Here is a 54,897-nt window from a genome sequence, read left to right on the forward strand (position 1 = left end):
AGGCGATGGCATGGCAAGCGAGGATTTTGCACTGATCGCCGGATCTGCCGCCGAGGGTACGCTCTTCACGTTTAGCGCGGACCCACGGCGCGTCCCTCAGGCGGCTCAAGTCGTCGAGCGTTTCCGTGCCGAGAATTTCGAGCCCGCAGGCTACACGCTGCTCAGCTACTCCGCCGTCCAGGTCTGGTCGCAGGCGGTGAAGAAGGCCGGTTCTCTAAAGCCGCAAGAGGTGATCGCCTCAATGCAAGGTAATCAATTCGAAACGGTAATGGGCCGGGTCGATTTCGACGACAAGGGCGACCTCACCGTTCAAAGCTGGATTTGGTATGTCTGGAAGGGAGGCGAATACGTGCCGCTGGAATAGTCAACCGCCGGCCGGGTGGATCGCTTTAGACCAGTCTGTGCAGACTTTAGTGGCTGCGCAAGCCAGACCTTGCGGTTGCCGCTATGTTTGAACGCGTCGGCATACGCGGGCGCTTGTTGCTCGCTTTCTTCGGCATCAGCACCTTCGCAGTGCTCGCGACTGGCGCAGCTCTCTATGCCTTCCTTCAGGTCGGCGACGTGGTCGATCGCATCACCAAGGAACGGGTGCCGACGGCGCTCGCTTCTCTCCAACTGTCGCGCCAGGCTGAGAGGGTTGCTTCCACCGCGCCGTCAGTGCTGGCGGCGACCAGCACGGTTCAGCACAACGAGGTCTCGGCTGCGATCGGAGTCGAGATGGGGCGTCTCGAAGAGTTGCTCGCCGCACTTAAAGGCACCGCATTCAGCGCGACGGCGGTGACTGAAATCGAAGACGCCGTGATTGGTCTACGACGAAACCTCGATGCTCTCGACTATCTTGTGGCCGTTCGCCTTACCATGGTTCAGCGCAAGGAGGCGTTGCTGCGCCGCTTATCGGACACGACAAATGCAAGTCAGCGTCTCGTCGCGCCCGGTATCGTCGTGATGAACTCCAAGGTTCCCCAGTGGCGCGCAGCGGTGGCTGATTCCGCCGCGCCACCCGACGCGCGTGCTGCGGCGACGAGCGACCTGGTCAAGGCAATCGCGGCCTACATCCCCCAGCAGAGGGCGCAACAGGAGATCTCAGCAGTCAACGACGCGCTGGTCAAAACTGCCAACGCGCATACGCCGGGAGATCTGAAGCTGATCCTGTTTCCGCTCCGCCGGTCGCTCGCCGTACTCGAAACGGTCTCCACCGAGATCGACGAAAAGTTGCGGACCCGCTTCCAACAACGGTTGGACGAGTTGAAGTCGCTGACCGACGGTGAGAACGGGATCCCGAAGGTACGACAGGACGAGTTTGCTGTCCTTGCACAGGGCGAAAAGCTTCTGGCTGAAAACAGCCGGCTATCGCGCGACCTTACCGCGGCCGTCGATCGCCTGGTTGCAAAGGCAAACCATGAGATCGCCGCGTCCGCTCTCGAAGCCTCGGTCGTCCGGCGATACGGCACCGGCATTGTCCTTGGCTCCGCCCTTCTAAGCCTCCTGAGTTCGGTTCTGGTTGTCTGGCTCTATGTCGACCGCAGCCTTCTCGCCCGTCTGGGAGAGGTAAGCCAAAGCATGCTGGCAATTGCGGGCGGCAATCTGCATGCGCAGATGCCCGCCGGAGGCCGCGACGAAATCGGCCGCATGGCCGGGGCGCTCAGGCTGTTCCGGGATACTGCGGTCGAGGTGGAGGAAAACAGCCTGCGCGAGGTTGCGGAAGCGCGCCAGCGGCTTGTGGATGCCATCGAGAGCATCTCCGAAGGATTCGCTCTGTACGATGGCGAGGACAGGCTCGTGCTAAGCAATAGCCGCTACCGCGAGCTGTTGTACGCCGGCCTGGAGGAAATGACACCCGGCACGACATTCGAGCAGATTGTTCGCCGGTCCGCCGAGGGCGGCTACATCAAGGATGCTGAGGGGCGAGTCGAGGAGTGGGTTGCCGAGCGGCTTTCGCGACATCGCAACCCTGGTGAAACGTGGGTGCAGCGGCGTCGCGACGGGCGATGGATCATGATTAGCGAGCGGCGGATCACGGCTGGCGGCACGGTGGCCGTCTACTCGGACATCACCGAGCTGAAGCAACGGGAGGAAAACCTTGCCGAGAAATCCGTAGCTCTCGAGGCGCTTTCCAGCAAGCTGGCGAAATACCTGGCGCCGCAAGTGTATAACTCCATATTCACCGGCCGCCAGGACGTCAGGATCGCCAGCCAGCGGAAGAAGCTGACGATATGTTTCTCCGATATCGCCGGCTTTACCGAAACCACAGACAAAATGGAATCCGAGGATCTCACACAGCTCCTCAATCACTACCTGACGGAAATGTCGAAGATTGCTTCAGATCACGGCGCGACGATCGATAAGTATGTCGGAGACGCCATCCTGATGTTTTTCGGCGATCCGGAAACCCGCGGCGTCAAGGATGACGCGCTCGCCTGCGTGCAGATGGCTCTCGCCATGCAAAAGCGAATGAGCGAGCTTGGGGAAATCTGGCGCGATATCGGAATTGAAACACCGCTGCGCTGCCGCATTGGCATTCACACAGACTACTGCACTGTGGGCAACTTCGGCAGCGAGGACCGGATGGATTACACGATAATCGGCGGCGCCGTGAATCTCGCCTCGCGCCTTGAGCAGGAAGCGTCGCCGGGCACCGTGCTCATTTCTTATGAGACGTTTGCGCAAGTGAAGGACACGATCGAGTGTGAGGAACTGGGGCATGTCCACGTAAAGGGAATAGCCTATCCGGTCGCCACCTATCGCGTGGTCGATCTGAAGGAAAATCTGGTCCGCAGCCGTCGTACCGTCCGGACCGAACTGCCGCACCTGAGATTGGAAGCTGAGCCCGAGCTTATGTCTACCGATGAGCGCGATCAGGCCGCCGCGGCACTTCGAGACACGCTCGATCGACTTTGTCACAAGCCTGGGTCGTAGGCTCACGTTCGCGCGGGTTGTCGCCCCTACAGGCAGCGGCCTCCCCAGAATGCGGTGATAATTGGATCGATGTCCTTGCAAGCCGATGGATCGATGTTCGCGTTGGTTACACCCGTAGCTGTCACCTGTGCGCCCACCGTGATTCCAGTGTAACCTGCGCCGAGCTCAGCCGCAGTTTTGTGGAACTTGGTCTGTTTGCCAAGCATTCCGCGACTGCCTTCGAGACCGTTGTCGACAACGTTCTTGATGGTGTAGGTGCCGCCAGCCTCCGGACATGGGGACGCGAAAGAGACGTGGGGCCCATAGCAGCATTCGGGCCTTTTGCTCCCGTTCGAGGTCGATCCGAGGAACGTGCGGTATGTGCTAGAATGGGGCCGAAGACGGAACGCGACAGACGCACTGCGAGGGGCGGTGTGATCAAACCGGAATTCGCGCGACCGAGTGCCAACGTTGTGCTCTTGGAAGGGGAGACGAGGACGATGCCGACACCAGAGCAACCCAGTCTAATAGTTCGACAGAAATCCCCTGAGAATATCGAGTTTCCGTTTGCGTCACTCTCCGATTGGCTGATCCCAACCGAGCTGTTCTTCGTGCGAAACCATTTCCCGTCGCCGGACCTCGATGCGCGAGACTGGAGATTGCGCGTTGGCGGGGCGGTGGAGCGGCCGATCGAACTTGACCTCGACAGCATCAAGGCGATGCGGAGCACGACTTTCACTGCCGTCGTCGAGTGCGCAGGGAACGGGCGCGTCTACTATGTGCCGCCGAGGGAAGGGTTGCAGTGGCAGAACGGAGCCGTCGGCAATGCCGCGTGGACAGGTGTTCCTCTGCGCGAAATTTTAGAAATGGCGGGCGTTAAGCGAACCGCATGTGAGGTTCTGCTCGTAGGCGCAGACAGCGGCGTCGTCGACACGAACAAGAAAACGGCCTCTCCTGGCCCCATCGCTTTTGCGCGCAGTTTGCCGCTTGAGAAGGCCGTCGCTGACAGCACGATCCTTGCCTATTCGATGAACGAGGAGCCGTTGACGCGCGATCACGGCTACCCGCTGCGCGCGGTCGTGGGTGGCTGGTTCGGCATGGCTTGGGTCAAGTGGATCACTGATATCACGGTTGTGGAGCAACCGTTCCTTGGCTACTGGCAGGCGCGCGACTATTTCCGTTGGGAGCGCAGCCTCGGGGAACCCAGGCTGGTCCCCCTCGCGGAGATGGAGGTCAAAGCGCAGATCGCGCGTCCCGTGCAGGGCGCGCGTCTCGTCGCCGGCCAACCGTATCGGATTTTCGGAGCCGCCTGGAGCGGAGAGGCTGTTATCCGGCAGGTGCAGGTCTGCACCGGAGATGGCAGGGGCTGGCGCGAGGGGAGGCTCCTCGAAACAGAACGTCCCTTCGCATGGCGCTTGTGGGAATACATGTGGACCCCTGAAGAAGCGGGGCGATATATACTGCGATCTCGCGCGATCGATGGTGCGGGGTGCGTGCAGCCCGACCTCCAGCGTTCCGACTGCGAGAGCTACGCGGCCAATTGGATCGTTCCGGTGGAGGTTACGGTCGTTCCCGCACCACAAACGTACGAGGAGGAATTCGTGATCTAATCACCCGCATGGGGCGGAATGGCGGCTTTTGGCGCAACGCGGCCTTATTCCTCTATAACGAAAAAAGACCGCTTCGGCAGATAGCGGTCCTTCCTCTCCTTGCTGCCTTCAAGATCAACAGATTCCACATCACGTTGGTGGCTGCCGGTTTAGCGGGTCTTTGCGAAATCGGCAGTTCTTGAAATCAGCGTTCGGCGAGCGCCGGTTCGCCCTTCTTCTCGCGCACCATGTTGATGAAGCGGCGGAAGAGATAGTGGCTGTCCTGCGGGCCGGGGGAGGCTTCCGGATGGTGCTGGACGGAGAACACCTGCTTGCCGAGCACGCGCAGGCCGCAATTGGTGCCGTCGAACAGCGAAATATGAGTCTCTTCAACGCCATCGGGCAGCGACTTCGAGTCGACCGCGAAGCCGTGGTTCATCGAGACGATTTCGACCTTGCCGGTCGTGTGATCCTTGACGGGATGGTTGGCGCCATGATGGCCCTGGTGCATCTTCTCGGTCTTGGCGCCGAGGGCCAGCCCGAGCATCTGATGGCCGAGGCAGATGCCGAAGACCGGGATATCGGTCTTAACAAGCGTCTTGATCACGGGCACGGCATATTCGCCGGTTGCCGCCGGATCGCCGGGGCCGTTCGACAGGAAGATGCCGTCCGGCTGCATGGCGAGCACGTCTTCGGCGCTCGTTGTCGCCGGCACGACGGTCACCTTGCAGTCGAGGCCGGCAAACAGGCGCAGAATGTTGCGCTTGACGCCGTAGTCGAGGCAGACGACGTGATACTTGGCATCGGCCGCACCGAGCTCGCCGTAGCCTTCGTTCCATATCCACGGCGTCTGGGTCCATTGCGAGGACTGGCCCGAGGTCGCGATCTTGGCGAGGTCGAGGCCTTCGAGGCCGCTCCAGGCCTTGGCTTCGGCCTTCAGCGTCTCGATGTCGAAGACGCCGTTCGGATCGTGGGCGATCACTGCGTTCGGAGCGCCGTTCTCGCGGATCCAGGCGGTCAGTGCGCGGGTGTCGATGCCGCAGAGGCCGATGATGCCGCGCGCCTTCAGCCATTGGTCGAGATGTTTGGCGGCGCGGTAGTTCGAGGGTTCGGTGATGTCGGCCTTGAAGATGACGCCGACGGCGCCGTGGCGGGCGGCAGGCGTCAGATCTTCGATGTCCTCATCATTGGTGCCGATATTGCCGATATGGGGAAAGGTGAAGGTGACGATCTGGCCGAGGTAGGAAGGGTCGGTCATGATCTCTTCATAGCCGGTCAGCGCCGTGTTGAAGACGACCTCGGCCTGGACCTTGCCCGTGGCGCCGATGCCCTTGCCATCGATCACCGTGCCGTCGGCAAGAACGAGCAGGGCGGTCGGCTTTTCGATTGTCCAGGGTGCTGTCGCGGTCATCTTCATCCCGTTTCCGGCGGCCGATGCGCGTTGCCGCGCTCGCTGCCATTTGATCTCGCAGGCGTGTGGACGCGGCAATGCCGCGCGCTTCAGGCCTGATCACGAATTTTGGTGCAGGTGGCGGTAGATAGCCACGCAATCGCTGAGCGTCAATCTTTGTAACCGGGATTGCGGCTGTTTTCCTGCGCTTTATCGCGCCGATCGCGCAATTTATTTGATCCCCCGCATCAGCGTGGTTTATGAAGCAGCATCAAATCAGGAGAAAAGACCATGCTGCGCGATCAACTCGCCACCCAGCTGAAAGAGGCGATGAAGGCCAAGGATTCGGAGCGGCTTTCCACCGTCCGGCTGATTCAGGCCGCGATCAAGGATCGCGATATCGCCAATCGCGGCGCCGGCAAGGAGCAGGCGAGCGACGACGAGATCCTGCAGATTCTCGCCAAGATGGTGAAGCAGCGCGACGAATCGGCAAAGATCTACGAGGAGAATTCCCGGCCGGAACTCGCCGCCAAGGAGCGCGCCGAAATCACCGTCATCCAGGATTTCATGCCGAAGCAGCTTTCGGAGAGCGAAGTGCGCGCCAACGTTTCGGCGATCATCGCCGAGACCGGTGCCGTCGGCGCCAAGGACATGGGCAAGGTGATGGCCGCGCTCAAGGAGCGTTATGCCGGCCAGATGGATTTCGCCAAGGCCTCGGCGACCGTCAAGGAACTGCTGAACTAATTCAGACCACGCGTCTCGCCTGCGGTTCGATCAGGACCGCAGGTCCGAGCACCGCCTCGGCGGCGACGTCGACGATGGCGAATTTCGCAGCCTGATAATTCCAGTATTCAAGGATGAAGCGGCGCGACAGCCAGAAGTCGCCCTTGCGGGACGGTTCGGTCCAGCCGACGCTTTCCATGGTTGAGGCCTGCGTCAGAAGCCGCTTCAGGTGCGTGTTCGATATCATGAACTGGTCGCGGATTTCCCGCAGCGACAGGGGGCCGACCGCGACGCGCTCGGCCGTCCGGGGAAATTCGGGAAGGCGCGAGATCAGGTAGTCCATCACCAGCCCGCCGGAATTTGCCCAGTTGAAGAGGTTGAAGGTGGGGCCCGGACTGCGCACCGCCTGGCTTCCGATGATTGCTTTTGCGATGCGGGGCTGGATCGCTGCCATCATCGCCACGGGATCGGCGGCGATCCTGTCGGCGCGCTTACCGCCGTCGAGGCTGTCGAGGATCATCATGTGGGTGACGAGCCATCGGGTGAAATGCTGCTCGGCGATTTCGGTGGGTTCCAGATAGCGTGTGCGCTTGTCGGCACCAGGAGCCGGACGCAGGAAGCGATAGGCCAGCATTTCCTGCATGAAGGCCGCGGCCGTGTTGCGGCTGGCGATGTCGTTCTTGACCGCAAAATCGATGAAGCGGCCGGAATAGAGGCCGCTCTTTTCATAGTCGGGATGGCCATAATGAAGCGCAAAGCCGGCATGGGCCATCAGCCAGCGCTGCTGTGCGGCGAAAATCGAGGCGATGCGCGGGCTCTCACGATAGATCGTGAGCATCTGATCGGCGCAATGGAGGATCGCAGCGAGAAAGCGATCGTCCGCTGCAAGAGTTTCAGCGGTAAAAGCCATGGGGAAGGGGTCCAGGAAAGTCGGCCCATACTTCCTTCACGCAAGCGCCTGATGTCAACGATTTTGTCAATAATCGGTTAATTTCAAAAGGGAATTTGTATCAGGGGAAACCAAAAAATTAAGAAGGCAGGAGCTGGGGGCGCTCCTGCCTTCTTGCACTTTGCTTCCGCCGGCACGCAGGGCCGAAGCCCAAGCCGGAGGCTATTTGCAAAGGCACCCTTGCGAAGCGGCGCCGGGGGTAGGGATGGTGCTTCGCTCGGGGATCGCTTTGTTGAGATCGAACTTATTGCGGGGCGGCGGGCTGTTCAAATTACAAAAAAATAATGATTGCCGAAAATGTCGGTTTTGGAGATGTCGAAGCGGAGGCTCGGATGGCGCTGCAAAGAGCAGAGCGGACCGTGATAGAGGGTGATAATAATTTGTTTTCAAACGATTTATTTGAGGCACATGGGAGATGGCCGCCTTTGCCGAAGCTTGCGCGACGGCGGAATTCTGGTTCCCCGAAGACAATAATGTCGCACCCCTGTCGCAGGGGCGATAACGTGTTTTTGATTGGATAAGCGACGCAATCAGGGAGGCGTGCACTTGCCTGTGAATAGCGGGTTTTCCTGACAAGTTTCGTGGCATGGCGCGGCAAAGCAGCTTATATGGAGGCTGGCCAAGAGGTATAAATGCGCTTTTCCAACACCTTTCTCGATGAGATCCGTGACCGCGTTCCAATTTCGAACGTGATCGCGCGCCGTGTGAGCTGGGACAAGCGCAAGACCAACGTGTCACGCGGCGATTACTGGGCCTGCTGCCCGTTCCACGGCGAGAAATCACCGAGCTTCCACTGCGAGGACCGGAAGGGCCGCTATCACTGCTTCGGCTGCGGCGTCACCGGTGACCATTTCCGCTTCCTCACCGAGCTCGAAGGCCTGAGTTTTCCCGAGGCGGTGCAGCAGATCGCCGATATGGCCGGCGTGCCGATGCCGCTTGCCGATCCTGTCATGGAAAAGCGCGAGAAGGAGCGCGGCTCGCTGATCGACGTCATGGAAATGGCGACGGCCTTCTTCCAGGACCAGCTGCAGACCGCCAATGGCGCCAAGGCGCGCGCCTATCTGCGTGATCGCGGGCTGACGGGGCGCACCATCGAGACCTTTCGCCTCGGCTATGCGCCCGACAGCCGCAATGCACTCAAGGAATTCCTTGCCGGCAAGGGCGTCTCCAAGGAGCAGATCGAAGCCTGCGGCCTCGTCGTTCATGAAAATGTGCCGGTTTCCTACGATCGCTTCCGCGACCGCATCATGTTTCCGATCCTTTCGTCGCGGGAAAAGGTGATCGCCTTCGGCGGCCGCGCCATGTCATCAGACGCGCCGGCGAAATATCTGAATTCCAACGAGACGGAGCTCTTCCACAAGGGCAATGTGCTCTACAACTTCGCCCGCGCGCGCCGCGCGATCCAGGGGCCTGGCCGCGGCGATCAGCAGGACGACAATGCCAGCGGCACCATCATTGCCGTCGAAGGCTATATGGACGTGATCGCGCTCCATCAGGCCGGCGTCGAGAACGCCGTTGCGCCGCTCGGCACCGCGCTTACCGAAAACCAGCTCGAGCTGCTCTGGAAGATGGTGCCGCAACCGGTGCTCTGCTTCGACGGCGACGGCGCCGGCATCCGTGCGGCCAATCGCGCCGCTGAACTGGCGTTGCCGCATCTGAAGCCCGGCCGCTCCGTCCGCTTCGCGCTGCTGCCCGACGGCAAAGACCCTGATGATCTCGTGCGCGATGAGGGCCGTGCGCCCTTCGACAAGGTGATGAGCCAGGCAAAGCCGCTTTCGGAGATGCTGTGGAGCCGGGAGATCAATACCGGCAAGTTCGATACGCCCGAGGCGCGCGCCGAGCTCGAGGCGCGGCTGAAGCAGCTTGTGGCCGTCATCGCCGACGAGAATGTGCGCCGTCATTACCAGCAGGATATTCGCGACCGGCTGAACGCCTTCTTCCAGCCGCAGTTCCAGAACCGCAATAATAGCGAGCGGCGCGGTTTCGGCGGCAATTCCCGGGCGGGCCGCGATAATCCCGGTAAGGCAGGGCCGAAAAGCCCGAGCCTGATTTCCGACCGGCTTGCCCGCTCGGGCCCCGTGCGCGGCCACCGGGACAATACGGCGCTGCGCGAAAGCGTGCTGGCGCTCACCATCGTCAATCATCCGGCGCTGATGATCGACGATTATGACGAGATCGCCGCGATCGAATATGACAGCCGCGAGCTGCAACGGCTCTGGTCGGCGGTGCTTGGCGCAGCGGCCGCCGTTGCCGGCCCGCATCTGACGCGTGACTATCTGACCGAACGGCTGGAATTCGAAGGCTTCGGCCCGCTGATCAAGAGCCTCGACCAGCAGGTGCGCAATGCCCGGCTCTGGACGGCGACCGAGGAGGCGGCGATGGAAGATGCGCGTGAGGGTTATCGCCAGGCGCTCGCCTTCCACAAACGGGCAAAGGCGCTACGCCGGCAGAAGATGGAGCTCGAACGCGAGATTGCGCTGGCCACCGAAGCCGGCGACGGCGAGGCGATCGTTCAGCTGATACGGGCCCAGCAGGAAGTGCATCTGGAAGGTGTGCGCCTCGAGAACCAGGAGGCGATCATCGACGGCTTCGGCGTGCTGTCCGGCCGCGTCAAAGGGGCGGCGAACCACTGATGTCGCTGACCGAACGGAACGAAGCTGGCTTTTCCGCCGCCGATGCGCTGTTTTCCGCCGGCCGCTCGCCGCTTGAAGTGTTGAAGCAGGTCTACGGCTACTCCTCCTTCCGCGGCAAGCAGCAGCAGGTGGTCGAGCACGTCGTGTCAGGCGGCGATGCGGTGGTGCTCTTTCCGACAGGGGCGGGCAAATCGCTGTGCTTCCAGATCCCGGCGCTCTGCCGCGAGGGCGTCGGCATCGTCGTTTCGCCGTTGATTGCGCTGATGCGCGATCAGGTGGAGGCGATGAAGCAGCTCGGCATCCGCGCCGCCGCGCTCAATTCGTCGCTGTCGCGCGAGGAGTTTATCGAGGTCCGCCGCGCGCTTTCGGGCGGCAAGCTCGACCTTCTCTATGTGACGCCGGAGCGCATCCTGACCGACGGATTCCGCGAGCTGATCGCCAACGAGAAGATCGCGCTGTTTGCCATTGATGAGGCCCATTGCGTCTCCCAATGGGGCCATGATTTCCGGCCGGAATATCGTGAGCTCGGCCGGCTCGGCGAGCAATATCCCGGTGTGCCCAGAATAGCGCTGACGGCAACGGCCGATCCGCATACCCGCGACGATATCGTCGAGCGGCTGGGGCTGGATTCTGCCGAGATCTTCACCACCAGCTTCGACCGGCCGAACATCAGCTATGAGATCGTCGAGCGCGATCAGCCGCGCCAGCAGCTTCTGCGCTTCCTGTCGGACCATAAGGGCGACAGCGGCATCGTTTACTGCCTGTCGCGCGCCAAGGTCGAGGACACGGCCGACTGGCTGAACGGGCAGGGGGTTCGTGCACTGCCTTATCATGCCGGCATGGACCGAGCGCTTCGTGACGCCAATCAGGATGCCTTTCTGAAGGAAGAGAACCTCTGCCTGGTTGCCACCGTCGCCTTCGGCATGGGCATAGACAAACCGAATGTGCGTTACGTCGCCCATCTCGACCTGCCGGGTTCGGTCGAGGCCTATTACCAGGAGACCGGGCGCGCCGGCCGCGACGGCCTGCCGTCGGAGGTCTGGATGGCCTATGGCATGGCCGACGTCATTCAGCGCCGCCGGATGATCGACGAGGGCAATGCCGCCGTGGAGATCAAGCGGGTCGAGCGCGCCAAGCTCAATGCCTTGCTGGCGATCTGCGAGACCGCCTCCTGCCGCCGGCAGGCGATCCTGGCCCATTTCGGGGAATCCCATGCCGGCCAATGCGGCAATTGCGACACCTGCCTGAAGCCGGTCGAGACCTGGGAGGGCACGGAAGCAGCGATCAAGGCGCTGGCCGCCATCTATCGCACCGGCGAGCGTTTCGGCGCCGGCCACGTCATCGACGTGCTCGTCGGCAATGTCAACGAGAAGACCGAGCGTTTCGGCCATGTCGATATGCCCGTCTTCGGCGCCGGCAAGGACATTCCTGTTCGCACCTGGCAGTCGGTCTGCCGGCAGCTGCTCGCCATGGGGCTGATCCGCGTCGATCACGAGGCCTATGGGGCGCTGAAATTGGAGCCGGAAGCGCGCGCCGTCTTCAAGCACGAGCGACAGGTGTTCTTCCGCAAGGATCGGCCTGCCTCGGAACGGCGCACGAAGAAGGCGGAACGCAGCGAGCGCAAATCGGCCCTGTCGGGCGCCGACGGCAGCCTCTTCGAGGCGTTGCGGGCCGAGCGCATGGCGATCGCCAAATCGCTCGGCGTGCCGCCCTATGTCGTCTTTCCCGATACGACGCTGATTGCCTTTGCCACCGAACGGCCGCGCAGCCGCAAGGAGCTGCTCGCCATATCCGGCGTCGGTCAGGCAAAGCTCGAGCGCTATGGCGACGCCTTCCTGGAGATCATCCTGGCGCATGACGACTGAGCGGATCGGCCGGTGTTCTTCTCGATCTCGGCCCGGCGCTGAACAAGACAAGCCGGCGGCGATATGCTAACCCGGAAGCTATAAAAAACATCAGGAAGGGCCGCCCATGACCTCGCCATTTCTCTCCCATCTTCGCACCGAGATTTCGGCGTTGAAGGATGCCGGGCTCTATAAGTCCGAACGGGTCATCAGCTCCAAGCAGGCGGGCGAAATTGCGATTTCCACCGGCGAACGGGTGCTGAATTTCTGCGCCAACAATTATCTTGGTCTGGCCGACAATGAGGAACTGGCCGAGGCCGGCAAGCAGGCGCTCGACCGTTACGGCTACGGCATGGCCTCGGTGCGCTTCATCTGCGGCACCCAGGAGGAGCATAAGCAGCTCGAAGCGCGGATTTCCGCTTTCCTCGGCATGGAAGACACGATCCTCTATTCCTCCTGCTTCGACGCCAATGGCGGTCTGTTCGAGACGCTGCTTTCCGAGGAGGACGCGATCATCTCGGATGCGCTGAACCACGCCTCGATCATCGACGGCGTCAGGCTGTCGAAGGCCAAGCGCTTCCGCTATGCCAATAACGACATGGCGGCGCTCGAAGAAGAATTGAAGAAGGCTGAAGGTAGCCGCTTCAAGCTGATCGCCACCGACGGTGTCTTCTCGATGGACGGCATCATCGCCAATCTCCGCGGCGTCTGCGATCTCGCCGAGAAATACGGCGCCATGGTCATGGTCGATGACAGCCATGCGGTCGGCTTCGTCGGCAGGCACGGCCGCGGCTCGCCCGAACATTGCGGCGTCGAGGGCCGGATCGACATCATCACCGGCACACTCGGCAAGGCGCTTGGCGGCGCCTCGGGCGGTTATACCGCGGCAAAAGCCGAGGTCGTCGAATGGCTGCGGCAGCGCTCGCGCCCCTATCTGTTCTCGAACACGCTGGCGCCGGTTATTGCCGCTGCCTCGCTGAAAGTGTTCGATCTGATCGAAAATGGCGATGCCTTGCGCAAGCGCCTTTCCGACAATGCCGATCTCTTCCGCACCGAGATCACCAAGCTCGGCTTCACGCTCGCCGGCGAAGGCCATCCGATCATTCCGGTCATGCTCGGCGACGCCAAGCTTGCCCAGGACATGGCAGGTCTGATGCTGAAGAAGGGGATTTATGTGATCGGCTTTTCCTTCCCCGTCGTGCCCAAGGGTCAGGCCCGCATCCGCACGCAGATGTCGGCCGCGCATTCGAGGCAGGATGTCGAGCGGGCGATTGCGGCCTTTGCCGAGGCAGGGCGGGAATTGGGCGTGATTTGAGGATGAGGGATTGCCCCTCACCCTAACCCTCTCCCCGTAAACGGGGCGAGGGGACGTGCCAAACGCAGCGTCGAGGATTGACGAAGCCGGTGCGGCATATCTCCTTCGCCCCGCTGGCGGGGAGAAGGTGCCGGCAGGCGGATGAGGGGCCGAAACAGGCACTGACCAAGGGATACAGATATGTCGAACATGATGAAGGCGCTGGTCAAATCGAAGCCCGAGGTCGGGCTCTGGATGGAGAATGTGCCGGTGCCCGAGGTCGGGCCGAACGATGTGCTGATCCGGGTGAAGAAATCGGCGATCTGCGGCACCGACGTCCATATCTGGAACTGGGACCAGTGGGCGCAGAAGACCATTCCGGTGCCGATGGTCGTCGGCCATGAATTTTCCGGCGAGATCGCCGAGATCGGCTCGGCGGTCACCCGCTATCATGTCGGCGAGCGGGTTTCCGGCGAAGGGCATATCGTCTGCGGCAAGTGCCGCAACTGCCGGGCGGGCAGAGGGCATCTCTGCCGCAACACGCTCGGCGTCGGCGTCAACCGGCCGGGTTCGTTCGGCGAGTTCGTCTGCATTCCGGAAAGCAATGTCGTGCCGATCCCGGACGATATTTCCGATGAGATCGCCGCGATCTTCGATCCGTTCGGCAATGCCGTGCATACCGCGCTCTCCTTCGATCTCGTCGGCGAGGACGTGCTCGTCACCGGCGCCGGGCCGATCGGCATCATGGGGGCGCTCGTCGCCAAGCGTTCCGGCGCCCGCAAGGTCGTCATCACCGATATCAATCCGCATCGGCTGGCGCTGGCGCGCAAGCTCGGCATCGACCATGTCGTCGATGCCTCGAAGGAAAATCTCGCCGACGTGATGAAGGCGATCGGCATGACCGAGGGCTTCGATGTCGGGCTCGAAATGTCGGGCGCTGCACCCGCCTTCCGCGACATGATCGACAAGATGAACAATGGCGGCAAGATCGCCATTCTCGGCATTGCGCCGGCGGGCTTCGAGATCGACTGGAACAAGGTGATCTTCAAGATGCTCAATCTCAAGGGCATTTACGGCCGCGAGATGTTCGAGACCTGGTACAAGATGATCGCCTTCGTCCAGGGCGGCCTCGATCTCGCACCCATTATTACCCATCGCATCAAGATCGACGATTTCCGCGAGGGCTTCGAGGCGATGCGGTCGGGCAACTCCGGCAAAGTCGTCATGGATTGGATGTGAGGAGGACGAGATGATTTATGAAGGAAGCTGCCATTGCGGCAATATCGGTTTCGAGGTCGAGGGCGAATTCAGCGAGGCGCTCGACTGCAACTGTTCGCTCTGCCGCCGGCGCGGCGGGCTTCTGGCCTTCGTGCCGCGCGAGAAGCTGGTGCTGAAGACGCCCAACGAGAACATCTCGACCTATACTTTCAACAGGCATGTCATCCGCCATCACTTCTGCGCCACGTGCGGTATTGCGCCCTTCGGCGAGGCGGTAGGCCCGAACGGCGCTGCCATGGCCTCGATCAATCTGCGCTGCATTCCCGCGATCGATCTCGGCGCGCTGAAGGTGACGGCCTATGACGGGGCCGCGCATTAGAAACAGAGCGGCCTGCCGCAAGCCGGGGAATAGACTGCCGTCAAAACTGTAAAGACGGCCGAAACAACCGCTGCGCCGGGCAAAATCCATGCTGCCCTTGTCTTTTGTTCGACGCTTCTTAAATAAGGTTCGCAATCGCAGCCGCGGTTCAAAGCCTGTGGATAAGGCTTTTTCCGATGATTCGTGAGCTTTTTTTCTGGAAAAGCTTGACGAGAACAAAAAATGTGGGAATCACCGTTCGACTTGTTGAAACGGTGAACTGGGTCAAGGCGGATCGCGCAACCATGGCCGGAAATCCAAAAGCAAAAAAGCTTTGCTGTCCGGTGCCGGCGATCGTGGTTAATCAGGCTTTAAATGTCATCCCGTTAGGTGGGCAAAGGTGATTCTAGGGCGGCGCGCGCGACGCGTCCAGCCCTGAGGCGGCCCATTCACCGTAGCGAGATTGGATAGCGTCAGGAAGGCGACGATATAAATGGCAACCAAGGTCAAAGAGAACGAAGACGCGGAAGTCGAACGCGACGGCGCAAGCGACGGCCCTCTTCTCGATCTTTCCGACGACGCGGTCAAGAAGATGATCAAGGCCGCCAAAAAGCGCGGCTATGTGACGATGGATGAGCTCAACGCCGTTCTGCCGTCCGAGGAAGTGACGTCCGAGCAGATCGAAGACACGATGTCGATGCTTTCGGACATGGGCATCAACGTCATCGAGGACGAAGAAGCCGAGGAAGCCGGCGCTTCCGGCGGCAGCGATGACGATGATGCCGGCGGCGACGAGGACAGCGAAGGCGGCGAACTCGCGCCTTCCGGCGGCACCGCGCTTGCGACCGCCAAGAAGAAAGAACCGACCGACCGCACCGACGATCCGGTGCGCATGTATCTGCGCGAGATGGGCTCGGTCGAGCTTCTCTCCCGCGAGGGCGAAATCGCCATCGCCAAGCGCATCGAGGCCGGCCGCGAGACGATGATCGCGGGCCTCTGCGAGAGCCCGCTGACCTTCCAGGCGCTGATCATCTGGCGCGACGAACTGAACGAAGGCACGACGCTGTTGCGCGAGATCATCGATCTCGAAACCACCTATTCCGGCCCTGAGGCCAAGGCGGCGCCGCAGTTCCAGAGCCCGGAGAAGATCGAGGCCGACCGCAAGGCCGCCGAGGAGAAGGAAAAGACCCGCCGCGCCCGCTCCGGCGACGACGACATCACCGATGTCGGCGGCGAAGGCCTGCCTCCCGAGGAGGAGGAAGAGGACGAGGACGAATCCAACCTGTCGCTGGCGGCGATGGAAGCCGAGCTTCGCCCGCAGGTGATGGAGACGCTCGATACGATCGCCGAGACCTATAAGAAGCTGCGCAAGCTGCAGGACCAGCAGGTCGAGCAGCGCCTGTCGGCGTCCGGCACGCTGTCGACCGCCCAGGAGCGCCGCTACAAGGAGCTCAAGGACGAGCTCATCAAGGCCGTTAAGTCGCTGTCGCTCAACCAGAACCGCATCGACGCCCTGGTCGAGCAGCTTTACGACATCAACAAGCGCCTCGTCTCCAACGAAGGCCGCCTGCTGCGTCTGGCCGAATCCTACGGCGTCAAGCGCGACAGCTTCCTGGAACAGTATCAGGGCGCCGAGCTCGATCCGAACTGGATGAAGTCGATCGGCAATCTGGCCGCCCGCGGCTGGAAGGAATTCGCCAAGGGCGAAAACACGACGATCCGCGACATCCGCCAGGAAATCCAGAATCTGGCGACCGAGACCGGCATTTCGATTTCGGAATTCCGCCGCATCGTGCACATGGTGCAGAAGGGCGAGCGCGAAGCGCGCATCGCCAAGAAGGAAATGGTCGAAGCGAACCTTCGCCTCGTCATCTCCATCGCCAAGAAGTACACGAACCGCGGCCTGCAGTTCCTCGACCTCATTCAGGAAGGCAATATCGGCCTGATGAAGGCGGTCGACAAGTTCGAATACCGCCGCGGCTACAAGTTCTCGACCTATGCGACATGGTGGATCCGTCAGGCGATCACCCGTTCGATCGCCGACCAGGCCCGCACGATCCGCATTCCGGTGCACATGATCGAGACGATCAACAAGATCGTCCGCACCTCGCGCCAGATGCTGCACGAGATCGGCCGCGAGCCGACGCCGGAAGAACTGGCCGAAAAGCTCGCCATGCCGCTCGAAAAGGTCCGTAAGGTCCTGAAGATCGCCAAGGAGCCGATTTCGCTCGAAACCCCTGTTGGTGACGAAGAGGATTCGCATCTCGGCGATTTCATCGAGGACAAGAACGCGCTGCTGCCGATCGACGCCGCCATCCAGGCGAACCTGCGTGAGACGACCACCCGCGTTCTCGCCTCGCTGACGCCGCGCGAAGAACGCGTGCTGCGCATGCGCTTCGGCATCGGCATGAACACCGACCATACGCTCGAAGAAGTCGGCCAGCAGTTCTCGGTCACCCGCGAACGTATCCGCCAGATCGAGGCGAAGGCGCTGCGCAAGCTCAAGCATCCGAGCCGCTCCAGAAAGCTGAGAAGCTTTCTGGACAGCTAAGAAACTGCAAGCTGCGCTCGTTCCTCGACAGCTGAGGCTTCGACGTCATTCCGATTGGGAAAGCCGGGCCCCGTGCCCGGCTTTTGCTTTTGTGATTAACACCAATGATCCCGGCGGCTTTCTTGTCCCTGTCTGGTGACAGGGCTATAATCCGGCCACGGGGAAAGGATCGATCGCGACACACGCGAGATCGTATGCCTGCGTGAGCGATCCTCCGTCGGGAGGTGCGACATGACCACTTACATTCTTTTGATCGATTGGACTGACCAAGGCATCCGTACTGTTCGCGACTCGACAAAACGGCTGGACGCGGCGAAGAAACTGCTCGCCGGCGTCGGCGGCTCCATCAACCAGTTCTACCTGACGATGGGCGGACACGACATGGTCGCCGTCTGCGAGGCGCCCGATGACGCCGTGATGGCGCATTTTACGCTGTCGCTCGCCATGGCGGGCAATGTCCGGACCGAAACGCTGAAGGCGTTCCCGGAGGCTGCCTATCGCGATCTCATCGGCTCGCTCGGCTGACGACCGCTCAAACCGGTGCGGATACCAAGGCACGGCTCTCCGGAGACCGCGGGGCGCTGAATGATGACGGCCTGCCGGCCAATCGTTGCGGCAGCGATCACGCGGTTTTTTGTTTTTGTGGCTTGATGCTGCCGGCTTTAAAGGCCACATCGCTGCTGTGACAGAAGAAGACGTCGAACCGGCAGAAGCGCATGAAGCGGCAAAACAGCGGCCAGAACTCCGCTGGGGTGTCGGTGCGTCCGTGCTTCTGCATGTGCCGCTCATCGCCCTTCTGATTTTCGGGCTGCCGAAGATCGAGCCGAAGCCTCCCGAAGACGAGAGCGTGAAGGTGGAGCTCGTTCCACCGCCGGAGGAGAAGAAGCCGGAGCCCAAGCCCGAGGAAAAACCACCAGAGCCGAAGCCGCCGGAACAGGCGAAGAAGCAGCCACCACCTCCGCCGCCGCCGAAAGCTGCGAAGATGCCCGAAGCGCGCGTCGCTCCCCGGCCACTACGCGTAGCCCGTCCGGTTTTCGAATTTGCTGAGAAGGATTCAGCGCCGGAACAAAGCGAGCGGGGTATACCGCAGCAGGCCGAAGCACTTAAGCCGCCGGTCATTGAGGCAAAACCGGGAATATCGCCTGTCGAACCGCCGCGACCCCAAAAGCCAGAAGTTCATGAGACTATGCCTGCTGCGAATCCGCTACCTCAGGATATTGAACTTCCCGAGGTAGAGACTACTGAGGTCAATCCGGAAAAGAACGGGCCTGCTGCCACAGGACCCGATGAGGCCAAGACGAATTTCGAGCAGGCAAAGCCGTCAACGAATTCAACGGCAACAACCTCCTCAACGCCACCGGACGTAGCTAAGGAATCGAATAACCTCACGAAAGCGAAGACCCTGTTTACTGACAACTTTGTCTCAGACCTCAGGGTCAAGACGGCGATGAATAATTTGCCGCGCCAGATGCGGGGTGGTCAGCTTTGCTGGAGCGAGCTTAGAGAACAGCTGCTTCATTCATCCGCGGCATATGATCCCAATATCATTGAGGTGCCTCGATACAATCTGCCGAACGGCAATGTCCTCGCGCTTAAGCGAAGTGCATTCTATGACGGTAAGCAATTGCACCAGTTGGCGTTCAGATGCGAAGTGAACGACGATGCGACGAAAATCATTTCGTTTGATTTCGGGGTGGGGAATGTAATTCCCAGAAGTGAGTGGGCGATTTATGACTATCCAAGATGAATGGCGGTCAGTATTGGCAAGCCGCCCGCAACCAGCCACACGCAAGCAACCGCATCTAGCCTCTCCCTATGGCCGTGATGGTACGGTGAAGAAGGGACAATGATATGTCGAACGAGATCGAGCTGTTTCTGGAGCGTCAGGACGAAGCCGTCAGCGCGCTGTTCCTGGAAAACAAGGGCGACGAGCTGACCGATATCCTGGTGGCGGCGCTCGAAGAGGCCTTCGAGATCCTGCTCGAAGCCGCACCCGCCGAAACGCTGCATTGACATTTTCCAACACATTGCCGGCAGCGCTTGGCGAGCGGCTCTCGGGCTACCGGTTCGAACGCGATGCGCTCGGCCGTTCCGCGGCAAGCGTCTTCCGGCTGGAAGGCGAGGGCCTGCCGGCCCTCTATCTGAAGGTCGAGGCGGCGGGGCCGTTCGGCGAGCTTGCCGATGAAGCGGCCCGGCTCGGCTGGCTCAAGGCCGCCGGCCTGCCGTGTCCCGACGTCATCGCCCGGGAAAGCGACGGCGAGCGCGACTGGCTGCTGATCGGCGCCCTGCCGGGAACCGATCTCGCCAGCGCATCGGCGCTGACGCCGCTTACGCGTGTCGAACTGCTGGCGGCCGCACTTGCCGATCTCCATCACCTGCCGATCGCCTCCTGCCCGTTCGATCATCGTCTGGAAAAGCGCCTGCCGACCGCAAGGGCGCGCATGCAGGCCGGGATCGTCGACGAGACCGATTTCGACGAGACGCGGCTCGGAAAGAGCGCCGAAACATTGTTTGCCGAACTCGAAGGCCGGCGGCCGGACCGTGAGGACCTCGTCGTTACCCATGGCGATGCCTGCCTGCCCAATTTCGTCGCCTCCGGCGGCCAATTCTCCGGCTATATCGATTGCAGCCGCCTCGGTGTCGCCGACCGCTATCAGGATCTCGCGCTCGCCTGCCGCAGCATCGCCTATAATTTCGGCGCGGCGCTGGTGCCGTCCTTCCTCGATCGTTACGGGCTGACGGCGCCGGATCCGGCGCGCCTCGATTATTATCAGCTGCTCGACGAGTTCTTCTGACGTTTGAAAGACGCGCGGCGCTTGCCAAGCGTTGCGCCCGCTCCATCCGGCTGGCAGAGTGGCCGACAATCGGATCTGCGGACGGATGATGGCGAAAAATCAGTTCAGGATGCTGCGCTCGGCGCTGGCCGGGGTCGAGGCCGTGGAGGCGGCAACGCATCACAGCTTCAGCAGGCACACGCATGAGCAGTTCGGCATCGGCCTCGTCTCATCAGGGGCGCAGAAGTCGCTCAGCGGGCGCGGCATGGTCGAGGCTGCGGCCGGCGATATCATCACCGTCAATCCGAACGAGGTGCATGACGGCGCGCCGATCGGCGCAGGCAGATCGTGGCGCATCCTCTATTTCGATCCCGAGATCGTCGCCGGCCTGTCGCGGGAGATCGGCGGCGGGGCAGGGCGGCAGGAAATCCCCCATCCGGTCATCCGCAATGGCGCGATCGCCGCCCGCTTCGAGATGCTGTTTGGCGCGGTCACCGCCAGCGCAGCCGACGGGCTGCTCTCAGAGCAACTGCTGCTGCAACTCGTCGCCGATGTCATGCGGGAACGGGGCGATCGCCAGGAGCGGCCGCCGGTGCCGGCCTCCATCCGCGCGGCGCGGGATCTGATCGACGACGATCCTCTTGCCGCCGTCTCGCTTGCCGATCTCGCCACCGAAAGCGGCCTCAGCCGCTTCCAGGTGCTGCGCGGCTTTGCCAAGGCGACGGGGCTGACGCCGCATGCCTATCTCCTCCAGGCCCGCATCCATCGCGCCCGCCGGCTGATCGCTCAGGGCACGCCGCTTGCGGAGGCGGCCTTTGCCAGCGGCTTTGCCGACCAGAGCCACATGACGCGCGTCTTCGTGCGCAAATACGGCCTGTCGCCGCGGCTCTATGCCGGCGCTTTTCTGTGATCCTCCTGCCGTCCACGGTTAAGGGCGCGGCACCCTCCAACGCCCCTCATCCTGAGGCGCGTAGCCCGTGAGGGCGAAGCCTCGAAGGGCCCGCTCAACGCCGCTTCTTGCATTCATCGAACGTCGGAGCACCCGCCTCGTCCTTCGAGGCCCCTGCGGGGCACCTCAGGATGAGGCTCTCTGGAAGGCCGCGGTTGCCTTCAAGACTGCTCGAGCACCTCAGGATGAGGGCTGATCGTGGGTGCCGCGGGCTGCGACCGCTCTCCAGCCTCATCCTGAGGTGCCCCGCAAGGGGCCTCGAAGGACGGGGCTGGCCGAGGCGCCGTCTCCGCCCTGCAATTTCGTTCAAGACCGCAACCGGCCCCTGCTGTTTCCTCGGCGCATCCAATCGGAGATGCGGAATGTCGAGACAGGTTCAAGGTTACATTTATCTGACGCTGGCCATGCTGACGGTCGGAAGCACGGTCATTGCGAGCAAGCTCATCGCCGCCGGCCTGCCGCCGTTTTCCGCCACCGCTGCGCGCTTCGCGCTCGCCTTCCCCGTCTTTCTCGTGCTGATGCGGGCAACCGGCGTGCGCCTGCCGAAGCTCTCCCGCCGTGACCGCCTGATCCTCTTCATCCAGGCCGGGGCCGGCAGCGTCGGTTATACGACGCTGCTGATCTCCGGCCTCAGCCTGACCTCGGCGGCCGATGCCGGGGTCATCATCGGCACGCTGCCGGTGGTCTCGGCGGCAATTTCCATCCTGCTGCTTGGCGAGCGGCCGCAGCCCGCCCTGCTTCTCGCCGTGGCGCTGGCGACCGCCGGGGTGTCTTCGATCGCCTTCACGCCGAAGGCGGCCGGTGGGTCGCTCGCCGGCAATGCGCTGATCCTGCTGGCGGTCGTCTGCGAGGGGCTGTTCATCCTGCTGAACAAGCGGCTGACCGCCGATATTCCGCCGCTTGCCCAATCGACGCTGATGACCGGCATCGGCTTTGCCGTCGCCGTCATTCCGGCCGTCTTCGAGGCGCCTTCGGCCCAGGGCTTGTCCGCAAGCGCTGCGGCGGCCGTCGGCTATTATGCGCTGGTGCCGACCGTCGCCGGCTTCCTGCTCTGGTATGCGGGGGCCGAAAGGGTGAGCGGCACGGAAGCCTCGCTTTTTACCGCGCTCGCGCCGGTGTCCGCCGTCCTGCTCGCCTTCGTCACCCTCGGCGAGCCGGTCGGCTTCAGCCAGCTTGCCGGTATTGCCTGCGTGCTTGCGGCGGTGCTCGGGCTCGGCCTGGCTGGCAATCGCACCGCAACCCAACCGACCGAGGGGAGATAGCCCATGCGTTTCAACCATTCCGCCGCCCTGTGGCAGGCCTTTCCCGCGCTCCGCGCCGGCGCGCTCCATGCCACCGGCATCGATGCCGATGTGGATGTCGAGGCGGCGATAACAAGCTTCGGGGCGATTGCCGAGGCCCGGCTTGACGGCGCCCAGGAAAGCGAATTTCCGGAGATCCAGGCCTGGCGGCGCGGCTTTTCCCGCATGGGGCTGAAGCCGACGCAATATCGCTCGGCCTCCGAAGCGCTGCTGCGCCGCTTCCGCCAGGAGCACGCGCTGCCGCGCCTGCATCCGCTCGTCGACCTCTGCAATGCGGTCTCGCTCGCCTTCGCCATTCCCATTGCCGTCTTCGATGTCGAAAAGATCGCCGGCGATCTCGAGGTCCGGCCGGCGACGGGTGACGAGACCTATCTGACCTTCGGCGGCGACATCGAACATCCCGAACCGAACGAGGTGATCTTCGCCGATGGCGGGGGAAGCGCGCATGCGCGGCGCTGGACGAACCGGCAGAGCGGGCTATCGGCGGTGCGGCAGACGACGCGGTCGGCGCTGATCGTTGCCGAGGCGCTGCATGCCTCGGCCGAGGCGGATATCGGCAGGCTGGTGGCAACGCTCGCGGATCAGCTGGCGAAGGCCTGGCCGGCGGCGCCGAAAGCGGCGCTGCTCAGCGCAGCATCGCCGCGTTTCGAATTCTGAAGCGGATCGCGCCCGGGACGGAGCGTTCACACCTTGGGCCGGCGGCCTGCCCGCCCTATCTTCCCGGGATCGATCGCTTCTGGAGACAACCGCATGTCAGATAAATCGATCAAGATCCCCGGGCCGGACCATCCGATCACCGTCGAGCACAATCCCTGCCGCGTCGTCGTCACGCTCGGCGGCAGGACGATCGCCGACAGCCGCGACGCGCTGACGCTGCGCGAAGCCTCCTATCCGCCGGTGCAATATATTCCGCGCAAGGATGTCGACATGTCGCTGCTGCAGCGCACCGATCACCGCACGCATTGCCCCTATAAGGGTGACGCCGCCTATTACAGCATCATTCCGGGCGGCGAACGCGCCGAGAATGCCGTCTGGACCTATGAGGCGCCGAATGCCGCCGTCAGCAACATCAAGGGCCATCTCGCCTTCTATCCCGACCGCGTCGACAGCATCGAGGAAATGGCCTCGCCGGAAGCCGGTACCTTCTGAGGCGCCGGAAGCCGGTACCTTCTGAGGCGGGCCGACGCCAGCCGTTATCGCAGGACGTCGAGCCATTCATTGCTGAAGACGAGGCTGGCGACCGTGACCGGTTCGCCGCTTTCGTCGCGGACGGTGACGGCGATCGTCAAGCGATCACCCGCGGGCAGTTCGTCGCGGGCCACATCCAGCAGGATGCGGGTCACCTCTTTTGGAATGTCTTCACGCGATTTCAGCTCGGTGCCGTGCTCGTCGCGCGTTGGACCTTCCCCATTGTGCAGATCGAAATAGTAGCGAGCCATGTTCTTTCCTGCGCGTCAGAGGAGAAATCACCGGTGAAGACAATTGTTCCCCGATGAATGACGCGTTGAAAGCTTCGATCGCTCCCGTTAGGGTCGCGCCAAAACATTGTTCGGGGATGCGCGTGAGGGCAAAATTCATATCTTGCATGTTGGCGGCGGTTTTCGCTTCGCTGCCGGCGGCAGCACTGGCCGAGGGATGGCAGGCGGTGGAAGAGGTGCGGCCCTATGCGATCTCGGGCATGTCGGGTGCGGCGCTCTACGAATCGATCGGCGAGCACGGGCCGAAGGCCGGGGTCGCCGGCCGGGTGATCGCGCATACGACGTTCAAGCTCACCTGGACGCGGAAATACGAGCCGCAGGGCAGCGCCTGCGTGATCACGACCAACAAGCCGAAGCTCATCATCACCTATACGCTGCCCAAGCCCTCGGCCGCGCTGCCGGCGGCCGTCAAAACCAGCTGGGACGGTTTCATATCGGGTGTTGCGGCGCATGAGCGGGTGCACGGCGAGACCATCAAGGAGATGGTCAGGGAAATCGAGACGACGAGCATCGGCCTGACCACTGCCGACGATCCCGACTGCAAGAAGATCAGGGTCGAACTGACGCGGCGCCTCGGCGAGATCTCCGCACGGCAGCGCCAGCGCGGCCGTGACTTCGACAAGGTCGAAATGGGCGATGGCGGCAATATCCAGCAGCTCATCCTCAAGCTGGTGAACGGGCCGTGACTGCCTGAGAAGCCTGCCTGCCGCTCCACCCCTGGACCAGCCTCGCTGAGCCCCTATCTCTCCCCGCTAATGCATGTCGCCCGGAAGTGTGCAGCGGTTCCGGGACAACGACATGCATTAAAACAAAGAGTTAAAGCGCGTCGCATGAATCAAAATTTGACGCGACGCGCTTTAACGAGGATGGATCGAGGAGACATGCAATGTCCTATGTCGATGGTTTCGTCGTGGCGGTGCCGAGGGAGAATATCGAGGCCTACAAGAAATTCTCGACCTTCGCCGGCTCGCTGTGGAAGGAATATGGCGCGCTCGAATATGTCGAATGCATCGGCGACGACGTGCCCTATGGCGAGCTGACCTCCTTTCCCCGCGCCGTGCAGGCCAAGGAGGACGAGGTGGTGGTTTTCTCCTGGATCACCTATCGGTCCCGGCAGGAGCGCGACGATATCAATGCCAAGGTGATGGCCGATCCGCGGCTCAAGGGCGATCAATGGCAGATGCCGTTCGACGGCAAGCGGATGATCTATGGCGGTTTCGAGACGCTGCTGAAGCTCTGACACCGGCGCCGTCACCTGCCGAGCCGGCCATTGACTCGGCCGTCATGGCGCGCCAACTCGCGGGAGAAATCATTGCGAGACGGAGAGCGCCCGTGCCCCAGACAATCCTCACCTTGGCCACCCGCGGCCAGGGCCTTTACGAATTCACCGACCAGGCGGAAGCCTTCGTCGGCGCCTCCGGGCGGGAGGAGGGGCTTCTCACCGTCTTCGTGCGCCACACCTCCTGCTCGCTGCTGATCCAGGAAAATGCCGATCCGGATGTGCGCAGCGATCTTCTTTCCTTCTTCCGCCGCCTCGTGCCGCCGGCCTCCGATCCCTCGATGGGCTGGGTCGTGCACAGGGCCGAAGGGCCTGACGATATGCCGGCCCATATCAAGGCGGCGCTGACGCAGGTGTCGATCGGCATTCCCGTCGCGCGCGGCCGGCTGATGCTCGGCACCTGGCAGGGCATTTACCTCTTCGAACACCGCGACCGCCCGCACCGGCGCGAGATCGTGCTGCATCTAGGCTCCTGAGAGAAAGCGGCGCCGGACGCAAATGATCGCTCGACTCCCATCGGGCGAAAAACTGCTCATCTTCTTGTGAATGCAAACTGAATGGCCGGTTCGAACGCCATTCAGCTTGCAGCGTTTACTGTCGAGACAATCCCCTCAGGGAGAGGTTGAAAAAACAAAGACCAATCGACGGAGACAGCTGATGACGCATTTCCTCACCAAGGCTTGCCTTGCCGCAGTGCTTGCCCTTTCATCCATTCCGGCGACGATCTCCACGGCCGCTGCCGCCGGGCCGCAGACGAGTTTCATCGTCGAGGCGCAATATCATCGCCCGATCCGCGGCTGCTCGCCGATGCATGCGGTGCGCAAGGCGCGGGACTTCGGCCTGCGCAGAGCCCATATCACCCGCATGTCGCCGCGCGTCGTCGTCGTTGCCGGGCGTGACCGCCGCGGCTGGGACAGGATGGTCTTCGCCAATGTCCGCGGCTGCCCGCTGATCCGCCGCTGACGAACCGGTCCGAACGGGCTGCAGCGTCCTTTGTGTTTCAAAAAGACACGCGGCGCGTTGCGAACCCGGCCGGCAAGCGCTGATACGAGGCTTGCCGGCCATTTTGCCTTGACGGCGACACTTTCAGCCGTCTCTTCTCTGATCTGTATAAGTGATTCCCGGAGATGCCTCAGGCGTGATGGGGGGACAGCGGCTTGGCCGCACCGACTTTAAAACGAAAGGTTTTTCGATGATGCAGTTTCTGGCAAAGGCGGGTCTTGCCGCCATGCTGATAACAGGCACCCTTGCCAGCACCGCGGCCCCGGCCGCTGCGCAGTTCAGTATCATTATCGGCGATCCGGAGCGTGAGCCGCCGCGCGATTACCGCCGTCCGCCTCCGGGCTTCGATCGCCGGCCGCGCGGCTGTGATCCCAGGCTCGCCGAAGATCTCGCCCGCGATTACGGCCTGCGCCGCGCCCGCGTCGTCGACATCACCCCGCGCCGCGTCATCGTCCAGGGCTGGACCCGCCGCGGCCCCGACGAAATGAGCTTCGGCAACGTCCGCGGCTGCCCGGCACTGCGCCGCCGCTGATATCCGCTGGAATACCCGCCTCGTCTCCGATGCGGGCCAGAACCGCCTTTGCCAGTCTCCCCGATCGGCAAGGGCGGTTTTCTTTTTGTGAGCTTGTTTGATGGCAGCTGCGCTCTTTCCTCGGGTTTGGACCCAAAGGCTGCCCCTCACCCTAACCCTCTCCCCGTAAACGGGGCGAGGGGACGTGCCATGCTAGAGGTTCGCGGGGGACGGAGAGGTCGCGGCATATCCCCTTCTCCCCGTCAGAACGGGGAGAAGGTGCCGGCAGGCGGATGAGGGGCAGACGCGCGGCGCCTTCATTTCACGGCTCGATCGCAAACGTCACCGTGACGCTGACATGGTAGGTGGTCTCGCCGCCCTGGACGGGAACGGCCGCGTCGGCTTCCTTCATCATCGTGGCGCGATAGGCCGGCTGCGGCAGCGGGCGCGGCTCATTCTCGTTGATCTCGATGACACGGCCGAGCTTGACGCCGGCTGCTTCGCTCAGCGTCTTCGCCTTCTTGACCGCCTCGGCGACGGCATTCTTGCGCGCCTCTTCGACGGCAGCATCCGGCTTGTCGTTGGTGAACTGGATCTCGCCGCCCTGATTGATGCCGAGCGTGACGGACTGGTCGATCACCTGGCCGAGCTTGGCAAGATCGCGCAGCCTGACGGTGATGGAATTGATGGTCTGGTAGCCGATCAGCTGCGGCTGCTGCTGCTGGCCGTCGACCGGCTGCGGATAGTTGTATTGCGGCTGGATGGAAAAGCCGGAGGTCTGCAGATCGCGCTCGGCGATGCCGCCGCTCTTCAGCGCGCCGAGCACGTCTTTCATCGCCTTGTTGTTCTCATCGAGCGCTTCGCGGGCGGTCTTCGCCTGCTTGACGACGGAAAGCGTGACGACGGCCATGTCGGGCGCCATGGACGATTCGCCATCTCCCGTCACCGAAATCACCGCCTCGCGCGGCTTTGCCTCCTGCGCCAATACGGGCGCTACGGCCGCCAGCGGCAGGGCCAGAAGGGCAGTCATCAGAACAGTCTTGGACAGGTGCGGCGCCATGTTTCATTCCCTAGTTGTCGTTTCCCGGATGAACGTTCTGTCGGTTGATTGTGAAGCTATTGCGGCGGAAGGGAAGGGCGTGGGTGCGCGGAGAGAAAAATATGCGGAGAGGCGTTGCCGTGTAATCCCCCTCTAGCCTGCCGGATATCCCCATGTCGGGAAGATTGGTTGGAAGACGTTCACGTCACTCTCCCTCATTCCTGTGCTTGTCACAGGAATCCAGTGCGCCCAAGTCCTTGGGCGCGAGAGACTCTGTTTCAACGTCGATGATTATTCACCGCGCAGACGCGCGGTGGCTGGATTCCTGTGACAGGCACAGGAATGAGGGAGTTCGAGGTGACGCTCCCACCAGACGCCGGTAACGGCGGTGCGTTTTTTGGCTGCGTGGCGGCAGGGCAAAGGCGGCGGCCACGGCACAGCCTCTCCATTGCTGCGGGTTCGTCAACGGCGCACCACCTTCCCAAATTCCCCAAACCTGATAGCAAATACGGCGGGTTAAGAAACAGGGGCTTCCGGACACGCTGTGCCCGGCAAGGGGACAACATGCGCTTCATCACAATTCTATCAATCGGCCTCGCCATCGGCCTGGCAGGCTGCTCTCAGGTGGCGGAAAAGGCGGAGAACGCCGCCAACCGCTCCTTCACCAGCTATGCGCTGGGCAAACCCTATACTGACATTGCCAATCTCGGCCAGTCGCCGATGGCGCGGCTTTCCGGCTCCGACGCCACCTACGGCCCGATGATCGGCGCGACGCCGTTGACGAACGGCATGACGCTCTACCGGCATATGGCGCCCGCCGCCAAAACCGAGACCGGCACGAATTTCGCCGGCCTGGTCGGCAGCTCCACCGTGTCGCAAAACAACCGACTGTCCTATTTCCTGGTCGGCGCCGACGGCCTCGTCAAGGATTGGGCGACGGGCTCGGTGCAGGGCAGCGCCAGCGACTGCGTGCAATATATCGGCGGCATCATCAATCGCTGCAACGACATACGGCAGCTGCAGGCTTCGCTCGCGCTCTACGATATGCGCGTGGCGACCAAGGGCGGTCAACCGATATCGAGCTGGGGTGAACCGGCAGCGCCCGCGGTGAACTGAGCATGCGCATCCGTGGTTCCTCGGGTCGAGCCCTGAGACCCACGGAGGGCAGGGGAGCGTCTCCCACCCTCCGTCATACTCGGGCTTGACCCGAGTATCCATGCCGCACGCGGCGCGCGAGCTGCTGGGCTGCGGTCGCCATTGTCAGTGCGAACGCCAACGCAGTACTTGGGGCTATGGGTCCTCGGGTCAAGCCCGAGGACGACGGAGGGTGGGGAGCTTGTGTGGCTAGGACCGCAACCGCGTGGTTGCTTCGCTATCCCTGGCGGAAAGCCTTACATCATCCGGAACCGGATTTGCCGTGACCGCTGAAGGATGCAGCGCTGAATTAAGCGCCGAAATCATCCATGAAAGAGGGATGGATGGCAGGCTTGCGTTCTTCGCGGGCTTCGCGAAAACGCTGGGGAACAGCACCGAGACCGGTCACGAAACGGGACAGGAGATTGCGGTTGAAAAGTTTCTGTATGGCACTCATGGCATTTCACTCATTCTTTTTTTTGTTAGCCGGCAGCATATATTTTGCCCAAGCTGCCGTCGCAATGGGCAATTTTGCATGACAGTTATGTGACAGTGGATGATCACATTGGCGTTAGAAGAGCCCGTCGGGGCCACTCCGCCACCATAAACCCTCGGCGGCCGCCGACGTGGCGTGGTAGACTGGGGGCTTGGGCTAAACCCAAGCCCTCCGAAGGAGAAGCTCAGATGAACCGCTTTTTCGCACTTGTCGCGACCGGAACGCTGATCAGCCTTGCCACGATCACTTCGGCCTGCACTTCGTCCCCTGACCTCGATCAAACGTCGTCGATCAACGGCAGCTACTATCAGGAAAGTCGCCCGCTTAATCCGGCTTGCACGGATGGGTTCAGGCCGAGCGATGGGCGGTCTTGCAGTTATTAGGTGGCTTTGCCTGCCGCGGCCTTGGCGGAGCACGCATTCAACATGCGAATCGGAACGGCGACCCGTCGCGTGGCCGTATCGTTTCAAGGGTGAATGGTAACGACGAGTGCAATTTTAGGTAAATGTATCAGCCAGAGTTAATCGCCTTATGCGATGCGTAGTGGATCATGGAGGATTTGATGATCGCTACCCGTTTTTGTGCTGCCGCTACCGTCTTTACCTTCGCCGTAACCGGCGCTTTTGCCCAAACCGCACTCCCACGAAATGGGGCGATACCCGAGGGATATATCACGGTTCAGTCGAGCATCGCGCTGTCGCTGCCCTTTGATCAGAGCGCTCCGGTCGGCGAGCAGGTCCAAAAAGCCCAGAAGGCGCTATACGACATTGCGTCGAGGAACTGCTCAGTCGTCGTGGAGACAATCGCGGAGGATTGCAAAATCACCGGGATCACCAACAACGTCGACATGCAACGCGGCAACAACCGCGACGGTTTCATTTCTGTCCGTGGCCAGATCAGCATGGCGATCAAGCTCAAACCTTCGATGCAAGGTTCGAAATAGACGGTCGCGAGCACCGAGTCGGGTCACCCGATTTTGGTCTGCCCGGCCTGCACGCCGTCCGGCAGCGCCGGTCAGAGAGGTCGTGCGGCGGCTTAGCTAAGCGCCGTATTGGGCCACTCCCGCCGCGTGAAACTCCTGGGATTGACAGCCAATTCATCTGCACCGCCGTGGACGCGGCGAACGATCTGGCGTTGGTCAAGATCAACGCTGAGGAGCCGTTCAAGCCGCTCGTCTTCCGGCACGCGCCAACGCGGCTCGGCGAGGACATCCTCGCCATAGGCTTCCCGCTGGCGACGTTGCTGTAGGATTCAGTAAAAGTCACCACAGGTAACGTGAACGCGCTCGCGGGGCTTCGAAACGATACCCGGTACATCCAGATTTCGACACCGATCCAGCCCGGTAATTCCGGCGAGCTGATGGTGGGGCGGGCCTCGGCCCGCCTAGCCTCTCTAGCGTCGCAACGCGATGCCGATTTCGGCCAGCGTGCCAAGCGCGATGGCGACCAGCAAGGCGTAAACACCTCGGTCGATGATCGCTCCGGAGCTCTCCGCCCTGCCACCGTAGCGGCGCAGAGCTTCCTCATAAGGTCCGAGGATTTCGGTGGCGATACCGATGCCGGTGATGATCCGCATGACACTACCGACAAGGACAATCCAAGCCACGATCCTGGCGAGTTTTGCGAAAATCATTTGCCCCCAGCACTGATATAGAATCGCGGACGATTTTCCGCGACCGTGGAAAAGTTGCGTTTCACGCAACTCCTTCGTTGCGGCACCCGGCAATCTGTTGCACGGTGGTGTCGCCAGATGCGGAGAGAGACGGTTGCTGCCGTCCCTCTCATAGCGGGTGTAGCGCCAGCAGTCTCGGAGCGACCATTACGCTTTGTCAGAGCGGTCGTTTCCGTGACTGCGGGTCGCACTATGACGCGAATCATTGATCCTGTGCGCATGGGCGTGGTTTAATCCACATGTTTATCCATGGGAAAATCTACGCGTTCCCGCCCACATCCCCGTCTTCATCGAGCTCATGGACGAGCGCTGCTTTTTGGGTTTCCGGTTATAAGGACTTTCATTGGTCGACTTGAGGGATATTCCTTCGGCGCTCACCTTCGCTTGAATCGCCGCTGGCGATCTTTCCATTTTTAATGCGATAACCGGCGTCGGTGTATTGCTAGCGGCCAGATCTTTAAGTTGCGCCACCTCCTTATCGGTCCATGCCTTACCGCTATCGCGGGTTTCTTCGTCATGCTGCCCTCTCTCGCTAGAGATGCCTCACCCAATGCTCTTCAGAGACGATCGAGATCGGAAAGCCCTTAAGTCGATATTCCACGGCATTCATGATCTTGTTGCCGAAAGATGAGTGCTTCCAAGAGTCGGTCGCGTACATGCCGATCACCAGAACGTTTGTCCTTTGGGTGAGGCTGCCGGCCGAGGCGCCGCGTTCAGTAACGGCCGCCTCACAGTGCTTACGCTGCCCATAGTTGAAGGTGCCCGTGAAGCAATAGGTTCGCCCCTCGAACGAGAGAATGGGCGCTGGCGCGCACAATGGCAACGTGGTTGCCTTCAGGGTTTCGCCGAGTTCAAAGTCGCGGTTAGAGAAGCGGTTGAGAGTGTCCAGCAATTCAGCTTTCTCCTCTTCGTCTACCACCCCATCTGAAAGAATATCGCGCACGCGGTAGAAGAGAGTGCTGAGTATTGGAAGATCACTGATCCCCGCATTCGCAACCAGCCATTTTTCGAGAAATTCGACCTCTGCCTGGTTGATGTTGCCGTCCGCAACCAAGCCGCGCGCCAGTCCGATCAGTTCGTCCACTTGTCGACTTGTGATGCGATCATTCCCGAGTTTATTGTAAAAGGCGTCTTCCATCGCTCTCTCCCCAGCACAGCGTGTAGAGAGAAAATCAGAAACGCAACCGAAAGTCGAGGGCGGCATCAGGTGCTGGGATTTGATAGTCACACCGCCCTTTTCTCCAAGCTACAAATTTGTCAAACCTCAACACGTAACGAGACGCCTTGGCCTGCGGCAAGCTGGCCATCTGCGAGGAACGTGATTCCTCCGGCCTCCAGAGCTCCCTGAACTGCGGTGAGGTGATTGGAGATCGGTGTGTGCTGACCTTTTTTCGAAGTCCCGAATGGTTGAGAGACCGACATTTGGGGCATCAGCCAGCTGCTGTTGCGACCAAGCTTTCATGCCCCTGGCGACGCGGCATTGTTCAGGTGTCATCGGTCTCCTCGGCGTGGTGAAACTTGTGTGCGCCATCTTATCGCAAATGGTGCGAAGCTTCTTTTGCCTGATCGGAACGAGAAAATGTCCCACTTTGCGAGGCCAAACTAAAAAAGTGGGACCGTGAGGCCAAAGATCATCAAGAAAAACAGGATCTTAAAGAATATAGTGGTGGGCCCGGAGGGACTCGAACCCCCAACCAAGCGGTTATGAGCCGCCGGCTCTAACCATTGAGCTACAGGCCCTGACGCCGGTGGTGGGCGCCGTGGCGCCGAAGATCGGCACCGTGATGCCGGGGCAATGGTTCCCGCAGCATCGGTTCGCTCTAGCCCAAATTGCAGGGAGCTACAAGCGGGCAGGGCAACATCTGTGGATGATGCGTATTTCGCGGGCAAAAGCACTGGAACCTTGCTGCGCGGGAGACACTTATTCGAATCAGATTCCGCATGAAAAGGGCGTTTGCAGATGGTGGCTTCGAACAGTGCCGTGGTGCTCATCGTGGAGGATGAGCCGCTGATCCGGTTCAATATCCTCGATGTGCTGGAGGATGTCGGACACGTGGCGCTGGAGGCGGCGAATGCCGATGAGGCGATGGTGGTGCTGAAGGGCCGGCAGGATGTCGATATCCTGTTCACCGACGTCAATATGGCCGGGTCGATGGACGGCATCCAGCTTGCCAAGCGGGTGAGGGCGATGCGGCCGAATATCGGCATCATCATCACCTCGGGCATGGTGCGGCTCGATCCGATGGCGCTGCCCGCCAACGCCGCCTTCCTGCCGAAACCCTATATGCACGATACGCTGATTACGACGATCGATTCCCTGATGACGTGACTGGATTGCCTGGCGACAAGACAGGGGCGCGCAGCCGCAAAACGGGGACAGGTTTTGCGGCTGCGCGCGAGGCGCCGGGAGCCATGCTCCTCTTCAGGCGGGGCGGAGGGAACCGCACCCTCAGCTGAAGCTGCTCTTCAGCGCCTCGTTCTCGTGATGGGCCTTCTTCTCGTAGATCGTAAACAGCGCCATCGAGAGCAGATAGGAGAGGAAGGGATCTCCTATCTGCGTGGCGATGTCGCGGGATGCGAGCACGTGGCGCTCCAAAGCGCTGATATCTTTCTGCATTGCGGTTTCAGCGAGGCGGTTCATGCTGCCATCTCCAGGAATTGCGTCACGACCGAGCGGGCCGGAACATGTCTGACATAAAGGGGTAGGGTCAGGCCGAGGGCGGCGCGCATCCTGCGCAGCACGCGATCCGACACTTCGAAGGCGCCGCAGCAGACTGGGTACTTGCCGTAGCCGTCTGCGCGGCCGAGTTCTTCCACTTCGGCGCCTGCGCGCTTGTAGACGCGCTTGAGATAGGGTTCGTAGTTGGAAATCATCGTATGGATGCCGTGGTCGAGTGCGCATTCGCACAGTGCGAGCAGCATCATCGAAAAGGCGCGGCCGGCATCGATATTCGGGAAATCCTTGGCGATCGCCTCTTCGTCGATGCACATGCGCGTGCCCTCCCAGATGCCGGGGGCGACGAGATCGGCGGCCGCGGGAAACGTCTCGCGGAAGACGTCGTAGAGCAGGGTCGGCCCGGTCGTCGGCATCAGGCGCATGCCGCCGTAAAGCCGCGTGCGGCTGTCGTTGCACCAGACGAGATAGGCCGGGGCGAGCGCATCATAGCTGTCGCGTTCGTAAGGACCGATGACGGGAACGTCCCAGCCGAGCGTGTCGGCGAAGACCTTCTTGCGCAGGCGGAACATCTGGTCGAGTACGGCAGCGTATTTCTGATACTCATGTGCCTGAATGATAACGAACATTTTGCCCTCCAGCGTTTGCAGTTCGTGGAGAGCAGAATGGTTCAGGCGGGCCGCATCGGAAATTCCCTCAGATGGGCCCCCCCAGATGGGGGGATTAGCCCAAAAGTATGAGGGTTGGGGTTAGGCCCTGCGCAAGCAAGGCGCTGAAGCGCGGCAACGCTTCAGCGCCTTGAATCTGGCTTGCGAAACAGGGTCGTGGATCGAGGAAAGCGGAAATGCGCTCATGCATGTCGCCCGGAAGTGTGCAGCGGTTCCGGGACAACGACATGCATCAAAACAAAGGGCTAATGCATGTCGCCCGGAAGTGTGCAGCGGTTTCCGGGATAACGACATGCATCAAAACAAAGGGCTAAAGCGCGTCGCATGAATCAAATTTGTGCGACGCGCATTAGGGATTGATGATGCGCAGTTGCACCGCCCGCGAGGCGGCCGCCGAAATCGTGGCACAGCCGAGCTTGAAGCGGGCGGTCTTCAGGTAGTCGCGGGTGGTGTGCTCCGAAATGCCCAATATCACCGAGATATCCTTGTAATCCTTGCCGAGCGCGGTCCAGTGCAGGCACTCGATCTCGCGCGGCGACAATGTCGGCACCGGATCGTTCTCGCCATGCAGCTCATAGACGGCCTTGCGGTGGATCAGATGGGCGATCTCGATCCATTCGTTGCGGTAGCGGCGCACGAGTTCGGCCCATTCCTCGGCCGGAATGCGGGCGTTCATCGACAGCAGCGCGCGGCGCTGCGCCTTGTCGGCGACGGGAATGGAGTAGCCGTTGCCGCCGATGCCGTGCTTCTGGGCGTCGACCAGCATCGCATAGGCCTCCGGCGTCGGCTCGACTTCGCTCCAGTCGAAGGGCAACTGGCGTTCGAAGCCCTGCTTGACGATCGGATCGACCTTCACATAGCTGTTCAGGAGGTAGCGGGAGACCCAGGCATCCGGATAGGTTGTGCGCACGAAGGGCGAATCGATCTTGCTCGCAATGGTTTGGGCGAGGTGGTAGGTGACGAAATCGAGGCCGTATTCCGCCTGGAGAATACGGATGGCGGCATCCACATTGGGCGCAGCCTTGATCTGTTCGAAAGCGGGTTCGAACTTGTCGCTGTAAGTATTCTCGATCATTTCCATCGTCCCAATTGCTTCAATCCTACCGTGAGGACCGTCTAAAATACAAGGCATCCCCACATATGCGGGAGTGACAATCCGGGCACCACCTGCTAGCGCCTTCATAGGGAGGCCTCATATGGACAGCACGAGACCATTCGAGATTGCCGAATGCCAACAGGCCGCCAAAGGCCTGAAATCCAGCTGGCAGGACATGGCAGGTTCCGAAGCCTTGATCCGCGCCCTCGTTGCCGAACGCAATGGCGACAGTCCGCTGGCGCTGTTCTGGACCGAGGTTCATCGGGCGCTTTGCCAGGAACACAAGGCTTTCTGACAGATTTGCCCCGGCGGACGATTTCAGTCTTTCCCCGATATGAACAGCATCGCCTGGCATCGAAACCGGCCCCCCGGCGAGATGAAACCCGCGCTCCGCCCATGAGTCGGTTTTCATTCCTACCCGTTTCCGATTTTGCAAAGAGGGTGTCGAGCGGCAATGTCGCCGGCGGGGAGGGGGATAGCGCTTATCCCCCGTCTTTGTGCCAATATGCTTGATGAAACGTTTCGAGCCGGAACAGTTGGCGTTCCCGCAAGCGGCTGCACTGTGCCATTACTGACACTTCCTGGCTAAAGAGCGAGATTTCCATCGGTCGGCTTGGAAAGCATTACTCCGCGAGAGCGCCGCTCGTTACGCTCTCCTCGCCCGCCGGTGAGACAGGTTGGGCCCTCTCTCCCCCCCTCTGGTTGCACGGGCCGCAGCCTCTCTCCGCCCGCATCCTGAGGTGCCTCGCAGGGGCCTCGGAGAACGAGCCACCGTGTCTACTCCGGCAATGGATAAGCTTAAAGCGCCGAGCCACCCGCCCCCGTCCTTCGAGGCTCCGGCCTTCGGCCTACGCACCTCAGGATGAGGGCTGATTGTGGTGCCGTGTGGCTGGTGGGCTGAGCGGGATGCCCGCGCGGCAGGTGGGTCGAGGTGAGGTGTCAATGGCAAGGGCTCTGGCTTGCCGCTCCGCCTCCCGCTGAGGCTGGCCGCTCTCTCTGCCCTCCGGTGACACACGCCACAGCCTCTCGCCGCCCTCCGGTAAGGCCCGCCGCATTCGCCCTCCGCCTCCGGGTGAGGCAGGTCGCGCTCTCTCTCTCCGCCCTCATCCTGAGGTGCCCCGCAAGGGCCTCGAAGGACGAGGGTCGGCCACCCGGGCCACCCCCTCACTCAGCCCTGACCGGTCCGCGTTTCGACAGTTCCGGCAAGGCCTCGTAATCCAGGGCAATCAACGCCTCCTTCTTGCGGCGTGACCAGCCCTTGATCTGCCGCTCGCGGGCGATGGCGTCGATGATGCGGTCATAGGTTTCGGCAAAGACGAGTTCGACGGGGAGTCGCTTGGCGGTGTAGCCGTCATAGGTTCCGGCATTGTGCTCCCAGACACGCGCCTCGATCTCCTGCTTGGTGAGGCCGGTATAGTATGAGCCGTCGCTGCAGCGGAGGATGTAGACGGTGACTTCCATGACGGCAGGCTAGCATGGGGAGTGAGCGGGCAGCAATCGGGCTGCCGGTGGATCGGCCAGCCACCCGCCCCGTCCTTCGAGGCTCCGGCCTTCGGGCTGCGGGTGGCCGACCTCGTCCTTCGAGGCCCCTGCGGGGCACCTCAGGATGAGGGCGGAGAGAGGGCGCCGCACGCCTCACCGGAAGGGTGAAGCGGCAAGCCAGAGTCTTCTCTACACGGCATGACACGCGGGTTAACCATCGCCACACGGTACGCCGACCACAAGCCGCAGCCTCTCTCCGCCCTCATCCTGAGGTGCCCCGCAGGGGCCTCGAAGGGCGAGGGTCGGCCACCGGCGTCTGCTCCGGCAATAAATGTGGGTTGAAGCGCCCAGCCCCCGCTGGTCGTGGTGCCGTGTGGCTGGGCTGATTGTTAAATCGTATGGCCGGCTCAGCCGACCTTTGTCGAAGGATTGATCCAATCCTGGCGCGGCAGTTCCGGCCGTGGCGGCTTCGGGCGGAATTTGACCAGCACCTCGCGGCCGTCGATCGAGGCCTGCGTGCGTTCCAGCGCGGCGCGCTCGGCAACCGCCTGGCGCCAGTGTTCGTCGTCCCGGCCGTCAGGGCGGCCCTGTTCTTCCCATATCGCGTAGGCCCGCTTGCTGATCCATTCGTGGCGTCTGTCGCTCATCTGTCGGTTCCGTTCGTGAAAGGTGTTATTGGGCAATTCTGTCCGGCTGAACAGGCGCGCGGCGCTTGGCTGCCATCAGCAAATCGAGTTCGATCGAGGAAGGTCCGAAACGGGTGAACAGGCTTTCGGCCTGCTCCATGCGCAGGCCATATTTGGAGGCGAATTCGTCAAGACTATAGGGGCGGCCGCGCAGGACCCTGGCCCGCCGCTCCGGTTCACGGATTTGCGTCATTGGTGGTAACCCCATCTGCTTTTGCGAAGTGTGAGAACAAAACAGATTACAGCCGCAAAAGTTCCGTGATTTTTCACGGTTTTTTCGGCCTTTTGCACCGTTCCGGAACGCTCGGGCGCGGCTGGCATGGATTTTCAATAATGCCGAGTGTTGAGAAAATTTCGCCTAAAACATGCAGGAATTTCATACCGTTAAGCAAACGGCTTCCGTTTCGGCGGAGAAATGGGCTTTATCCCTAGCGCGTTACTCTATAGAATCAATCGTGTTATTCGGTCTGCGAGGGGCAAAAAGCTGCGTTCCCCGCGTCGAAGCCGACCGATCCAGGAGGACTTTGGCTTCAATCCATCAAGAGGAGACAGACATGATGAATGCCCTGCCGCCACTTCACAACGGCCACGCGCCGTTTACCCTCCAGCAGCTGTTCCGCGAAGCACTTTACGCCTTCGAGGAATGGGACGTTGAATTGACCGAACCGATCGTGACCCACGAAGGACGGGTCATCCCGATCAGCTTCGTTTTCGAAGCCATGCGCGAATGCACCGACATCGTGCCGATGAATATCGTCGGCGCCGTTACCGAGCGGCTGACCAAGCCGTGGGAAGGCGAAGGTCCGCTCGACCAGATGACCTTCTCGACGGCGGCACGCGTCATGCGCGTGCTGGTGCGCAAACGCCTTCTCGCCAACGGCACGGCGGATCCCGTCGCCGTTTCGGCGCATGCGGCCGAAGACCAAAGCCGCGACTGACAGGAAAAGGAACACACACGCATATCGCGCAAAACTGTGCAGCGGTTTTGCAATCACGACATGCTGAAATCAAGGACCTAAAGCGTGGCAAGCGAATCTGAAAGATCGCGACACGCTTTAGAGCATGTCGCGCAAAAGTGTGCAGCGGTTTTGCGATTGCGACATGCTGGAATCAAGGACCTAAAGCGTGGCAAGCGAATCTGAAAGATCGCGCCACGCTTTAGGGCTGCGCTCCTTTTCTGTTTCGGCGGAACCTCCCTTATTCCCAGCCGTTTATTTCCATGATCCCAATTCGCACCGGATTGGGAATTATTCAGTCATTCAGCGCGTTACCGCGTTCTCTGCGCCTCTTCGCGCAGGCGCTGGAATGCGACAGACACAGCCCGTAGCAAGATGACGGGCGAGGAATAGCACCATGCTGAAATCCATCGTTCAAGAAATCATCGGCACACCGCGGCGTGAGCCGGAACTTCCGCAATCGCTCGAACAGTTTCGCGACAACAAGCGGGTGCTGATCATCTTCGCCGATGCGCAGGACGATCGCGCGGTGATCCAAGACGAATGGTTGCGCAACGCCCATATGCGCCTCATCGAGGAAGATGTCGAAGTGTTCATCATCGCCGGCGGCGGCGCCTTCTCGCTGTTCGACGATGCCTGGGAGCTTGATGCCGACGATGTAAGAGAGCGGCTGCAGGGGCCGCCGTCGGGCGAGTTCGGGCTGATCCTGATCGGGCATGACGGGACGGTGAAGCTGCGTTCGAGCGAGCCGCGCACGGCCGAGGAGATTTTCGAGGCCCTGGACAGCCTGCCGAAGACGACGCCCTGGTAACTGCGGCGCGGCGTGGCTGAAAGCAGCCGCGCGGGCGCTTCCGTCAGAGTTCGAAGGCTTCCTTGAGGCCAAGGCTTTTGCGCTCGCGCAGGTCGAGATCGGCCTCGATATGGGCGATGTGATGCAGCATCAGCTGGCAGGCGCGGTCGAGATCGTTGTTTTCGATCGCCGCGATGATGTCGCCATGTTCGGAATGGCCGCAGCTTGAGGCCGTCGACTGGCCGTAAAGCGCGATCACCAGCGACGAGCGGGCGACAAGCTCCTCCATGAAGCGCTGCATGATCGCATTGCCGGAGATTTCCGCCAGCATCAGATGAAAATCGCCTGACGCCTTGATCTCGGCGCGCCGCGCCGTCTGGCCGCGCTCGCTCATCAGCCGGCCTTCCTCCAGCAGCAGCTGTCTCAACTGGCTGATGTCGCCGGGCGTGATCCGCGCTGCCGCCTCGCGGAGTATGCCCGGCTCGACCAGGCGGCGGGCGGCAAAGATCTGGCGGGCCTCGTCGGGGGAGGGATAGGCGACGAAGGCGCCGCGGTTCTTCTCGACGCTGACGAGACCCTCGTAGGAGAGCGCCTGGAGGGCGGCGCGGGCAAGCGTGCGGCTGACGTTGAAGAGATTGCCGACATCGCTTTCGGAAAGCTTGGTGCCGGGGGACAGCCTGCGCTCGACGATCGCCTCGCGAATGGCGTCGCGGATCTGCTGCGCGCCGGTTTCGGCGGAGTCTTCGGCCTGTTGAGCCTTGACGGCGGATTTCATGAAATTCTGTTCCCTGATGACGGGCAAACCATATCCGGCTTCGCGGCAAAAGTTAAACGGAATTTGTGGCCGAAGTAGCGGCGAAATCGTATACACTTTTTGCGTAAATTGCGAACAATAGCCTAAATGATGTGCAGACGATGCCATGCTCATAATATGCTCTTGCCGGGACGTTTTCGGTAAGGTCGTTGATTTACAATAGGTTGAGCTGCTGAAATCGGATTGGCACGGCAGATGCATCCTCTCTCCCAAACAGGGGAAGGCATGATGTCGAAAGCGGCAGAGATCGATATAGTATCCGTTTCGAAGGTCTATGGGGCGACGACTGCCGTCCATGGGATCAGCCTGAAGATTCCGGCCGGCTCCTATTGCTGCTTCCTCGGCCCATCGGGCTGCGGCAAGACCTCGACGCTGCGCATGATCGCCGGCCATGAGAGCATTTCGTCCGGCGATATCCGGCTCGGCAATACTGTTGTCACCGACTTTCCGCCGGCCCGGCGCGGCACGGCGATGATGTTCCAGTCCTATGCGCTGTTCCCGCATCTCGACCTGATCGACAATGTCGCCTTCAGCCTGAAGATGAAGGGCGTCGACAAGGCGGAGCGGCGGGCCAAGGCGCTCGAGATGCTGACGCTGATGCAGATGGAGTCCTATGCCAGCAGGCGTCCGGCCCAGCTTTCCGGCGGCCAGCAGCAGCGCGTGGCGCTGGCACGCGCACTGATCACCGATCCGGAGGCACTGCTGCTCGACGAGCCGCTGTCGGCCCTCGATCCATTCCTGAAGATCCGTATGCGTGCCGAACTGAAGAAGCTGCAGAAGTCGCTCGGCATCACCTTCGTGCATGTCACCCACAGCCAGGAAGAGGCAATGGCGCTTGCCGACATCATGGTCATCATGAATGACGGCCGGATTGAGCAGGCGGCAGCCCCGCGCGAGGTCTTCGAGCGGCCGGCAACCGCCTTCGTCGCCCGCTTCATGGGCGATCACAATGTGCTCACCGGCCGGGTGACATCGAGCGCGGAGGGCGTGCTCGTCATGACCGTGCCGGAGGGGCAGAGCTTTTCCGTGCGCGGGACGGGCAGGGCGGTTGGCGAACCGGTCGATATCGGCATCCGCACCGACCGCGTGCGCTTGCAGGTCGCGACCGAATGGACGCTCGGCTTCAACGGCATCGTCTCCAACGTCGAATATCGCGGCTCTTCGGTGAAGATCACCGTTGTCGGCGCCGGCAGCGACGACTTCACCGTCATATCAGACGATGGCGATTATTTCGCCCGGCCTGTCGCCGTCGGCGAAACCGTCGCGCTCAGCTGGGAACTCGATGACGCCGTGCTTCTCGGCCGCTCTTCCGCATGAGCCACCATCAACCAACCTTCCGCGTCAACAACAAGGGGAACTGACATGACGACTGAAACGACATCGACCAAGGCTGCGAAGGGCCTGTCCCGACGCACGCTGCTGAAGACGGGTGCTGCCGCCGTCGGCGCCATCGCCGGCTCCGGCGCCATCACCGGCTTTCCCACCATCTGGGCGAAGACGAACATCACGCTTCGCCAGTTCGGCACCGGTGTTTCGAACATCAATGCCATCGCCGAGAAGTGCAAAGCCGATCTCGGCATCACGCTGGAGATGACGGCGACCGATTCCGACGCCGCCGCCCAGCGCGCCGTTACCCAGCCCGACAGCTACGACATCGCCGACATCGAATACTGGATCGCCAAGAAGGTGTTTCCGTCAGGCGTGCTGCAGCCGATGGACGTCAAGAAGCTCAAATATTACGACAAGATCGTGCCGCTGTTCATCAACGGCAAGATGAAGCCGGACAGCGTCATCGCTCAGGGTACGGCGCCGCATACGGTCGGCTTCGTCGAGGCGCAGGGTTCCAAGAAGTTCGCCAAGGAGCCGACGCAGTGGATGACGATGGTTCCGACCATCTACAACGCCGATACGCTCGGCATCCGCCCGGATCTCGTCGGCCGCGACATCACCAGCTGGGCCGACATCATGGATCCGAAGTTCAAGGGCAAGACCTCGATCCTCAACATCCCGTCGATCGGCATCATGGATGCGGCGATGATCATGGAAGCCATGGGCAATATCAAATATGCCGACAAGGGCAATATGACCAAGGAAGAGATCGACAAGACGATCGAATTCCTGATCAAGGCCAAGGGCGACGGTCAGTTCCGCGCCTTCTGGAAGAGCTTCGACGAGTCGGTCAACCTGATGGCCTCGGGCGAAGTCGTCATCCAGTCCATGTGGTCGCCGGCTGTGGCCGCCGTCCGCTCCAAGGGCATCGCCTGCAAGTATCAGCCGCTGAAAGAAGGCTACCGCGCCTGGGGCGGCGGCCTCGGCCTTGCCTCGCATCTGAAGGGCGCCGAGCTCGACGCGGCCTATGAATATATCAACTGGTACACATCCGGCTGGGTCGGCGGCTACCTCAACCGCCAGGGCTACTATTCTGCCTGCATGGAGACCGCCAAGAACTTCATGACGGCAGACGAATGGGGCTACTGGATCGAGGGCAAGCCGGCTCAGGGCGATATCCTGTCGCCCGAAGGCAAGGTCATGGAGAAGGTCGGCGCCGTGCGCGACGGCGGCGCCTTCGAAGCCCGCATGGGCGCTGTGGCCTGCTGGAACTCCGTCATGGACGAAGACCGCTATATGGTCCGCCGCTGGAACGAGTTCATCGCGGCCTGATGTTTCGGGGCGGGGCAGCATTGTCTTTCGCTGACGCTCAAGACGTCGCTTCGCTCCGCCCCCTCATCTGCCCTTCGGGCATCTTCTCCCCGCTGGGGAGAAGGGGAGTCGCGTACTGCAAGTTCATCGCGGCGTAGGCGTTTGCCGCTTTCCCCTCCCCAACCCTCCCCACAAGGGGGAGGGAGCCCGGTGGCGGTGCGGCAAAGAAACTCCCTCCCCCTTGTGGGGAGGGTTGGGGAGGGGTCTTTTTTGACCCTCCCTGTTCGAAAGCAAGGTTCGCGGTGGCCCAGGCGCTGCCGCGATTCCTCTTCTCCCCAGCGGGGAGAAGGTGCCGGCAGGCGGATGAGGGGGCTCCTTGCCCGACCTGCATGATGAGGAAATGGAGAACCGATCATGGCGACCATCGCAGCAGAAACGGAAGAGGACAGCCGCGGCAGCCGCGCCTTCCGCCTCTCCCCCTCAGCCATCTCCTATCTCCAGGCGACGCCGCTGATCGCCATTCTCGGTTTCTTCTTCCTGCTGCCGATCGCCATGATCGCAGTCGTCAGCTTCTGGGACTACGACTTCGCCGGCCTCTATCCCGATTTCCTCACCATGAACTACACCGACACGCTCGGTTCATGGGTAACCTGGAAGACCTATCTCAACACGCTGAAATTCACCGCGATCGTCTGGGCGCTGACGCTCGTCATCGGTTTCTGGGTCGCCTATTTCCTGGCCTTCCACATCCGCAAGACCTCGACGCAGATGATCCTCTTCCTCGTCTGCACCGTGCCGTTCATGACCTCGAACATCATCCGCATGATCTCGTGGATCCCAGTGCTCGGCCGCAACGGCCTCGTCAATTCGACGCTGATCGAAATGGGCGTCATCCCGCAGCCGATCGAATGGCTGCTCTATTCCGATTTCGCCGTCGTGCTCGCGATGGTGCACCTCTACACGCTGTTCATGGTGACGCCGATCTTCAACACGCTGATGCGCATCGACCGATCGCTGTTCGAGGCGGCCCGTGATGCCGGCGCCTCCGGCTGGCAGGTGCTGTGGAATGTCGTCATTCCGCTCGCCAAACCCGGCATGGCGATCGGCACGATCTTCGTCGTCACGCTCGTCATGGCCGATTTCTCGACGGTGCAGGTGATGTCCGGTGGCCAGAGCGCTTCGGTGGCGCTGATGATGAAGAACCAGATGTCGCTGCTGCAATATCCGGCCGCTGCCGCCAATGCGGTCGTGCTGCTGGCCGTCGTTTTGCTGATGGTCGCGGCCATCCTGCGCGTCGTCGATATCCGCAAGGAGCTTTGAGATGAACCACGAAAAACGCGGCCTCGAATTCTATCTGCTGGCGATCTTTTTCGTCGTCTTCGTGCTGTTCCTCTACGGCCCGCTCTCGGCGATCCTGATCCTCTCCTTCCAGGGGCCGGACGGCGGCCTGACCTTCCCGATGAACGGCGTTTCCACGCACTGGTTCTTCAACCTGTTCGAAAAGCAGGCGGTCGGCGATTTCGGCGCCTCCTTCCGGCGCTCCTTCTCGCTCGGGCTGATGGTCATGGTCGTGACCGTCACCGTGTCGCTGCTCGCCGGCCTTGCCTTCCGCCGCCGTTTCCGCGGTTCGACCGTGCTGTTCTATGCGACGGTCGCCAGCCTCGTCGTGCCGTCGATCATCGTCTCACTCGGCATCGGCGTCGTCTTCCAGGAGGGCGGGCTGAAGCCTGCCTGGTATTCCTCGGCCTTCGGCGCGCATCTCACCTGGACGCTGCCCTTCGGCGTGCTGATCATGTTCGCGGTCTTCAACCGCTTTTCGCCGGCCTATGAGGAGGCGGCGCGCGACCTCGGCGCTTCCTCCTGGCAGACCTTCCGCCATGTCGTGCTGCCGATGATCGCGCCGAGCCTGGTTGGTGTCGGCCTGTTCGGCTTCACGCTCTCCTATGACGAATTCGCCCGCACGTTGATGACGTCGGGCACCTATAATACGCTGCCGCTCGAAATCTACGGCATGACGACCAACGTCACGACGCCGGTGCTCTATGCGCTCGGCGCGGTGACGACGCTGTTTTCCTTCACCATCATTCTCATCGCGCTCGGCATCATGACCATGCTCAGCCGGCGACAGGCAAAGATCCACTGACATGCGCATCCTCATCGTCAATCCGAACACCACCGCCTCCATGACCGAAAAGGCGGCGACCGCCGCGCGCGCGGTGGCCGCATCCGGCACGGAAATCATCGCCGCCACCGCGCGCATGGGGCCGGTTTCCATCGAGGGCCATTATGACGGGGCGCTGGCGATCCCCGGCCTGCTTGTCGAACTGAAGGAACGGCAGGCGGCGGGCTACGACGCGGCTGTCATCGCCTGCTTCGACGATACCGGGCTCGACGCGGCGCGAAGCTTCGCCGATGTGCCGATCCTCGGCCTCTGCGAATCCGCAGTTGCAACGGCCGGTTTCCTGGCGCAGCGCTTCACGGTCGTGACGACGCTGGAGCGCTCGCGGGTGCTGATCGACAATCTGGTGCGCCGTTACGGCATGGGCGAGCGCGCCAAGGTGCGGGCTTCCGACATTCCGGTGCTGGAACTCGAAGATGCGGCATCGGGTGCGATCGGCAAGCTCAGGGCCGAGATCGAGCGGGCGCTCGCCGAAGACGGCGCCGAGGCGATCGTGCTCGGCTGCGCCGGCATGACCGATCTCGCAAGGGAATTGCAGGAAATCTACGGCGTGCCAGTCGTCGACGGTGTTGCGGCCGCCGTCAAGCAGGCCGAGGCGCTGGTGTCGCTCGGGCTTTCCACCAGCAAGCGCGGCTCCTACGCCTCGCCGCTGCCGAAACCCTTCACCGGAGCGATGAGCGCCTTCTCGCCGATTGGGAAGCTCGGCTGAGCCATGGCCGTTTCCTTCGACTTCAAAGAGCTTTCCGAGCGCGAGCGTTACAAGCTGATGATCGGCACGATCATTCCGCGGCCGATCGCGCTGGTGACGACGGTCGATGAACACGGCCGGATCAATGCCGCGCCCTTCAGCTTCTTCAATTGCCTGTCGGCCGATCCGCCGATCCTGGCGATCGGCGTCGAGAACAATGCCGACATGTCGTTCAAGGACACCGGCCACAATATCCGCATGACCGAGGTTTTTACGGTCAATATCGTCTCCTTCGCCATCGCCGAGGCGATGCATGTCTGCGGTGCTAAGTATCCGCGCGGCGTCGATGAACTGAGAGAAGCCGGCTTGACGGCGCTGCCGGGCGAGAAGGTGGCGTCACCCTATATCGCCGAGGCGCCGGCCGCCTTCGAGTGCCGGCGGCATGTGACGCTTGAGCTTGGCCGCTCGCGGCAGATCGTCATGGGCGAGATCGTCTATGCACATTACCGCGAGGGCGTCGTCGATCCGGAACGGCTGCATGTCGATCCGGCCGCGATCGATGCCATTGCACGCCTCGGCGGCGATACCTGCGCGACAACACGCGACCGTTTCGAGATGCTGACGCCGAAGCTCTGACATCAGGGCAGGTCCAAGTTTTGCTTTACTTTTTCGCCTCCGGCGAGAATGGTCTGCAACGGATCATTGCGGCAGAGGAGCGCCTTATCATGACACTCGACGACGATCTCAACCGGATCGCGGAGCAGGAAAAAGCGCTGAGCTTCGACGCCTTCGACCTGACGACGGCATGGCAGCTCGGCAAACTCCTGCAGGAACTCGCCACCGAACGCGGCCTCGGTGTTGCGATCGATGTGACCCTGCATTCGATGCCGGTCTTCTATGCGGCGCTGCCCGGCGTGACCCCCGATAACGTCAACTGGGTTCGCCGCAAGCGCAACATGGTGCTGCGTTATTTCCGCAGCAGCTATGCCTCCGGCCTGAAGTTGAGAAAAGACGGCAAGACCGTCGAGGACAACGGCCTTTCCGGCGACGATTTCGCGCCGCATGGCGGCAGTTTCCCGATCAACGTCAAGGGCACCGGCTGCATCGGCGCCGTCACCGTCTCCGGCCTGCCGCAGCGCGACGACCATAATCTCGTGGTCGAGGCCCTGGCGCTGATGCTGGCGAAGGATCTGGATACGCTGCGGCTCGCGCCGATTTGAGCGGGGCGTTGGCTGCGCCGGCGGGTGCCGGACCAGTGAAGCTCAGAGCCTGCCGCCGGCCTCGGCGATGCCCTTCGTCAGGCTGCCGGTTGCCGGGAAGAGCGGGATGAGGCAGGCCTGCAGGGCGTGATAGATGTCGCCCTTGCCGGGGAAGAGCGAATGTGAGGGAACGAGATCCTCCGTCAGTTCCTCGTGCCAGCCGCCATTCTTGTGGTCGATGAAGGCGCGCTCGATGACGTTCCAGATCTTGCGGTAGCATTCCTCATGGTAGTCGCTCGGCAGGTGCTCGTTGAGGAAGTGGGCGGCGGCAGCGCCCTCGCAGGCCGGCCACCAGAGCTTGTTGCGCTTGGCGGGCTTGTCGTTCCAGTCGAGCGTATAGAAGAAGCCGCCCTTGTCGCTGTCCCAGCCGAGTGCCATCGACTGCTCGAAGAGCGCCTTGGCCGCATCCGGCATCCATTCGATGCGTTTGCCGCCGAGCACCCAGAGCTGCAGGATGAGGCGGGCCCATTCCAGCCAGTGGCCGGGCGTCGTGCCGGCCGGGCGGAACATTTCGTTCGGATGATAATATTGCTTGTCGAGCTTCCATTCGGCGTCGAAATGTTCGGCGACGCGCCAGTCGACCGAGCCGGCCGCGCGGCGAATGACGAGATCGGCGATGCTTTCGGCCTTGGCGAGGTATTGCTTGTCGCCTGATGCTTCGAAGGCGGCCATCAGCGCTTCGGTCAGGTGCATGTTGGAGTTCTGGCCGCGATAGGCGCCGCCGTCGAGCGGCTGCCAGTCGGCGGTGAATTCCTCGGCGATCGCGCCGTGGCGCGGTTCCCAGAACTTGGTGTTGAGGATTTGGGTGATGTCATCAAGCATGCCGTCGGCGAGCGGATGGCCGATCGTCTTGGCGGATGAGGCCGCGAGCAACACGAAGGCGTGGCCGTAGCCCTGCTTGTTGCTGTCGACCGGACCATTCTTGTCGAGCGACCAGAAATAGCCGCCATTTTTTCGGTCGCGGTGATGGTTCCAGAGATAGTCCATGCCGTGGTCGACGAGGTCGGCAGCACCCGGACGGCCGAGCAGGGCGCCGATGGCAAAGCAATGCACGGCGCGCGCGGCGATATGGATGCTGCGGATCTGCCCCTCGGCGTCGAGCGGCTTGCCGGTATCGTCGAGGTCGTAGAAGCCGCCCTTGGGATTGACCGAATTGTGCTGGAAGAAATCGAAGAGGCCGTTTGCCTGGTCAAGCAGCCAGCCGCGATGATAGGCGCGGCTCGTCCAGTTTCCAAGCACGGGTGCCATGACACTTCCTCCGATTTCGTGCGCGATGCTTTTGAAATGCCTATATAGAGGCCGTTCACGCCTGTCATCCGCCCAGACTTGCAAAGCACGAAATCGACAGGCATATATTGACATAAAGATATCTTTATGTGATTTGGATTGTCTGGTCTTACGACGTCAAGGAGCCTCCCGTGTTTGACAACCTCTTTGGTCCGGAAACGGGCAAGCGTGACGGCAATGAAGTTTTCGCAGCGCTGCGCAAAGCCGCGAGCGAACGCATCCTCGTCCTCGACGGCGCCATGGGCACGCAGATCCAGGGGCTCGGCTATGACGAAGACCAGTTCCGCGGCACCCGCTTCATCGGCTGCGCCTGCCACCAGAAGGGCAATAACGACCTTCTGATCCTGACCCAGCCGGATGCGATCGAAGAGATCCACTATCGCTACGCCAAAGCCGGCGCCGATATTCTCGAGACCAACACCTTCTCCTCGACCCGCATCGCCCAGGCCGATTACGAGATGGAAGGCGCGGTCTACGACCTCAACAAGGAGGGTGCCGAGATCGTCCGCCGCGCGGCACTGCGCGCCGAGCGCGAGGACGGCCGCCGCCGCTTCGTCGCCGGCGCCATCGGCCCGACCAACCGCACCGCCTCGATCTCGCCCGACGTCAACAATCCCGGTTTCCGCGCCGTCACCTTCGACGATCTGCGCTCCGCCTATGGCGAACAGATCGACGGTCTGATCGACGGCGGCGCCGACATCATCCTGATCGAGACGATCTTCGATACGCTGAATGCCAAGGCGGCGATCTTCGCCTGCGAGGAACGCTTCGAGGCCAAGGGCGTGCGCCTGCCGGTGATGATCTCCGGGACGATCACCGACCTTTCCGGCCGCACGCTCTCCGGCCAGACGCCGTCGGCCTTCTGGAACTCGGTGCGCCACGCCAATCCCTTCACGATCGGGCTGAACTGCGCGCTCGGCGCCAATGCGATGCGCCCGCATCTGCAGGAACTTTCGGGCGTCGCCGACACCTTCATCTGCGCCTATCCGAACGCCGGCCTGCCGAACGAATTCGGCCAGTACGATGAAACGCCGGAGCTGATGGCGGCGCAGATCGACAGCTTCGCCCGCGAAGGCCTCGTCAATATCGTCGGCGGCTGCTGCGGCTCGACGCCGGAGCACATCCGGGCGATCGCCGAGACCGTCGCCAAGTACAAGCCGCGGCCGATTCCCGAGCATCGCCCCTTCATGTCGCTGTCGGGCCTCGAACCCTTCGAGCTGACCAAGGACATTCCCTTCGTCAATGTCGGCGAGCGCACCAACGTCACCGGCTCGGCGAAGTTCCGCAAGCTGATCACCAATGCCGATTATACGGCCGCGCTCGATGTCGCCCGCGACCAGGTCGAGAACGGCGCCCAGGTGATCGACATCAACATGGACGAGGGCCTGATCGATTCCGAAAAGGCGATGGTCGAGTTCTTGAACCTGATCGCCGCCGAGCCCGATATCGCCCGCGTGCCCGTGATGATCGACAGTTCGAAATTCTCGATCATCGAGTCCGGCCTGAAGCGGGTGCAGGGCAAGCCGATCGTCAACTCGATCTCGTTGAAGGAAGGCGAGGAGAATTTCCTTGCTCAGGCCAGGCTCCTGCACAATTACGGCGCGGCCGTCGTCGTCATGGCCTTCGACGAGACGGGGCAGGCCGACAATTACCAGCGCAAGGTCGATATCTGCACCCGCGCCTATAAGCTTTTGACCGAAAAGATCGGTTTCCCGCCCGAGGACATCATCTTCGACCCGAACATCTTCGCGGTGGCGACCGGCATCGAAGAGCACAATAATTACGGCGTCGACTTCATCGAGGCGACGCGGACGATCCGTGAGCGCATGCCGCTCGTGCATATCTCTGGCGGCGTCTCGAACCTGTCCTTCTCGTTCCGCGGCAACGAACCCGTGCGCGAGGCGATGCACGCCGTGTTCCTCTACCACGCCATTCAGGCGGGCATGGACATGGGCATCGTCAATGCCGGCCAGCTGGCGGTCTACGACAATATCGATGCGGAACTGCGCGAGGCCTGTGAGGACGTGGTGCTGAACCGTCGGCCCGACGGCACCGAGCGGCTGCTCGAAGTCGCCGAACGTTTCCGCGGTGCCGGCGCCAGGGAAGGCCGCGTCCAGGATCTCTCCTGGCGCGAATGGAGTGTCGAGAAGCGCCTCGAACATGCGCTGGTCAACGGCATCACCGAATTTATCGAGGCCGATACCGAAGAAGCGCGCCAGCAGGCCGCCCGGCCGCTGCACGTCATCGAAGGGCCGCTGATGGCCGGCATGAACGTCGTCGGCGATCTCTTCGGCTCGGGCAAGATGTTCCTGCCGCAGGTGGTCAAATCGGCGCGCGTCATGAAGCAGGCTGTCGCCGTGCTGCTGCCCTATATGGAAGAGGAAAAGCGCCTCAACGGCGGCGAAGAACGTCGTTCGGCCGGCAAGATCCTGATGGCGACGGTCAAGGGCGACGTGCACGATATCGGCAAGAACATTGTCGGCGTCGTACTGGCCTGCAACAATTACGAGATCGTCGATCTCGGCGTCATGGTGCCGGCGACGAAGATCCTCGAAACGGCGATCGCCGAAAAGGTCGATGTCATCGGCCTTTCCGGCCTGATCACGCCGTCGCTCGACGAGATGGTGCATGTCGCGGCCGAGATGGAGCGGCAGGGTTTCGAGATCCCGCTGCTGATCGGCGGCGCGACCACCAGCCGCGTGCATACGGCGGTGAAGATCCACCCCGGCTACAACAAGGGCCAGGCGATCTACGTCACCGATGCGAGCCGCGCCGTCGGCGTCGTCTCGGCGCTGCTGTCGCCGGAGACGCGCCAGGGCTATGTCGACGATACAAGAGCCGAATATGCCAAGGTGGCGGCCGCGCATGCGCGCAGCGAAGCCGAGAAGGTGCGGCTGCCATTGCCGCGGGCGCGAGAGAATGCCCATAAGATCGACTGGCCGGCCTACCAGCCGACGAAGCCGCAATTCTTCGGCACGCGGGTGTTCGAGGATTACGATCTAGCCGACCTTGCGAAGTACATCGACTGGACGCCGTTCTTCCAGACCTGGGAGTTGCGCGGCCGTTTCCCTGCCATCCTCGAGGACGAGAAGCAGGGCGAGGCGGCGCGGGCGCTCTGGGCCGATGCGCAGGCGATGCTGAAGAAGATCATCGACGAGAAGTGGTTCCGGCCGCGCGCCGTCATCGGCTTCTGGCCGGCCGGCGCCGTCGGGGACGATATCCGCCTGTTCACTGACGAGAGCCGCAGCCAGGAGCTGGCTACCTTCTACACGTTGCGCCAGCAGCTTTCGAAGCGGGACGGACGGGCGAATGTGGCGCTCTCGGATTTCGTGGCGCCCGTCACAAGCGGTGTGCAGGATTATGTCGGCGGTTTCGTCGTGACGGCCGGCATCGAGGAGATCGCCATCGCCGAACGCTTCGAACGGGCGAACGACGATTATTCCTCGATCCTCGTCAAGGCGCTGGCCGACCGCTTTGCCGAAGCCTTTGCCGAGCGCATGCACGAGCAGGTGCGGCGCGAATATTGGGGCTATGCCAGGGATGAGCACCTCAGCAACGAGGACCTCATCGGCGAAGCCTATGCCGGCATCCGTCCGGCGCCAGGCTATCCCGCTCAGCCCGACCACACCGAGAAAAAGACGCTCTTCAAGCTGCTCGATGCGGAACGCACTGCGGGCGTGAAGCTGACGGAAAGCTATGCGATGTGGCCGGGCTCATCCGTCTCCGGTCTCTATATCGGCCACCCCGACTCCTATTATTTCGGCGTCGCCAAGGTGGAGCGCGATCAGGTGGAAGACTATGCCAAGCGCAAGGGCATGGAAGTTTCCGAAGTCGAGCGCTGGCTCGGACCGGTGCTCAACTACGTGCCGCGCAAGGCGGACGAAGCGATCGAGGACGCGGCCTGATTTGGCGAGTGTTCACAGCCGCTTGAGGCGGCGTGCTCAAGGATTGATTCAGTGAATCGAGAAGCCGGGAAGTGATTCACTTTCCGGCTTTATGCTTTTGGTATGCTTCGATAATCATCCCGCGTTCTAGCTTTTGAATTCGATAGCGGAATTGATGTTGTAATGGCATTTTCTGCCAAGCAGCGAATGAGGCCGCGATGCAAGTTACTATCCATGCCGCGAAGGCCAATCTATCGAAATTGATCGACGCCGCGCTTTCCGGTCAAGAAGTGGTGATCGCTAGGGGACGCAAACCTGTCGTGAAGATCATTCCGATTGTGCAATCTTCCTTCAAGATCGGCCTGCTCAAGGGGCTGGTTGCTGGAAATGGGCCTGACTTTTTCGAGCCCATGGATAAGGGTGACCTTGCGGCCTGGGAAGGGGTCGAGTGAATTCCCTTCTACTCGATACCCATGCCTGGGCATGGGCGCTGACCGGCGATAAACGGCTTTCACCGCCAATGCCATGCTTAATGGGATACCGATTATCTCCGCCGATGCGATCTTCGACGAACTCGCCGGAAACCAGCTTTGGATCGCCCGCTTCTGGTAGGCTCAGGTCACCCCGATCGTCAGTTCGGCGACGAAATCATAGGCGTCGCCGCGATAGAGCGAGCGGGTGAACTCAACGGCGCGGCCGGAGCCGAGATAGGAGATACGCTCGATCGACAGGCCGGCGGCGCCGACGGGGACGCCGAGAAGCTGGGCGTCTGCTTCCTTCATGTTGGTTGCGGAAATGCGCTGCACGGCGCGCACAGGGCGGACCTGGAGGCGTTCGAGTTCGGCGTAGAGCGAATTGGTGACGACGGACGGATCGGGCAGGAATTCACCGGAGACGCTGGCATTCTCGATCGCCAGCGGCTGATCATCGGCGATGCGCAGGCGGGAGAGGCGCGAAACTTTCACGTCGGTGCCGAGACCGAGAATCATCATCTCGTCGGGCGAGGGGGTGTGGACACCCTTGTGCAGCCATTCGGAGCGGGAAGTCATCCCGCGGCGCGCCATGTCCTCGGTGAAGGAGGTGAGCTGCGACAGGCGCTGCTCGACCTTGGAGACCGGTTTGGCGACGAAGGTGCCCGACCCGTGGCGGCGCACCAAGAGGCCGTCGGCGACGAGTTCGTCGATCGCCTTGCGCACGGTGACGCGGCTGACAGCGGCGAATTCGGCGATATCACGTTCCGGCGGCAGCGCATCACCGTGACCGAGCGTGCCGGTGCGCACGGCCTCTTCGAGCGTGCGGCGCAGCTTGACATAGAGCGGGCCGGTGCCGGCGGCCTGCAGGCGCTGCAGGGACAGGAGGGTAGCGAGGTCGTCGGTCATGCCGCACCTCTCTGCCGGTCGTTCAAAAGCTTGACGGCGAGTTCCACCGCACCCTGCAGGGCATCGCCCTTGGGGCTGGCAAGCCGCGATCTGTAACGTTCGGAAAGCCACGGCTCATAGGCTCCGGCAAGGCCGCCGAGCAGGCAGATCGACGGGCATTCGGGCCAGAGCAGCGCGTCAAGGCTTTCGCCGATCGCCGTTGCCGCATCCGTGACGATGCCGACCGCGACGGCATCGCCCTTGGCCGCATGGTCGAAGACGATAGGCGCATAGCGGGCAAAATCCGTCGGTCTTGCCGAATGCGCGAATTCGACGACGCGCTCCGGGTCGTTGCCGTATTCGCTCATCAGCGCTTCGGTGATCGCAGAAGCCGGGCGCACGCCGTCATGGGAAAGTAGAGAACGCTCCATGAGGTCGCGGCCGAGGCGGGCGCCGCTCGCCTGGTCGCCGACGACGAAGCCCCAGCCGCCGATGCCGTTCAGCCGGCCATTTTTGCGGGCATTATAGACCGAGCCGGTGCCGAAGGCGCCGACGATGCCGTCGGAGTCGCCGAGCGCGCCCTGCAGGGCGATCAGCGCATCGGTGACGACCCGGCCTTCGGCAAAGGGCAGGGCCTTTTCGATTCGCTGGCCATAATCCGTGACATTGGCGCCGGCGACGCCGACGACCGAGGCAACCGACGAGATTGTTTCATCGGCAAGCCCGGCATCGCGCAGCGCTTGCCGGGCGGATTCGACGATGTTGAGAAGAGAGTTTTCCAGGTCGGACAGGATGTTGGCCGGGCCTGCTTTGCCGCGGCCGATGATATTGCCGTTTCTGTCTGCGACCGCGGCCCGGCAGCTCGTTCCGCCGCCGTCTATGCCGATTGCAAGCTCCGTCATCGGGCCTCCGAATGTGCCGTTCCCCGCGTTTTTTAATACAATACCAAAAAAATACCATTTACCAAGTGGGAAAGATGGAGAAAATTCGTCTTTTTATCATATTGATTTTATTGATTAAAATTATTTAATAAATTTTTGGAGGGCGAAAAGTTAAAATCGACTGGACAATTGGTATTTTTTTGGCCTTAATTCGGTAAAAGGGAACAGCACATCGAAGCCAACGAAAACCGGCAGCAAAGCCAAGTTGGAACCGCTTCGAAGATGATCGAGAACGACCCCGCCGCCTGTCAGGCCGGTGGCGAAGTTCAGCATCCATCGGTTTTTCCCGATCGATTTTGCCGCGCCCGATGCAGGTGATGGGGCAGCGCGCAGTCCGGCCGCAAGCGATCCCGCCTTTGCGTCCGTCGAGCTTTCGGGGCCGGCAGGTGCTGGCGGCCCTCCAAGAGGCGTTGGGTG

Annotated in this window: 58 protein-coding genes, 1 tRNA gene and 1 pseudogene (1 of these 60 running past the window's edge); 41 read left to right on the forward strand and 19 right to left on the reverse strand. The window is 61.8% G+C overall.

The window, feature by feature from the left end; genetic code table 11:
- The 3 genes from CO671_RS04225 to CO671_RS04240 form a co-directional block, all read left to right on the forward strand.
- Positions 1-364, forward strand: partial view of a branched-chain amino acid ABC transporter substrate-binding protein gene (locus CO671_RS04225; protein WP_097604714.1) — the 3' end only. It extends 734 nt beyond the left edge of the window; 364 of the gene's 1,098 nt are visible here — the last part of the coding sequence; the start codon falls outside the window, past its left edge; the stop codon is at positions 362-364.
- A gap of 83 nt (positions 365-447) precedes the next feature.
- Positions 448-2,916 carry an adenylate/guanylate cyclase domain-containing protein gene (locus CO671_RS04230; RefSeq protein WP_097604716.1) on the forward strand — a complete coding sequence of 823 codons (2,469 nt, stop codon included), beginning with the start codon at positions 448-450 and terminating at the stop codon, positions 2,914-2,916.
- A gap of 479 nt (positions 2,917-3,395) precedes the next feature.
- Positions 3,396-4,505, forward strand: a complete 1,110-nt coding sequence (locus CO671_RS04240; RefSeq protein ID WP_280953315.1) for a sulfite oxidase — start codon at positions 3,396-3,398, stop codon at positions 4,503-4,505.
- A gap of 184 nt (positions 4,506-4,689) precedes the next feature.
- On the opposite strand, the gene carA is transcribed toward CO671_RS04240, so the two are convergent.
- Entirely contained in the window at positions 4,690-5,895 is a 1,206-nt protein-coding gene (carA, locus tag CO671_RS04245; RefSeq protein ID WP_097605070.1) for a glutamine-hydrolyzing carbamoyl-phosphate synthase small subunit, read from the reverse strand.
- Between the two features lie 270 nt (positions 5,896-6,165).
- Between carA and CO671_RS04250 the strand changes: the two genes are divergently transcribed.
- Positions 6,166-6,618 (forward strand): GatB/YqeY domain-containing protein, encoded by a 453-nt coding sequence (locus CO671_RS04250; protein ID WP_077991780.1) that lies wholly within the window; start codon positions 6,166-6,168, stop codon positions 6,616-6,618.
- A 1-nt stretch (position 6,619) separates the two neighbouring features.
- On the opposite strand, the gene CO671_RS04255 is transcribed toward CO671_RS04250, so the two are convergent.
- Positions 6,620-7,507: a hypothetical protein gene (locus tag CO671_RS04255; RefSeq protein ID WP_097604723.1), complete on the reverse strand. Its 888-nt coding sequence runs from the start codon at positions 7,505-7,507 to the stop codon at positions 6,620-6,622.
- Positions 7,508-8,178: 671 nt separating this feature from the next.
- Here CO671_RS04255 and dnaG point away from each other — a divergent pair.
- The 15 genes from dnaG to CO671_RS04325 all read left to right on the forward strand — a co-directional run bounded on the left by dnaG (position 8,179) and on the right by CO671_RS04325 (position 23,617).
- Positions 8,179-10,179, forward strand: coding sequence for a DNA primase (gene dnaG, locus CO671_RS04265; protein WP_097604726.1), 2,001 nt, complete (start codon positions 8,179-8,181; stop codon positions 10,177-10,179).
- Positions 10,179-12,044: a DNA helicase RecQ gene (recQ, locus tag CO671_RS04270; RefSeq protein ID WP_097604729.1), complete on the forward strand. Its 1,866-nt coding sequence runs from the start codon at positions 10,179-10,181 to the stop codon at positions 12,042-12,044. Before dnaG ends, recQ begins: the two co-directional genes overlap by 1 nt.
- 106 nt (positions 12,045-12,150) lie before the next feature.
- Complete coding sequence (locus tag CO671_RS04275) at positions 12,151-13,338, forward strand: glycine C-acetyltransferase (RefSeq protein WP_097604731.1); 1,188 nt, start codon at positions 12,151-12,153, stop codon at positions 13,336-13,338.
- A 180-nt stretch (positions 13,339-13,518) separates the two neighbouring features.
- On the forward strand, positions 13,519-14,556 hold the full coding sequence (gene tdh, locus CO671_RS04280) for an L-threonine 3-dehydrogenase (RefSeq protein WP_097604734.1): 1,038 nt from the start codon (positions 13,519-13,521) through the stop codon (positions 14,554-14,556).
- A 10-nt stretch (positions 14,557-14,566) separates the two neighbouring features.
- Positions 14,567-14,914 carry a GFA family protein gene (locus CO671_RS04285; protein WP_010030032.1) on the forward strand — a complete coding sequence of 116 codons (348 nt, stop codon included), beginning with the start codon at positions 14,567-14,569 and terminating at the stop codon, positions 14,912-14,914.
- 176 nt (positions 14,915-15,090) lie between these two features.
- Positions 15,091-15,297, forward strand: coding sequence for a hypothetical protein (locus CO671_RS33250; RefSeq protein WP_141507380.1), 207 nt, complete (start codon positions 15,091-15,093; stop codon positions 15,295-15,297).
- Positions 15,298-15,386: 89 nt separating this feature from the next.
- Positions 15,387-17,444 carry an RNA polymerase sigma factor RpoD gene (gene rpoD / locus CO671_RS04290; RefSeq protein WP_097604737.1) on the forward strand — a complete coding sequence of 686 codons (2,058 nt, stop codon included), beginning with the start codon at positions 15,387-15,389 and terminating at the stop codon, positions 17,442-17,444.
- A gap of 231 nt (positions 17,445-17,675) precedes the next feature.
- Complete coding sequence (locus CO671_RS04295; protein WP_010033023.1) at positions 17,676-17,969, forward strand: GYD domain-containing protein; 294 nt, start codon at positions 17,676-17,678, stop codon at positions 17,967-17,969.
- A 115-nt stretch (positions 17,970-18,084) separates the two neighbouring features.
- Complete coding sequence (locus tag CO671_RS04300) at positions 18,085-19,191, forward strand: DUF930 domain-containing protein (RefSeq protein WP_097605071.1); 1,107 nt, start codon at positions 18,085-18,087, stop codon at positions 19,189-19,191.
- 104 nt (positions 19,192-19,295) lie between these two features.
- Complete coding sequence (locus CO671_RS33635; protein ID WP_170964922.1) at positions 19,296-19,457, forward strand: hypothetical protein; 162 nt, start codon at positions 19,296-19,298, stop codon at positions 19,455-19,457.
- Positions 19,454-20,239 (forward strand): APH(3')-II family aminoglycoside O-phosphotransferase, encoded by a 786-nt coding sequence (locus tag CO671_RS04305; protein WP_097604739.1) that lies wholly within the window; start codon positions 19,454-19,456, stop codon positions 20,237-20,239. The genes CO671_RS33635 and CO671_RS04305 overlap by 4 nt, the downstream gene beginning before the upstream one ends.
- A gap of 88 nt (positions 20,240-20,327) precedes the next feature.
- Positions 20,328-21,128: an AraC family transcriptional regulator gene (locus CO671_RS04310; protein WP_097605072.1), complete on the forward strand. Its 801-nt coding sequence runs from the start codon at positions 20,328-20,330 to the stop codon at positions 21,126-21,128.
- A 401-nt stretch (positions 21,129-21,529) separates the two neighbouring features.
- Complete coding sequence (locus CO671_RS04315) at positions 21,530-22,429, forward strand: DMT family transporter (protein WP_097604741.1); 900 nt, start codon at positions 21,530-21,532, stop codon at positions 22,427-22,429.
- A 3-nt stretch (positions 22,430-22,432) separates the two neighbouring features.
- Entirely contained in the window at positions 22,433-23,125 is a 693-nt protein-coding gene (locus CO671_RS04320; protein WP_097604744.1) for a phenylalanine--tRNA ligase beta subunit-related protein, read from the forward strand.
- Between the two features lie 93 nt (positions 23,126-23,218).
- Positions 23,219-23,617 carry a DUF427 domain-containing protein gene (locus tag CO671_RS04325; RefSeq protein ID WP_010026790.1) on the forward strand — a complete coding sequence of 133 codons (399 nt, stop codon included), beginning with the start codon at positions 23,219-23,221 and terminating at the stop codon, positions 23,615-23,617.
- Between the two features lie 44 nt (positions 23,618-23,661).
- Here the strand turns inward: CO671_RS04325 and CO671_RS04330 are convergent, their stop codons facing one another.
- Complete coding sequence (locus tag CO671_RS04330; RefSeq protein WP_097604746.1) at positions 23,662-23,907, reverse strand: hypothetical protein; 246 nt, start codon at positions 23,905-23,907, stop codon at positions 23,662-23,664.
- A gap of 53 nt (positions 23,908-23,960) precedes the next feature.
- Here CO671_RS04330 and CO671_RS04335 point away from each other — a divergent pair, with 53 nt between their 5' ends.
- The 5 genes from CO671_RS04335 (at position 23,961) to CO671_RS04355 (ending at position 26,759) form a co-directional block, all read left to right on the forward strand.
- Positions 23,961-24,632 carry a DUF922 domain-containing protein gene (locus CO671_RS04335; RefSeq protein WP_097604749.1) on the forward strand — a complete coding sequence of 224 codons (672 nt, stop codon included), beginning with the start codon at positions 23,961-23,963 and terminating at the stop codon, positions 24,630-24,632.
- A 200-nt stretch (positions 24,633-24,832) separates the two neighbouring features.
- The gene (locus CO671_RS04340; RefSeq protein WP_097604751.1) at positions 24,833-25,186 is read left to right on the forward strand and encodes a DUF1428 family protein; all 354 of its coding nucleotides are present in this window, start codon (positions 24,833-24,835) and stop codon (positions 25,184-25,186) included.
- Positions 25,187-25,278: 92 nt separating this feature from the next.
- Positions 25,279-25,701 (forward strand): secondary thiamine-phosphate synthase enzyme YjbQ, encoded by a 423-nt coding sequence (locus CO671_RS04345; protein WP_097604754.1) that lies wholly within the window; start codon positions 25,279-25,281, stop codon positions 25,699-25,701.
- Positions 25,702-25,882: 181 nt separating this feature from the next.
- Complete coding sequence (locus CO671_RS04350) at positions 25,883-26,188, forward strand: hypothetical protein (protein WP_038690266.1); 306 nt, start codon at positions 25,883-25,885, stop codon at positions 26,186-26,188.
- A gap of 229 nt (positions 26,189-26,417) precedes the next feature.
- Positions 26,418-26,759, forward strand: coding sequence for a hypothetical protein (locus tag CO671_RS04355; RefSeq protein ID WP_039621117.1), 342 nt, complete (start codon positions 26,418-26,420; stop codon positions 26,757-26,759).
- 301 nt (positions 26,760-27,060) lie between these two features.
- Here CO671_RS04355 and CO671_RS04360 read toward each other — a convergent pair whose 3' ends face one another.
- Positions 27,061-27,798, reverse strand: coding sequence for an SIMPL domain-containing protein (locus CO671_RS04360; protein WP_097604756.1), 738 nt, complete (start codon positions 27,796-27,798; stop codon positions 27,061-27,063).
- Between the two features lie 543 nt (positions 27,799-28,341).
- Here CO671_RS04360 and CO671_RS04365 point away from each other — a divergent pair.
- Complete coding sequence (locus CO671_RS04365) at positions 28,342-28,893, forward strand: hypothetical protein (protein ID WP_097604759.1); 552 nt, start codon at positions 28,342-28,344, stop codon at positions 28,891-28,893.
- 328 nt (positions 28,894-29,221) lie between these two features.
- On the opposite strand, the gene CO671_RS33640 is transcribed toward CO671_RS04365, so the two are convergent.
- Positions 29,222-29,368, reverse strand: a complete 147-nt coding sequence (locus CO671_RS33640) for a hypothetical protein (protein ID WP_004677729.1) — start codon at positions 29,366-29,368, stop codon at positions 29,222-29,224.
- 227 nt (positions 29,369-29,595) lie between these two features.
- Here CO671_RS33640 and CO671_RS34115 point away from each other — a divergent pair, with 227 nt between their 5' ends.
- From CO671_RS34115 to CO671_RS04380, 3 genes and pseudogenes are all read left to right on the forward strand, one after another.
- Positions 29,596-29,790, forward strand: a complete 195-nt coding sequence (locus tag CO671_RS34115) for a hypothetical protein (RefSeq protein ID WP_097604762.1) — start codon at positions 29,596-29,598, stop codon at positions 29,788-29,790.
- 179 nt (positions 29,791-29,969) lie between these two features.
- Positions 29,970-30,350 (forward strand): hypothetical protein, encoded by a 381-nt coding sequence (locus CO671_RS04375; protein WP_097604764.1) that lies wholly within the window; start codon positions 29,970-29,972, stop codon positions 30,348-30,350.
- 167 nt (positions 30,351-30,517) lie between these two features.
- Positions 30,518-30,760 (forward strand): annotated as a pseudogene (locus tag CO671_RS04380) (serine protease); the annotation flags it as partial.
- 39 nt (positions 30,761-30,799) lie between these two features.
- On the opposite strand, the gene CO671_RS04385 reads toward CO671_RS04380, so the two are convergent.
- From CO671_RS04385 to CO671_RS04405, 3 genes are all read right to left on the reverse strand, one after another.
- Positions 30,800-30,982: a hypothetical protein gene (locus CO671_RS04385; RefSeq protein WP_245424949.1), complete on the reverse strand. Its 183-nt coding sequence runs from the start codon at positions 30,980-30,982 to the stop codon at positions 30,800-30,802.
- Between the two features lie 628 nt (positions 30,983-31,610).
- A complete protein-coding gene (locus CO671_RS04395) occupies positions 31,611-32,216 on the reverse strand; it encodes a BRCT domain-containing protein (RefSeq protein WP_097604766.1) in 606 nt (201 codons plus the stop codon).
- Between the two features lie 526 nt (positions 32,217-32,742).
- A tRNA-Ile gene (locus CO671_RS04405) sits at positions 32,743-32,818 on the reverse strand.
- A gap of 220 nt (positions 32,819-33,038) precedes the next feature.
- On the opposite strand from CO671_RS04405, the gene CO671_RS04410 reads away from it, so the two are divergent.
- Positions 33,039-33,407, forward strand: a complete 369-nt coding sequence (locus CO671_RS04410; RefSeq protein ID WP_064684469.1) for a response regulator — start codon at positions 33,039-33,041, stop codon at positions 33,405-33,407.
- A gap of 120 nt (positions 33,408-33,527) precedes the next feature.
- On the opposite strand, the gene CO671_RS04415 is transcribed toward CO671_RS04410, so the two are convergent.
- The 3 genes from CO671_RS04415 to CO671_RS04425 form a co-directional block, all read right to left on the reverse strand.
- Entirely contained in the window at positions 33,528-33,719 is a 192-nt protein-coding gene (locus CO671_RS04415; RefSeq protein ID WP_064684267.1) for a hypothetical protein, read from the reverse strand.
- The gene (locus tag CO671_RS04420) at positions 33,716-34,381 is read right to left on the reverse strand and encodes an acyl-homoserine-lactone synthase (protein ID WP_037140360.1); all 666 of its coding nucleotides are present in this window, start codon (positions 34,379-34,381) and stop codon (positions 33,716-33,718) included. The genes CO671_RS04415 and CO671_RS04420 overlap by 4 nt, the downstream gene beginning before the upstream one ends.
- Before the next feature lie 388 nt (positions 34,382-34,769).
- Positions 34,770-35,495 carry a LuxR family transcriptional regulator gene (locus CO671_RS04425; RefSeq protein ID WP_097605073.1) on the reverse strand — a complete coding sequence of 242 codons (726 nt, stop codon included), beginning with the start codon at positions 35,493-35,495 and terminating at the stop codon, positions 34,770-34,772.
- A 121-nt stretch (positions 35,496-35,616) separates the two neighbouring features.
- Here CO671_RS04425 and CO671_RS04430 point away from each other — a divergent pair, with 121 nt between their 5' ends.
- The gene (locus tag CO671_RS04430; protein ID WP_097578720.1) at positions 35,617-35,811 is read left to right on the forward strand and encodes a hypothetical protein; all 195 of its coding nucleotides are present in this window, start codon (positions 35,617-35,619) and stop codon (positions 35,809-35,811) included.
- 869 nt (positions 35,812-36,680) lie between these two features.
- Here the strand turns inward: CO671_RS04430 and CO671_RS04435 are convergent.
- From CO671_RS04435 to CO671_RS04445, 3 genes are all read right to left on the reverse strand, one after another.
- The gene (locus tag CO671_RS04435; RefSeq protein ID WP_097604768.1) at positions 36,681-36,977 is read right to left on the reverse strand and encodes a GIY-YIG nuclease family protein; all 297 of its coding nucleotides are present in this window, start codon (positions 36,975-36,977) and stop codon (positions 36,681-36,683) included.
- Between the two features lie 428 nt (positions 36,978-37,405).
- On the reverse strand, positions 37,406-37,645 hold the full coding sequence (locus CO671_RS04440) for a DUF2934 domain-containing protein (RefSeq protein WP_064684264.1): 240 nt from the start codon (positions 37,643-37,645) through the stop codon (positions 37,406-37,408).
- 25 nt (positions 37,646-37,670) lie between these two features.
- Positions 37,671-37,877: a hypothetical protein gene (locus tag CO671_RS04445; RefSeq protein WP_010030042.1), complete on the reverse strand. Its 207-nt coding sequence runs from the start codon at positions 37,875-37,877 to the stop codon at positions 37,671-37,673.
- Positions 37,878-38,238: 361 nt separating this feature from the next.
- Between CO671_RS04445 and CO671_RS04450 the strand changes: the two genes are divergently transcribed.
- Complete coding sequence (locus CO671_RS04450; protein ID WP_010030041.1) at positions 38,239-38,622, forward strand: hypothetical protein; 384 nt, start codon at positions 38,239-38,241, stop codon at positions 38,620-38,622.
- A gap of 415 nt (positions 38,623-39,037) precedes the next feature.
- Positions 39,038-39,451, forward strand: coding sequence for a DUF4174 domain-containing protein (locus CO671_RS04455; protein ID WP_097604771.1), 414 nt, complete (start codon positions 39,038-39,040; stop codon positions 39,449-39,451).
- A gap of 43 nt (positions 39,452-39,494) precedes the next feature.
- Here CO671_RS04455 and CO671_RS04460 read toward each other — a convergent pair whose 3' ends face one another.
- Entirely contained in the window at positions 39,495-40,205 is a 711-nt protein-coding gene (locus tag CO671_RS04460) for a GntR family transcriptional regulator (RefSeq protein ID WP_097604773.1), read from the reverse strand.
- 267 nt (positions 40,206-40,472) lie between these two features.
- Between CO671_RS04460 and CO671_RS04465 the strand changes: the two genes are divergently transcribed.
- From CO671_RS04465 to CO671_RS04500, 7 genes are all read left to right on the forward strand, one after another.
- Positions 40,473-41,561, forward strand: coding sequence for an ABC transporter ATP-binding protein (locus CO671_RS04465; RefSeq protein ID WP_097604776.1), 1,089 nt, complete (start codon positions 40,473-40,475; stop codon positions 41,559-41,561).
- A 45-nt stretch (positions 41,562-41,606) separates the two neighbouring features.
- Complete coding sequence (locus CO671_RS04470; RefSeq protein WP_097604779.1) at positions 41,607-42,905, forward strand: PotD/PotF family extracellular solute-binding protein; 1,299 nt, start codon at positions 41,607-41,609, stop codon at positions 42,903-42,905.
- A 393-nt stretch (positions 42,906-43,298) separates the two neighbouring features.
- Entirely contained in the window at positions 43,299-44,204 is a 906-nt protein-coding gene (locus tag CO671_RS04480; RefSeq protein ID WP_097604784.1) for an ABC transporter permease, read from the forward strand.
- A 1-nt stretch (position 44,205) separates the two neighbouring features.
- Positions 44,206-45,027 carry an ABC transporter permease gene (locus CO671_RS04485; RefSeq protein WP_097604786.1) on the forward strand — a complete coding sequence of 274 codons (822 nt, stop codon included), beginning with the start codon at positions 44,206-44,208 and terminating at the stop codon, positions 45,025-45,027.
- A gap of 1 nt (position 45,028) precedes the next feature.
- Positions 45,029-45,772 (forward strand): aspartate/glutamate racemase family protein, encoded by a 744-nt coding sequence (locus CO671_RS04490; protein WP_097604789.1) that lies wholly within the window; start codon positions 45,029-45,031, stop codon positions 45,770-45,772.
- Between the two features lie 3 nt (positions 45,773-45,775).
- Positions 45,776-46,387, forward strand: a complete 612-nt coding sequence (locus tag CO671_RS04495) for a flavin reductase family protein (protein WP_097604792.1) — start codon at positions 45,776-45,778, stop codon at positions 46,385-46,387.
- 89 nt (positions 46,388-46,476) lie between these two features.
- Positions 46,477-46,971, forward strand: a complete 495-nt coding sequence (locus CO671_RS04500) for a heme-degrading domain-containing protein (protein WP_097605074.1) — start codon at positions 46,477-46,479, stop codon at positions 46,969-46,971.
- Between the two features lie 42 nt (positions 46,972-47,013).
- Here CO671_RS04500 and CO671_RS04505 read toward each other — a convergent pair whose 3' ends face one another.
- Positions 47,014-48,258: an AGE family epimerase/isomerase gene (locus CO671_RS04505; RefSeq protein WP_097604794.1), complete on the reverse strand. Its 1,245-nt coding sequence runs from the start codon at positions 48,256-48,258 to the stop codon at positions 47,014-47,016.
- Positions 48,259-48,428: 170 nt separating this feature from the next.
- Here CO671_RS04505 and metH point away from each other — a divergent pair, with 170 nt between their 5' ends.
- Both metH and CO671_RS04515 read left to right on the forward strand, forming a co-directional pair.
- Complete coding sequence (gene metH, locus CO671_RS04510; protein ID WP_097604796.1) at positions 48,429-52,202, forward strand: methionine synthase; 3,774 nt, start codon at positions 48,429-48,431, stop codon at positions 52,200-52,202.
- 197 nt (positions 52,203-52,399) lie between these two features.
- On the forward strand, positions 52,400-52,633 hold the full coding sequence (locus CO671_RS04515; RefSeq protein ID WP_097604798.1) for a type II toxin-antitoxin system prevent-host-death family antitoxin: 234 nt from the start codon (positions 52,400-52,402) through the stop codon (positions 52,631-52,633).
- Positions 52,634-52,795: 162 nt separating this feature from the next.
- Here CO671_RS04515 and CO671_RS04520 read toward each other — a convergent pair whose 3' ends face one another.
- The 3 genes from CO671_RS04520 to CO671_RS33645 all read right to left on the reverse strand — a co-directional run bounded on the left by CO671_RS04520 (position 52,796) and on the right by CO671_RS33645 (position 54,753).
- Positions 52,796-53,560, reverse strand: coding sequence for a GntR family transcriptional regulator (locus CO671_RS04520; protein ID WP_016733629.1), 765 nt, complete (start codon positions 53,558-53,560; stop codon positions 52,796-52,798).
- Complete coding sequence (locus CO671_RS04525; RefSeq protein WP_097604801.1) at positions 53,557-54,441, reverse strand: N-acetylglucosamine kinase; 885 nt, start codon at positions 54,439-54,441, stop codon at positions 53,557-53,559. The genes CO671_RS04520 and CO671_RS04525 overlap by 4 nt, the downstream gene beginning before the upstream one ends.
- A 150-nt stretch (positions 54,442-54,591) precedes the next feature.
- Positions 54,592-54,753 carry a hypothetical protein gene (locus tag CO671_RS33645; protein ID WP_170964923.1) on the reverse strand — a complete coding sequence of 54 codons (162 nt, stop codon included), beginning with the start codon at positions 54,751-54,753 and terminating at the stop codon, positions 54,592-54,594.
- Between the last annotated feature and the right edge of the window lie 144 nt (positions 54,754-54,897).

The organism is Rhizobium sp. M10, from assembly GCF_002531955.1.
GTDB classification, from domain to species: Bacteria; Pseudomonadota; Alphaproteobacteria; order Rhizobiales; family Rhizobiaceae; genus Rhizobium; species Rhizobium etli_C.

Excerpts from the sequence above, each read along its gene's own strand:
- CO671_RS04230 (WP_097604716.1), top strand. The coding sequence starts at position 448 with ATGTTTGAACGCGTCGGCATACGCGGGCGCTTGTTGCTCGCTTTCTTC.
- CO671_RS04240 (WP_280953315.1), top strand. The coding sequence starts at position 3,396 with ATGCCGACACCAGAGCAACCCAGTCTAATAGTTCGACAGAAATCCCCT.
- carA (WP_097605070.1), bottom strand. The coding sequence starts at position 5,895 with ATGACCGCGACAGCACCCTGGACAATCGAAAAGCCGACCGCCCTGCTC.
- CO671_RS04250 (WP_077991780.1), top strand. The coding sequence starts at position 6,166 with ATGCTGCGCGATCAACTCGCCACCCAGCTGAAAGAGGCGATGAAGGCC.
- CO671_RS04255 (WP_097604723.1), bottom strand. The coding sequence starts at position 7,507 with ATGGCTTTTACCGCTGAAACTCTTGCAGCGGACGATCGCTTTCTCGCT.
- dnaG (WP_097604726.1), top strand. The coding sequence starts at position 8,179 with ATGCGCTTTTCCAACACCTTTCTCGATGAGATCCGTGACCGCGTTCCA.
- recQ (WP_097604729.1), top strand. The coding sequence starts at position 10,179 with ATGTCGCTGACCGAACGGAACGAAGCTGGCTTTTCCGCCGCCGATGCG.
- CO671_RS04275 (WP_097604731.1), top strand. The coding sequence starts at position 12,151 with ATGACCTCGCCATTTCTCTCCCATCTTCGCACCGAGATTTCGGCGTTG.
- tdh (WP_097604734.1), top strand. The coding sequence starts at position 13,519 with ATGTCGAACATGATGAAGGCGCTGGTCAAATCGAAGCCCGAGGTCGGG.
- CO671_RS04285 (WP_010030032.1), top strand. The coding sequence starts at position 14,567 with ATGATTTATGAAGGAAGCTGCCATTGCGGCAATATCGGTTTCGAGGTC.
- CO671_RS33250 (WP_141507380.1), top strand. The coding sequence starts at position 15,091 with ATGATTCGTGAGCTTTTTTTCTGGAAAAGCTTGACGAGAACAAAAAAT.
- rpoD (WP_097604737.1), top strand. The coding sequence starts at position 15,387 with ATGGCAACCAAGGTCAAAGAGAACGAAGACGCGGAAGTCGAACGCGAC.
- CO671_RS04295 (WP_010033023.1), top strand. The coding sequence starts at position 17,676 with ATGACCACTTACATTCTTTTGATCGATTGGACTGACCAAGGCATCCGT.
- CO671_RS33635 (WP_170964922.1), top strand. The coding sequence starts at position 19,296 with ATGTCGAACGAGATCGAGCTGTTTCTGGAGCGTCAGGACGAAGCCGTC.
- CO671_RS04310 (WP_097605072.1), top strand. The coding sequence starts at position 20,328 with ATGGCGAAAAATCAGTTCAGGATGCTGCGCTCGGCGCTGGCCGGGGTC.
- CO671_RS04315 (WP_097604741.1), top strand. The coding sequence starts at position 21,530 with ATGTCGAGACAGGTTCAAGGTTACATTTATCTGACGCTGGCCATGCTG.
- CO671_RS04320 (WP_097604744.1), top strand. The coding sequence starts at position 22,433 with ATGCGTTTCAACCATTCCGCCGCCCTGTGGCAGGCCTTTCCCGCGCTC.
- CO671_RS04325 (WP_010026790.1), top strand. The coding sequence starts at position 23,219 with ATGTCAGATAAATCGATCAAGATCCCCGGGCCGGACCATCCGATCACC.
- CO671_RS04330 (WP_097604746.1), bottom strand. The coding sequence starts at position 23,907 with ATGGCTCGCTACTATTTCGATCTGCACAATGGGGAAGGTCCAACGCGC.
- CO671_RS04335 (WP_097604749.1), top strand. The coding sequence starts at position 23,961 with ATGAATGACGCGTTGAAAGCTTCGATCGCTCCCGTTAGGGTCGCGCCA.
- CO671_RS04340 (WP_097604751.1), top strand. The coding sequence starts at position 24,833 with ATGTCCTATGTCGATGGTTTCGTCGTGGCGGTGCCGAGGGAGAATATC.
- CO671_RS04350 (WP_038690266.1), top strand. The coding sequence starts at position 25,883 with ATGACGCATTTCCTCACCAAGGCTTGCCTTGCCGCAGTGCTTGCCCTT.
- CO671_RS04355 (WP_039621117.1), top strand. The coding sequence starts at position 26,418 with ATGATGCAGTTTCTGGCAAAGGCGGGTCTTGCCGCCATGCTGATAACA.
- CO671_RS04360 (WP_097604756.1), bottom strand. The coding sequence starts at position 27,798 with ATGGCGCCGCACCTGTCCAAGACTGTTCTGATGACTGCCCTTCTGGCC.
- CO671_RS04365 (WP_097604759.1), top strand. The coding sequence starts at position 28,342 with ATGCGCTTCATCACAATTCTATCAATCGGCCTCGCCATCGGCCTGGCA.
- CO671_RS33640 (WP_004677729.1), bottom strand. The coding sequence starts at position 29,368 with ATGAGTGCCATACAGAAACTTTTCAACCGCAATCTCCTGTCCCGTTTC.
- CO671_RS34115 (WP_097604762.1), top strand. The coding sequence starts at position 29,596 with ATGAACCGCTTTTTCGCACTTGTCGCGACCGGAACGCTGATCAGCCTT.
- CO671_RS04375 (WP_097604764.1), top strand. The coding sequence starts at position 29,970 with ATGATCGCTACCCGTTTTTGTGCTGCCGCTACCGTCTTTACCTTCGCC.
- CO671_RS04385 (WP_245424949.1), bottom strand. The coding sequence starts at position 30,982 with ATGCGGATCATCACCGGCATCGGTATCGCCACCGAAATCCTCGGACCT.
- CO671_RS04395 (WP_097604766.1), bottom strand. The coding sequence starts at position 32,216 with ATGGAAGACGCCTTTTACAATAAACTCGGGAATGATCGCATCACAAGT.
- CO671_RS04410 (WP_064684469.1), top strand. The coding sequence starts at position 33,039 with ATGGTGGCTTCGAACAGTGCCGTGGTGCTCATCGTGGAGGATGAGCCG.
- CO671_RS04415 (WP_064684267.1), bottom strand. The coding sequence starts at position 33,719 with ATGAACCGCCTCGCTGAAACCGCAATGCAGAAAGATATCAGCGCTTTG.
- CO671_RS04420 (WP_037140360.1), bottom strand. The coding sequence starts at position 34,381 with ATGTTCGTTATCATTCAGGCACATGAGTATCAGAAATACGCTGCCGTA.
- CO671_RS04425 (WP_097605073.1), bottom strand. The coding sequence starts at position 35,495 with ATGATCGAGAATACTTACAGCGACAAGTTCGAACCCGCTTTCGAACAG.
- CO671_RS04430 (WP_097578720.1), top strand. The coding sequence starts at position 35,617 with ATGGACAGCACGAGACCATTCGAGATTGCCGAATGCCAACAGGCCGCC.
- CO671_RS04435 (WP_097604768.1), bottom strand. The coding sequence starts at position 36,977 with ATGGAAGTCACCGTCTACATCCTCCGCTGCAGCGACGGCTCATACTAT.
- CO671_RS04440 (WP_064684264.1), bottom strand. The coding sequence starts at position 37,645 with ATGAGCGACAGACGCCACGAATGGATCAGCAAGCGGGCCTACGCGATA.
- CO671_RS04445 (WP_010030042.1), bottom strand. The coding sequence starts at position 37,877 with ATGACGCAAATCCGTGAACCGGAGCGGCGGGCCAGGGTCCTGCGCGGC.
- CO671_RS04450 (WP_010030041.1), top strand. The coding sequence starts at position 38,239 with ATGATGAATGCCCTGCCGCCACTTCACAACGGCCACGCGCCGTTTACC.
- CO671_RS04455 (WP_097604771.1), top strand. The coding sequence starts at position 39,038 with ATGCTGAAATCCATCGTTCAAGAAATCATCGGCACACCGCGGCGTGAG.
- CO671_RS04460 (WP_097604773.1), bottom strand. The coding sequence starts at position 40,205 with ATGAAATCCGCCGTCAAGGCTCAACAGGCCGAAGACTCCGCCGAAACC.
- CO671_RS04465 (WP_097604776.1), top strand. The coding sequence starts at position 40,473 with ATGTCGAAAGCGGCAGAGATCGATATAGTATCCGTTTCGAAGGTCTAT.
- CO671_RS04470 (WP_097604779.1), top strand. The coding sequence starts at position 41,607 with ATGACGACTGAAACGACATCGACCAAGGCTGCGAAGGGCCTGTCCCGA.
- CO671_RS04480 (WP_097604784.1), top strand. The coding sequence starts at position 43,299 with ATGGCGACCATCGCAGCAGAAACGGAAGAGGACAGCCGCGGCAGCCGC.
- CO671_RS04485 (WP_097604786.1), top strand. The coding sequence starts at position 44,206 with ATGAACCACGAAAAACGCGGCCTCGAATTCTATCTGCTGGCGATCTTT.
- CO671_RS04490 (WP_097604789.1), top strand. The coding sequence starts at position 45,029 with ATGCGCATCCTCATCGTCAATCCGAACACCACCGCCTCCATGACCGAA.
- CO671_RS04495 (WP_097604792.1), top strand. The coding sequence starts at position 45,776 with ATGGCCGTTTCCTTCGACTTCAAAGAGCTTTCCGAGCGCGAGCGTTAC.
- CO671_RS04500 (WP_097605074.1), top strand. The coding sequence starts at position 46,477 with ATGACACTCGACGACGATCTCAACCGGATCGCGGAGCAGGAAAAAGCG.
- CO671_RS04505 (WP_097604794.1), bottom strand. The coding sequence starts at position 48,258 with ATGGCACCCGTGCTTGGAAACTGGACGAGCCGCGCCTATCATCGCGGC.
- CO671_RS04515 (WP_097604798.1), top strand. The coding sequence starts at position 52,400 with ATGCAAGTTACTATCCATGCCGCGAAGGCCAATCTATCGAAATTGATC.
- CO671_RS04520 (WP_016733629.1), bottom strand. The coding sequence starts at position 53,560 with ATGACCGACGACCTCGCTACCCTCCTGTCCCTGCAGCGCCTGCAGGCC.
- CO671_RS04525 (WP_097604801.1), bottom strand. The coding sequence starts at position 54,441 with ATGACGGAGCTTGCAATCGGCATAGACGGCGGCGGAACGAGCTGCCGG.
- CO671_RS33645 (WP_170964923.1), bottom strand. The coding sequence starts at position 54,753 with ATGCTGAACTTCGCCACCGGCCTGACAGGCGGCGGGGTCGTTCTCGAT.